Origin of the sequence: Pseudomonas sp. DSP3-2-3, from assembly GCF_049898225.1 — a bacterium.
GTDB lineage: Bacteria > Pseudomonadota > Gammaproteobacteria > Pseudomonadales > Pseudomonadaceae > Aquipseudomonas.
This window is the reverse complement of the sequence record NZ_JAFCXH010000002.1, coordinates 230687-288357: the sequence shown is the minus strand read 5'-3', so window position 1 is coordinate 288357 and position 57671 is coordinate 230687. Positions and strand designations below refer to the sequence as shown.

The following is a 57671-nucleotide window of genomic DNA, read 5'->3' as shown; positions in this document are numbered from 1 at the left end:
CGCGGTGGCCCGGCATGCGATGGGGCATTTGCAGGCCTACAGCAATGCTGGCCGCGCCGCCCTGTACAAACTGGAATGCGAGTTGCCGGCGCTTTCTCGCCCGCTGTACGAGTGCATCCTGACCGGCGTTGCGCCAATCGACAGCGGCATCGTGCATAACCAGGTTTCACGTCTGTCCAGACAGCGCAGTGTGTTTCATTACGCCACGGCAGCCGGATTGACGACTGCGGCAGCGGCCTATCACTGGGTCAGTGAGTTGTATAACCGCACGCCGTTCGACGCCGCCCGCGACCGGCATACCGATGACCTGGAACTGCCGATCCAGCACGGGCACTTTTATTACGCTGACCACTATCCGGATTCGCATCTGTTCGCCGACGCGGAAAGCCTGCGCGTCAGGCATGCTCCCAACTTTCTGCTGATTCACCCCATGAACATCGACGACGCCGGGCACAAGCACGGCCTCGACTCCGCGCAATATCGCAACAGCGCACGCAGCGCCGACATCGTGCTGGCCGATTACCTGCAACGCTGGCTCGACGCTGGCTATCAAGTGCTGGTGACCGCCGACCACGGCATGAACAACGATCGCTCACACAACGGCCTGCTGCCGGAAGAGCGCGAAGTGCCATTGTTCGTGCTCGGCGATGCGTTCAGCCTCGACAGCAATGCAGCCCCTAAACAAACCGACCTGTGCGGCATTGTTTGCGAGCTGCTCGGCGTGCCCCACGACAAACCGGTCTGCCGGGAGATATTCAATTGAGCACACTTACCCGAGGCAAATGGCTGGGGCTGCTGTGCCTGGTGCCCTTCGCCATATTTTTCATCATCTTTCAGATCGCGCCGCTGGTCTGGGTGGCGATCAACAGCCTGCATTCCGACGCAGGTTGGGGGATCGAGAACTTCATCACTGCCTTCAACTCGCGGTTCTATCGGCAAGCGATGCAATACAGCCTGGAGATCAGCTTCTGGTCGAGTCTGTTCGGCATTGTGATTGCGGTGCTCGGCAGTTATTCGCTGCGCAAGGTGGACTCGCGCTTGCGGGACTTCGTCAACGCGTTCGCCAACATGACCAGCAACTTTTCCGGAGTGCCACTGGCGTTCGCCTTCATCATCTTGCTGGGCTTCAACGGCGCGCTGACCTTGATCCTCAAGCAGGCCGGAATCATCGACGACTTCAATCTGTATTCGAAGACCGGGCTGATCATTCTCTACACCTACTTCCAGATTCCCCTGGGCGTGCTGCTGCTCTACCCGGCTTTTGATGCATTGCGCGAAGACTGGCGCGAGTCGGCATCGCTGCTCGGCGCCAGCAGTTTTCAATTCTGGCGCTACATCGGCTTGCCAGTGCTGACGCCCGCATTGCTGGGCACCTTCGTGATCCTGCTGGCCAATGCACTCGGGGCTTACGCCACCGTCTATGCGCTGACCACCGGCAACTTCAACGTGCTACCGATTCGCATCGCAGCCATGGTGGCCGGCGATATCACCCTTGATCCGAACATGGCCAGTGCGCTGGCGATGATTCTGGTCGGCCTGATGACGCTGGTCACCGTCGTCCATCAGTGGTTGCTGAAGAGGAGCTACCATGTCTCGCGTTGAACGAGGTCCCGCCAGGCTTTACCACCGGTTCGTGGTCTACACCCTGTTCTTCATCCTGCTGCTGCCTCTTGCAGGTACGCTGCTGTATTCCGTGGCGACCAGTTGGTCGGCGACTATCTTGCCCAGCGGCCTCACCTTCAAGTGGTACATCGCGCTGTGGAGTGACCCGCGTTTCCTCACCGCTTTCGGCCAGTCGCTGCTGGTCTGTGTCGGCGCGCTGATCCTGTCCGTGGTGCTGATCCTGCCGCTGCTGTTCGTGGTGCATTACCACTTTCCGCGCCTGGACAGCCTGATGAACATCCTGATCCTGCTGCCCTTCGCCGTGCCGCCAGTGGTGTCCTCTGTGGGTCTGTTGCAGCTCTACGGTTCGGGGCCGATGGCGATGGTCGGCACGCCGTGGATTCTGATCGGCTGCTACTTCACTGTCGCGCTGCCGTTCATGTACCGCGCCATAACCAACAACCTGCAGGCGATCAACCTGACCGACCTGATGGACGCCGCCCAGCTCCTCGGCGCCAATACCTGGCAGGCGGCCTTTCTGGTGGTGCTGCCCAATCTGCGCAAGGGCTTGATGGTCGCGCTGCTGCTGTCGTTTTCCTTCCTGTTCGGCGAATTCGTGTTCGCCAACCTGCTGGTCGGCACCCGCTACGAAACCTTGCAGGTGTACCTGAACAACATGCGTAACAGCAGCGGGCACTTCAACAGTGCGCTGGTGGTTTCCTACTTCCTCTTCGTGCTGCTGCTGACCTGGGCTGCCAACCGACTGAATAAGGACAAAGACTGATATGAGTTTTGTCAGTGTCGAAAATCTGCAAAAAACCTATGCCAGCACAGCGGTCTTCAGCGACATCAATTGCACGATAGAGCGTGGCGAATTCGTCACCCTGCTCGGCCCGTCCGGATGTGGCAAATCAACCTTGCTGCGCTGCATCGCCGGTCTGACCTCGGTCAACAAAGGACGCATCCTGCTCGATGGCGTGGACCTGGTGCCCATCACGCCGCAGAAACGCAATATCGGCATGGTCTTCCAGAGCTATGCGCTGTTTCCGAACATGACCGTGGAGCAGAACGTCGCGTTCGGCCTGCGCATGCAGAAGGTCAACGCCGACGACACCCACAAGCGCGTCGCCGAAGTCCTCAAATTGGTCGAGCTGACCGAGCTGGCCAGCCGCTATCCGCATCAGATGTCCGGCGGCCAATGCCAGCGCGTGGCCCTGGCGCGCTCGCTGGTCACCCGTCCGCGCCTGTTGCTGCTGGACGAACCGCTCTCGGCGCTGGATGCACGGATTCGCAAACACCTGCGCGAACAGATCCGCGCCATTCAACGGGAGCTGGGCCTGACGACGATTTTTGTGACTCACGATCAGGAGGAAGCGCTGATCATGTCGGACCGCATCTTCCTGATGAACCAGGGCCGCATCGTGCAAAGCGGCGACGCCGAAACCCTCTACACTGCGCCGGTCGATGCATTTGCCGCAGGTTTCATCGGCAACTACAACCTGCTCGAAGCGGATGAAGCCAGCCGCCTGATGCAGCGCCCCATCGACACCCGCATCGCGATTCGTCCGGAGGCCATTCAGTTGAGCCTCACCGGTTCACTGGAAGGCGAAGTGCGCAGCCACAGTCTGCTGGGCAATGTGATTCGCTATCGGGTCGAAGCTCGCGGCGTGGAATTGGTGGTAGACGTACTCAACCGCTCGGCGGACGATTTGCATCCCAATGGCCGACGTGTGACGTTGAGCATTGATGCGTCGGCGTTGTGTGAAGTCTGAGGACAGCTGCAAGCGGCAAGCTATAAGCTGCAAGTGGGCGAGACGCGGTCGATTTCACTTGCAGCTTGAAGCTTGCAGCTGCGCGCCGAACGCCAATTCAACTGACAAAGTTTTAAGGAACGCGCGCAATGCCTTTAGCCATTTTTGACCTGGACGAAACCTTGATCGCCGGTGACTGCGCCAGTTTATGGAGCGAGCAGATGGGCCGCCTCGGCTGGGTCGATCCCGAGTCGTTCATCAAGCGCGATCACGAACTGATGCAAGCCTACAGCGAAGGCAAGCTGGCGATGGAGGACTACATGGCCTTCAGCCTGGAGCCGATGCTTGGCCGCACTCCGGAGGAAGTCGATCACCTGGTAGGCCCGTGGGTCGAGGACTTCATCGAGCCGATCATCTTCAGTGACGCGACCAAATGCATCGCCGAACACCGCGCCGCTGGCGACCGGATTCTGGTGATCTCGGCTTCGGGGATCCATCTGGTCAAGCCGATTGCCGAGCGCATCGGTATCGACGAAGTGCTGGCGATTGATCTGGAGGTGCAGCACGGGGTTTACAGCGGCAGGACCGTTGGCACCCTGACGTATCGGGAAGGCAAGGTCACGAGGCTCATGGAATGGCTGGACACCGAAGGCGAAAACCTCGAAGGCGCCAGCTTTTATTCGGACTCACGCAATGACCTGGCCTTGCTGCTCAAGGTCGATCACCCGCACGTGGTCAACCCCGATCCGACCTTGCTGGAGCACGCCCAGAAGGCCGGTTGGCCGGTGCATCACTGGAAATAATCGTCACATCATTGTGGGAGCGAGCTTGCTCGCGAATAGGTCGGGACATCCGCTACGTTTTTATACGCTTGATACCGCCTTCGCGAGCAAGCTCGCTCCCACTGATATTAAAACCGCTTCAGTTAAACCAGACTTTCATCAATCACCAACACCACCTTCCCGGAAACCTGATTGGTCGCCAGCTCGGCGAACGCCGCTTCGGCGTCGCTGATCGGGAAGCTGCGCGCCAGTTGCGGGTTGAGACGGCCTTCGCTGAACAGCGGCCAGACGTTGTGCGCCAGGTCGAGCAGCAAGTCGGCCTTGAACTGGTCATCGCGACTGCGCAGGGTGGAACCCAGCAACTGGATGCGTTTGCCCAATATCTGGGCCAGATCCAGCTGCGCTTCACGGCCACCCATCAGGCCGATCAACACCCAGCGGCCATCGACGCTCAACAGCTTCACGTTAAGCGCGGCATAGTTGCCGCCGACCGGATCGAGGATCACGTCAAAGGGTGCAAAGTCTTTCAGGCTGTCGATGCTTTCGCTGCGCACCACTCCGCCCTGAGCGCCCAATTCGGTGCAGTACGCCAGACGCTCGGCCGATCCGACGCTGACCCAGACCGGGTTGCCGAACGCCTTGCAAAGCTGAATGCCCGCTGAACCAACTCCACTTGCCCCGGCATGCAGCAAAACTTTTTCGCCCGGCTTGAGTGCAGCCAGCTGGAACAGATTCAGCCAGGCGGTGGCGTAGACTTCAGGAATTCCCGCCGCTTCATGCAGTGAAATTCCTTCGGGCACCGGCAGTACGTGACGCGCATCGGCAACCACTTCTTCAGCCATGGCACCACCAGCCAACAGCGCGCAAACCCGGTCGCCAACCTGCCACGCAGAACCCGGACCAACCTCGGCAATTACTCCGGAACATTCCATGCCAAGAAATTCGCTGGCCCCCGGCGGCGGCGGATACAGGCCCGCGCGCTGCAATAAATCAGCGCGATTCAAACCTGCGGCAGCCACTTTGATCCGGACTTGACCCGCATCAAGGGCCGGACTCGGTGTCTCGACCCATTCCACTCGACCTTCAACGCCTTGCAATGCCTTCACGGTGCCTCCATAGTGAGTCTGGACTGAGCCCGAAGCTATAGACGCCCGGGCTTTTTGCATTATGCGACCGGATCCGACGGGACCGGCGACTTCAAAGACGGCCTAATATGCGTTATCAATTGTCCCCGCGTCGAATCAGCATGAAGCATTTTTTCCCAGGCACCGCCCTCGCCCTGCTCGTTGGCCTCAGTATTCTGCCAATGTCTGCCAGCTCTTTCGCCGCCAACAGCTGGGATAACCTCCAGCCTGATCGCGATGAAGTGATTGCCAGCCTCAACGTGGTTGAGCTGCTGAAACGGCACCATTACAGCAAGCCGCCGCTTGACGACAAGCGCTCGGTGATCATTTACGAGAGCTACCTCAAGCTGCTCGATCCGGCACGCAGCTATTTTCTGGCCAGCGATATCGCCGAATTCGACAAGTGGCAGACCCAGTTCGACGATTTCCTCAAGAGCGGCGACCTGAACGCCGGGTTCACCATCTACAAGCGCTATCTGGACCGCATCAAGTCGCGTCTGGATTTCGCCTTGGCAGAGTTGAACAAAGGCGTCGACAAACTTGATTTCACCACCAAGGAAAACTTGCTGGTTGATCGCAAGGACGCCCCATGGGCGAAGAACCAGGCTGAACTGGACGATCTGTGGCGCAAACGCGTCAAGGACGAAGTCCTGCGCCTGAAGATTGCCGGCAAAGACCCGGCGAAGATTCAGGAAACCCTGACCAAGCGCTACAAGAATCAGCTGTCGCGCCTGGCCCAGACTCGTAGCGAAGACGTGTTCCAGGCTTACATCAACACCTTCGCCATGTCCTACGATCCGCACACCAATTACCTGTCACCTGACAGCGCGGAAAACTTCGACATCAACATGAGCCTGTCGCTGGAAGGCATCGGCGCCGTGTTGCAGAGCGATAACGACAACGTGAAGATCGTGCGTCTGGTGCCGGCAGGTCCTGCGGCCAAGACCAAGCAGGTCGCTCCGGCTGACAAAATCGTCGGCGTCGCCCAGGGCGACAAAGAGATGGTCGACGTGATCGGCTGGCGTCTGGACGAAGTGGTCAAGCTGATCCGTGGCCCTAAAGGCTCGATCGTGCGCCTGGAAGTGATTCCGGCCAGCAACGCACCGAACGACCAGACCACCAAAATCGTCGCCATTACTCGCGAAGCGGTGAAGCTCGAAGAACAGGCTGCGAAAAAATCGATCCTGCACCTGAATCAGGACGGTCGCGACTACAAGCTGGGCGTCATCGACATCCCGGCGTTCTATCTGGACTTCAAGGCCTACCGTGCTGGCGATCCGGAATACAAGAGCACCACCCGCGACGTGAAAAAACTGCTGACTGAACTGCAAGCCGAGAAAGTCGACGGTGTGGTTCTGGACTTGCGTAACAACGGCGGCGGCTCCCTGCAGGAAGCCACCGAGCTGACCAGTCTGTTCATCGACAAAGGCCCGACCGTGTTGGTGCGCAACGCGGACGGCAAGGTCGACGTCCTCGAAGACGAAGACACCGGCGCCTTCTACAAAGGCCCGATGGCATTGTTGGTCAACCGCTTGTCCGCCTCGGCTTCGGAGATTTTCGCCGGCGCCATGCAGGACTATCACCGCGCATTGATCATTGGCGGCCAGACCTTCGGTAAAGGCACCGTGCAGACCATTCAGCCGCTCAATCATGGCGAGCTGAAACTGACCCTGGCCAAGTTCTACCGGGTTTCCGGGCAGAGCACCCAGCATCAGGGCGTCGTGCCGGACATCGCTTACCCGTCGATCATCGATACCAAGGAAATCGGCGAAAGCGCGCTGCCTGAGGCCATGCCTTGGGACAGCATCAAGCCGGCGATCAAGCCGGCGGTCGATCCGTTCAAACCATTCCTGGCGCAATTGCAGTCCCGACATGAAGCCCGTTCGGCAAAAGATGCCGAATTTGTCTTCATCGAAGACCGTCTGGCGCTGGCCAAGAAGTTGATGAGCGAGAAAACCGTCAGCCTGAACGAAGTTGACCGTCGCACCGAACATGCCTCTATCGAAGCCAGGCAGCTGACTCTGGAAAACACCCGCCGCAAGGCCAAAGGTGAAGAGCCGCTCAAGGAGCTGAAGAAAGAGGACGAAGACGCGCTGCCGGTTGAAGACGACAAGACCAAACCTGAAGACGACGCTTACCTGTCGGAAACCGGGCGAATCCTGATCGACTATCTGGGGCTGAACGCGGCTGTGGCCAAGAAGTAAAAGCCACATGGATAATGGCTGTTTAATGGCAACGGTCATCAAACAGTCATGAATCTGTCGTGAAATAGAGGGGCTGAGCGCACAATGCTTAGCCCCTTTTTCTTGCCTTGAGATCGCCATGACCGCAACTGAACAGCTGAACGCATTGAGTTCAATTCTGGCTCATGGCGATCTACACAGTCTGTTCCAGCCCATCGTGTCACTGTCCGAACGCCGCATTCTCGGTTATGAAGCCCTGACCCGTGGCCCATCGAACAGCTCGCTGCATTCGCCGGTCAACCTGTTCGCCATTGCCCGCCAGGCCGGTCGCCTCAGTGAGCTGGAGTTGCAGTGTCGGGAAAGTGCGTGTCGTCGGTTCAGCCAACAGAAGCTGCCCGGCAAGCTGTTCCTCAATATTTCCCCGGAATCCTTGCTGGAACCTGCGCACCCGCCAGGCCGAACCTTGCAGCTGTTGCAACGCTACGGCATTGCACCCAGCAACGTGGTGATCGAGCTGACCGAGCAGACGCCCACCGAAGACTTCGAGCTGCTTTACACCGCGTTGCACCACTATCGGGACATGGGTTTTTCCATTGCGATGGACGATCTGGGCGCGGGGTATTCCAGCCTGCGCCTGTGGTCGGAACTGCGCCCGGAATACGTCAAGATCGACCGGCACTTCATCGATGGCATTCATCAGGACGCGGTGAAACGCGAATTTGTCGGTTCCATGCTGCAAATGGCCAGGGCTTCCCGGGCGCTGGTCATCGCCGAGGGCATCGAGCTGCCCGAGGAACTGGCGGTGCTCCGGGAAATGGGCGTGGAACTGGTCCAGGGTTATCTGCTCTGTCGCCCGCAGGAGCAACCGCCTCGTGACGCGCAAGCGATGCTGCCCAAGCTTGAAACCAGCTCAGTGCTGGTGCTGACCGAGGAAGGTAGCGATTTGAGTGCGCTGCTCAACGAGCAAGCGGCAGTGGTGCACAACATGCCGACCGCCTCGGTGCTCGAAGCATTTCGCAAACAGGCCAATCTCAATTCCCTCGCCGTGCTGGACGAACACGGCCAGCCGTGCGGGATAGTTCATCGGCATTCGTTATCGGAAATCCTCCTCAAGCCGTTTGCCACCGAGCTGTTCGCCCGCAAGCCGATCAGCCGCCTGATGAGCGATGACTTTCTCGCCGTGGAGTTGAGCCAGTCCTTGCAGCAGGTCAGCCGTTTGCTGACCAGCCGCGCCCGGCAACGTATCGAAGAAGACTTCATCATCACCCAGAACGGCCGTTATCTGGGTCTTGGCCGGGTAATTGACGTGCTCAAGCTGATTACCGAGTTGAAAATCCAGCAGGCCCGCTATGCCAACCCGCTGACGCTGCTGCCTGGCAATGTGCCAATCCAGCAGTGCCTGACCCGCCTGTTGCAACAGGGCCGGGAATCGATGATCTGCTACGTGGACATCGATAGTTTCAAACCCTTCAACGATATCTACGGGTATGGGCGCGGAGACGAGGTTCTGCTGTGCCTCGCCCAATGCCTGAACGACCGGATCGACCCCAGCCGCGACTTCGTCGGGCACATTGGCGGCGATGACTTTCTGATGGTGCTCGGTTCGGAAGACTGGAACAAACGTCTGAACGCCCTGCTGGAGGACTTCCAGAATCAGTGCCGACGCTTCTATCGGGCCGAGCATCTGGAAGCCGGTTGCTTCACCGCCTTGAATCGCCACGGCCAGCGCCAGGAGTTCGCGCTGCTGTCGCTGTCCATCGGCGTCATCCATCTGCATCCTGAGTCCTGCGCCGAACTGGACGCCAGTCGCCTGGCCGAACTGGCCTCACAGGCCAAGCACTACGCCAAGGAAGTCGCCGGAGCGAGCCTGCATGTGATCGATACGCGAGAGCTGGATTTGTTGGCGATGGGGTGATGGTGCGAACGCGCCTTTCATCCCGTCACTCCGATTCCGGATACACGAACTCAAACACCCGCACCACTTCCGAAGCATGCCAGGACGCCGCTGCGATCCCATCTGAAGGCCCGGAAAAACGCCCGAGGCGTTCTACGCATTCGAAAAAACCGGTGCGCGGCAAACGACTCGCGCCCTGGCTGATAACCAGCGCACTGCGCAACGGCTGCTCGGCGCGAGCATCCAGCGCGGCCAGATGCTCAAGCGCGGCGGTGAGGGTTTGCATGGCGGGGCTGGGCAGTTGCAGACGCTCCAGGAGCGCACGATAAGTCAGCAAGTGGCGCTGGCGACGCGCCTGATCCAGCTCAGCCAATAGCCCTTCCCAGTGCTGGCGACTGATGCGTACGCTCATGCCTCACCTCGCCAGCCAGCGACACCCAATTCCCAGGCCAGGCTGCGGCGGATAGCGGCATCGGGCTGGCGCACCCCACTTTCAATCAACTCAAGGTAAGAGGGGCTGATGCCAACCGTGCGCGCCAACTGCGCGACTTCCAGCCCCTTGGCTGCTCGAAGCGTCGCCAACTGATCCAGACCAGGCAATTCAGCGGGTGCCTCCATCGGTTCGACCGGCTGAGTGCCCGACGCAGGCTTCTCTTTGGACACAAGACCTGCGGCGCGCAGCAATGCCTGGTACTGAGCCCACGGCAACACTGCGTATTCTGGCTCTCCATCACGAGAAATGACCTGAAGATCCATACAACCCCCTGTAGGACAACTACACATGCGAGTAGGCGTTTCCATGTTGCTGCATCTTAACAGCGGATGGAGGCCATATGCCTGTCTTGAATCTAAAACTGGGTCCTATATAGCGGCGAATTACTGAACATGGGTCAGTCTTTGGCTTTTTCCTGTTCGAGCAGTGCTGGTGTAGCCGGCAGGCGCTCCACTACCAGCAGCTTTTCGGGAGCCTGGCGCTCGCGCCATTGGCGAAACGCCGACAACTCCCCTTCCAGATGCTTCATGACCCATGCCAGCACTGCGATGTCATCGAGCATGCCCAAGCCGGGGATCCAGTCGGGAATCGCGTCCAGCGGGCTGAGGAAGTACATCAGGCCGGCAACGATGGACAGAATCGCCGTCGGGCTGATCGCGCGATACTCGCCGCGCCAGTACGCCAGACACAACGCCTGCAACAGCCGTAGATCATCCATGACCTTACCCAGCCGACCGCGTTCTGCAGAGCCCTTGCGCGCAACGGCAAACAGCAAGCCTGGCAAACGCCCTGCCGCCATCAGTCGGCGAGCCATGGGCAAATAACGAATAAAATTCCACGGTGCTTTCATGTCCACTCCTGTTGAGCGACTTTTCTGTGAATAAACGCCGATCCTACAATCGCCGGCGTCTGGTCATCAAAAAGGTTATCCACACAACTTGTGGATAACCTTGTGAACAGAGCCTCTTTTCAGGCCGCAGAGGCCCGTTCTATAGGCTCCTGACTCAAATCGGGCGTTTTTTACTCACCTGAAAAAAGCCATGAAATTCGTTGACTTGCAGGCTTTTGGAAGTTACCCACAGCCATGCCTGTGGATTAATGTTGGATCGTCTGACAATTGATCGATCCACCTTCTGCGTTCGACGCCCACAGTGACGTAATTGGGACTGCACCTGATTGCATCCGTTCGACAAATAACACAGAAACGAAAACGCCCCGTCGAAACGGGGCGTTTTGCTCAAGCCTGAACCGCTAGTTATTTCTTGGTAGCAGGTGCAGTCTCTTCTTCTTCGTCAGCATCAGCGCCAGGAGCCGGCATCGAAGCAGGATCCTTGATACCGAGCAGCTCCAGATCGAAGACCAATACCGAGTTGGCAGGGATCATCGGGCTAGGGCTCTGCGCGCCGTAAGCCAGATCGCTCGGGATGTAGAGCTTGATCTTCTCGCCGACGTGCATCAGTTGCAGGCCTTCAACCCAACCCGGAATCACACCGCTGACCGGCAGATCAATCGGGCTACCGCGCTCTACAGAGCTGTCGAATACCTTGCCGTCAGTCAACTTGCCTTCGTAGTGAACAGTCACCACGTCGGTCGCTTTAGGCTGAGCGCCATCGGCTTTCTTGACGATTTCATACTGCAGGCCGGAAGCGGTGGTAACTACACCGGCTTTCTTGCCATTTTCTTCGAGGAATTTCTTGCCAGCCGAGGCTGACTCTTCGCTCATCTTGGCCAGACGCTCTTCGGCACGCTTTTGCAGCGCGGCGAAAGCCTCAACCAATTCATCATCCTTGAGCTTCTGCTCTTTCTTGCCGACGGCGTCTTCGATGCCCAGGGCTACTGCCTTGGAATCCAGATCATCCATGCCTTCCTGAGCCAGGCTCTTGCCCATGTTCAGGCCAATACCATAAGACGCTTTCTGTGCCGGGGTTTTCAGCTCAACAGTGCTGGCTTGCTTATCACAACCTGCGAGTACCAGACCGACCAGGGCAATCGCCGCTGCCAACCGATGCTGTTTCATGCTAATTCCTTGTTCATGCGCCAATAGGGCAAACGAGTAAAGCCGCGAGCTTATCAGGCCGCCGCGATCAATGGCTACCGGCATGAGAGGCAGAAAAGACAGATAAGTTCAGGTATCCAAAGGTTTTCTTGAGATGGAGGGCTGCTTGTTCAGTTCGGGTTCAGGGACTTTGCGCAAAATCGTACAAATCTACTAGATTCGTCTTACACATCAAGTCGATTGAATAGCACGGCGCAGCGAGGAACTGAACGCCTGTCTACAGCGCAGGACCGCTCTCTAAAAGGCAGGAAGGAAAAAACGCAGACAAAGAGAAGCCCGCACTAGGCGGGCTTTCTTTTGCTTCAAGGAGTTCAAGGGCCTTGAAGCGGAATATGGCGCAGCGGACGGGACTCGAACCCGCGACCCCCGGCGTGACAGGCCGGTATTCTAACCGACTGAACTACCGCTGCGCGTAACACTTTGAATGATTGGTGGGTGATGACGGGATCGAACCGCCGACCCGCTGCTTGTAAGGCAGCTGCTCTCCCAGCTGAGCTAATCACCCTTCACTCATCGTGTGGCGCGCATTCTACGTAGCGACCCTACCTCTGGCAAGCACTTTTTTAAATAATTTTTATAATCTTACCAAAGGCTTAGCGCAGGGTTGGCCGCAGGGTCCGAGGAGCGAATAATGCCCCCCTTTGTATAGAAGGAGAGATTCACCTCATGTGGTTCAAAAACCTGCTTATCTATCGCCTGACCCAGGATCTGCCTTTTGACGCCGAGGCGCTGGAAACTGCACTGGCGACCAAACCGGCCCGCGCCTGTGCCAGCCAGGAGTTGACCACTTACGGTTTCGTCGCCCCTTTTGGCAAAGGTGAAGACGCTCCACTGGTCCACATCAGCGGCGACTTCCTGCTGATCGCGGCGCGCAAGGAAGAACGCATCCTGCCGGGCAGCGTTGTACGCGACGCGGTCAAGGAGAAGGTCGAAGAGATCGAGGCCGAGCAAATGCGCAAGGTCTATAAGAAGGAGCGCGATCAGATCAAGGATGAAATCATCCAGGCGTTCCTGCCCCGCGCCTTTATCCGTCGCTCCGCCACGTTCGCCGCTATCGCGCCGAAACAGGGCCTGATCCTGGTCAACTCGGCCAGCCCCAAGCGTGCCGAAGACTTGCTGTCGACGCTGCGTGAAGTAATCGGCTCACTGCCGGTGCGCCCTCTCACCGTCAAGACCGCGCCAACCGCGGTGATGACCGAGTGGGTCACCACGCAGAAAGCTGCTGACAATTTCTTCGTGCTCGACGAATGCGAACTGCGCGACACCCATGAAGATGGCGGGATCGTACGCTGCAAGCGTCAGGACCTGACCAGCGATGAAATCCAGCTGCACTTGAGCACGGGCAAAGTCGTTACCCAACTGTCCCTGGCCTGGCAGGACAAGCTGGCCTTCGTGCTGGACGACAAGATGGTGGTCAAGCGCCTGAAGTTCGAAGACTTGCTGCAGGATCAGGCGGAACAGGACGGCGGCGACGAGGCTCTGGGCCAACTCGATGCCAGCTTTACCCTCATGATGCTGACTTTTGGCGAGTTCCTGCCGGAACTGGTTGAAGCCCTGGGCGGCGAAGAATTGCCGCAGGGGATTTAAAGCAAAACCTGTTGGAGCGAGGCTTGCCCGCGAATGAGGCAACGCGATGGTTCAGACCCACCGCGTTATCGTTATTTCGCGGGCAAGCCTCGCTCCCACGGAATATGAACCCAATAAAAAAAGGAACCCGCCATGCGTGCATTGGCAGCCTTGAGTCGTTTTGTCGGTAATACCTTTGCGTACTGGGTGCTGCTGTTCGCCGTGTTGGCGTTCCTGTTCCCACAATGGTTCATTGGCCTTAAACCGCTGATCGTCCCGCTGCTGGGGCTGGTGATGTTCGGGATGGGCCTGACCCTCAAGCTCGATGACTTTTCCGAAGTTGCCCGCCATCCGTGGCGCGTGGCCCTGGGTGTGGTTGCGCATTTTGTGATCATGCCCGGTGTGGCGTGGTTGCTGTGCCAGGTGTTTCATCTGCCGCCGGAAATCGCCGTCGGTGTGATTCTGGTGGGCTGCTGCCCGAGCGGCACGTCCTCCAATGTCATGGCCTGGCTGGCCAAGGGCGATCTGGCCCTGGCAGTGGCCATCGCAGCGGTCACCACCCTGCTCGCCCCACTTCTGACACCGACCTTGATCTGGTTCCTGGCCTCGGCCTGGTTGCCGGTGTCCTTCATGGATATGTTCTGGTCGATCCTGCAACTGGTCATGCTGCCCATCGTGCTCGGCGTGCTCGCGCAGCGTTTGCTCGGCGCACGGGTCAGCTACGCGGTGGACGTATTGCCACTGGTTTCGGTGGTCAGCATCGTGATGATTGTCTGCGCCGTGGTTGCCGCCAGTCAGGCGAAAATCGCCGAATCCGGCCTGCTGATCATGCTCGTGGTGATCCTGCACAACAGCTTCGGCTTCCTGCTGGGCTACTTCACCGGCAAGGTCTTCAAGCTGCCATTGGCGCAACGCAAGTCCCTGGCGCTGGAAGTCGGCATGCAGAACTCGGGATTGGGCGCGGCATTGGCCAGCGCGCACTTCTCGCCATTGGCGGCGGTGCCCAGCGCATTGTTCAGTGTCTGGCACAACATTTCCGGCGCACTGCTTTCGACGTACTTCCGCAAGATGAAAGAAGACGAGGAGCCGGTGAAAGCGCCTGCTGCCATCGTCGACTGATTGCCGGACCGTAACTTCGGCAACAAAAAAGGGGGAGCCAGTCATCTGGCTCCCCCTTTTCATTCAAGCGCGCTCTGTTACCAGAAAGTACCGCGCAAGGTCAGCATGTGGTTGCGCGGTTCGCCGTACCAGTTGGTGGCGGAAGTCGAGCCCACGGTTGAGTAATACGTCTTGTCGAAAATGTTGTTGGCGTTATAGGTGACGGTCCAGTGTTCGTCGACCTTGTATTCGGCCAACGCATTCCAGACTGCATAGCCCGCCTGCTCGAAGTCATAGGTATTGGTGCCGCCGCTGTTGGTCACCGTACCGCTGTAGTAGTTGGAGCTTTGCAGGTTCACACCGCCGCCCACTTTGAAGTCCGACAACACGCCGGGCAGCTGATAGGTGGAAAACAGCTTGAACAAATGCTTGGGCGTCTGGGTGCTCAGCAACGTCTTGGAACTCTTGTTGTGGTTCTGGTTATAGGTATAACCGGCCATCAACATCCAGTCAGGCATGATTTCACCCGATACTTCCATATCGACGCCCTTGCTCACCACTTCGCCGCTACCAATCCAGCAGCAGCTGCCGGAGAAGTCATAGTCGTTGGCAGGATAGGCTGGATCGCGCACGCCCTGATTGTCACGCTTGGTGTAGTACAGCGCGAAGTTGGTGTTGACTCTACCGCCGAACAACTCGCCTTTGAGACCGGTCTCATAAGTCTTGCCTTCCATGGCGTCGAGCGAAGAGCCCGAACCGGTCAGCAAACTTACCTGCGGTTTGTAGATTTCCGAATAGCTGCCATAGACCGACCATTCATCATTGAGGTCATAGACCAGACCGCCATAAGGCGTGACTTTGGTCGGTTCGCGCATGGAAATTTGCGAGGACGTGTTCCAGGTCCCGGCTGAAAGCGTCTTGTAGGTCTGGTCAAATTTGTAGCGTTGCACCCGCGCGCCGAGGATCAAATGCAGCGGCTCGGCCAACTGCATGCGCAAGCTGCCGTACAGACCGTACTGTTTCTGGTCGTTGGGGCTGTAATCGCGCGTGTAGTTGGTGTTGTTTGGTGGCTCGGCGAACGGCGTGCTGTCCGGATCGTAAGGGTTGATTGCGCCACCCACGACTCGGGCAACACCCAGCCAGCGACTGGTTACGTCCTGATAATCAGCGCCGACCACCAGGTCGTGTTGCAGACCAAACATGTCGAAGGTGCCGGACAGGTTGGTGTCCCACATGCGCTGCTGGTTTTCCTGCTTGGCAGTCGTGCTGCTCCAGGACAACCCGCCGCCGGTCGCCTGGTTGACGCCTACACCGCTGACGGTCGTGGTCTTGAAGTAGCCAACATCCCAGAGATCGGTATAGGAAACGTTGAGTTTCCAGTCGTCTGATAGCTTGTGGTCGATCTTGGCAAAAATCTCGCGCCCGGTGGTGTCGGTATAACCCCAGTTCTGACCGAGACTGGTGTGACGCGGCAGGCCGATATCGGAGCCGTCGAGGTAGCGCGGCACAGAGTTTTGCGTGCCATTCTCATGGGCTTTGTTGTAGCGGATACCGGCGGTGAGCATGGTGTCATCGGTGATGTCAGCTTCGAGGACGCCGTAAACGAACGGTTTTTCCGTGCTGCGGTTATCGATGAAATACTGTCGATCGGTGTTGGCAACCACCATACGACCGCGCAGTTTGCCGTCGAAGGCAATCGGGCCGGTGAGGTCTACTTCCTGGCGATAGTTGTCCCAACTGCCCGCCGACGCGGTAAGTTTCAGCTGGTAAGTGTCCATCGGGCGTTTGCGCACCATGTTGACGATACCGCCAGGATCACCCGTGCCGCCAAACAATGCCGCCGAACCACGCAGCACTTCGATGTGGTCGAATTCAGCCAGGTCGTAGACGTTGGACGAATAGAAGCTGCCCAGCGAACTGCCCAACGCCATCGGCGCGGCACCATCGAGCTGGAAGTTTTCGATCTTGAAACCACGGGACAAGATGTCGAACGTCCGATAAGTGCTGTTCTGCACGGTGATGCCCGGCGTCATGCGCAGCGCATCGTTGATATCGGTCAACTGCTGGTCAGCCATCATTTGCTGGCTGATGATGGAAATCGACTGCGGCGTCTGGCGCAGGCTGGTGGGGGTTTTCGAGCCCACGCTGGTCAAGCCGGTGGTGTAGGACTTGGAGTTCTCAGTTGCCTGGCCCATGCCCTGGCCCTGAATCGTCGTCGCGCCCAATTCCATCGCACCGCCGGCAATGGACTCTTCGCTGAGGAAAATCGTGTTGTTTTCGATGCGATAAGTCAGGCCGGCGCCATTGAGCAGCTTGTCCAGCGCAGCACCCGGCTCAAGATCACCGTTGACCGCCACGGACTTCTTGCCGCTGACCATTTCCGGTCGATACAACACTTGCAGCCCGGTCTGCGCGCCCAGCGCATTTAGCGCGGCATCCAGAGGCTGGGCCGGAATATTCACATGACGGACTTCAGCGAACACGCCCTCGCATGTTCCCAGCGCCAACCCCAATACCACTACGGATGCGGACGTTCTCCATGAAGGCATCGGCGATTTCAACAAACGCCTGGCAAATGTCTGGTTCCTGGATTTCATGCGATGGATCACCCCGTTTGAATCGTTAAGTTGGCGGGCCGCCGTCTCTGAGGATGGCTGACCAGTAGAAAATGAGTTGCTCGTCGTTAGCCTCTAGGCGCCGTGTTTACTGCACATAGACACGTACCCGGGAATAAAGCGGGCAGCGGAAACGGTATTGAGCATTCAATGAACGAACGGGAAAGTTGAAAAATTAGTGAAATGGGGAAGTTTTATACGTTTACGAATATTTCGCGTTTTTTGGCAAAACTGGACACACCTCAAGCCCGTTGGAGCGAGCGGGCGGCGTTCCGACTTGCCCGCGAATTCGGGCGTCTCGGTGGGACAGATCCACCGCGTCATCGTTCTTCGCGGGCAAGCCTCGCTCAACAGGAATCAACTATTAGCTTCAGGCCCCCTGCCGCGCCCGCGCCAGCATCTGCGCTTTCTCTTCCGGGCTCATGCTGTCCAGTGTCAGACGCGCCCGAGCGATTGTCTCCAGTTGACCCGGACTCGCCTCCCGTTCGCGCAACGCCAGGGCCAGCGCCGCCGGGGTGGAATTATCAAAGACGATGCCCGGCTGCACTTCGCATTGCAGCAACTTGCGAATGCCGGCCACCAGCTTGATCACCAGCAGCGAATGGCCGCCGGCCGCAAAAAAGTCCTGGTCAACACTCAAGGTTTCCTGCCCCAGCAGTTGCGCCATGCGTGAAGCCAACAGCTGTTCCAAAGCATCGCGCGGCGCCAGATACGCATGCGCTGGCTCGCTGATTTCCAGTCGCGATAATGCCTGGCGATCCACCTTGCCATTGCCCAGACGTGGCATGCGTTCCAACAGTTGCATACGCCCCGGCACCATCACGGCGGGCAAACGCAGCGCCAGCTCGGCCTTGAGCGTTTCGCCCGATACGCCCTGCCCCGCCACGACAAAGGCAACCGGCTCCGCTGAAGACGGATCCAGCAACACCACGGCCTCGCTGACTTCCGGAAGTTGCAGCAGCTGCGCTTCAATTTCCGCCAGTTCGATACGGAAGCCGCGCACCTTCACCTGCTGATCCTTGCGCCCATAAAGCTCGATGCTGCCATCGGCGCGGTAGCGGGCCAGATCGCCGCTGCGGTACAGCCGCTCGCCCGTCGCAAACGGATTGGCGATAAACGCCTGATCGCCAGCAGCAGCGTTCAGATAGCCCCGCGCCAATTGTTGGCCGCCGATATACAACTCACCCAGCTCGCCGCCCGCCACCAGCTGTTGCCGGGCATCCAGGATGTACACCTGATTGTTGGGCAGCACCTGGCTGAGCGGAATACCGGGCTGCTGCGCATCGGCGCGTGTGACTGGATGGACCATCACGCCGACCGTGGTTTCGGTCGGGCCGTAATGATTGAACAAACGGCAATCGGGGCGAATCTGCAAAATTCGCTCGACCAGACTGTTCGCGACTGCCTCGCCGCCCAGCACCAGCGTCATCGGCAGGCTTGGCCGCTCGACATCCAGCAAAGCGCTCAAATGCGACGGCACGATTTTCAGGCAATCGATCCGCTGCGCCTCGATGAAGCTGGCAAAGCCCTGTGCATCCTGCATCACCTGATCACTGCAAATATGCAAGGTGGCACCGTTGTACAGCGCACCGTATAGGGTGGTATTACCCAGGTCGGCTGTCACTGTCGAACCCAGGGCGAAATGCTTACAGCCATCAAGAGCCAACTGGCGCGATACCCCGGCCGTGTAATTGAGCAATTGGCGATGCTCGATCACCACGCCCTTGGGCATACCGGTCGAGCCGGAGGTGAACAACACGTAGGCCGCGTCAGCGCCACTCAGCTCAAGTTCGGTCAAGTCCGGCGACTCAAGCGTCATCAGGTCTGCGGCGTCTTCGATCACCAGACTCGCGCCCGCCTGTTCGACGATCGACTGGCGGCGCGCCTGCGGCCAGGCCGGGTCAAGCGGCAGATAAGCAGCCCCCGCGCGCCATGCAGCCAGAATGGCCAGCACCTGATTCATCGAACGTGGCAGCGCCAGGGCAATTACGGAACCGCGAGTGATGCCTTGGGCGACAAAACCTGCGGCAACTTGACGAACCTGAACCTCAAGCTCGGCATAAGTCAGGCGCTGCCCATCGGCTTCAAGCGCGACGGCGTCCGGGGTTTGCTGCGCCCAGCGGGCAATGATAGTCGGCAACAAACCCTGATCGGACAGATTCAGCGGCGCAGGGTTGAGCGCCAGCAATGCCGCCCGCTCCTGCTCGCTCGACACATTGAGCTGAGCCATGGGCGTCGCCGCATTTTGCGGCGTGGCAATACTTTGCAGCAGCACTTGATACTGATCGAGCAAGCGCCGCACGGTGTTTTCCGCGTGCCGCTGCGGCAGAAAGTCCAGACGTACGCTGCTGGCTTTCTGGTGCTGATCAAGCAGCACATTCAACATCAGTTCGAACGGTGGCGCAGTTTCCGGCACTTCGATGGGCGTCCAGCGCAAACCCGCAGCCGTTTGCTGTTGAGCCGATCCGCGCACGGCAAAGCCATAGGCCGACGTGCCGACTGAAGCTGGCAGGTACTCCTGCCAAGTGCTGTGATCTTCCAGCTGCGCGCCAACGCCAGCGAGCCACATGCTGAATGGCTGGCTCATGTCGGGGGCGAACGTCAGCGGCAGATTCTTCTCGAACAGGCCAACGCTGTCAGTGAAGAATTCATAATCCCGGCGCGCATCGTGACGCCATATACCGACGAACACTTCGCGGCCGCTGATCCGCCCCAACAGCAGCCACCATGCAGCCTGCAACAGCGCTTCCAGTGGACGAGCCTGAGTTGCTGCCAGCGCATCGAGACGGGTCAACAACTCAGGATTGATTGCAGCCTCAAGACGCTGGATCGACGACTTGGCCAGCGTTCCCCGGCGGCGCTCCGGCAGATCCGGGGCCGTGGTTTCCTGCGAATTCAGCTGCGCCTGCCAATAGCTTTTGGCCGTCCCGGCGTCTTCGTCAAGCACCACTTCGCTGCGCCATTCCAGATACTGAGCGAACTGAGCCTGCTCTTCTTCACCGGCAACCTGGTTGCTGTAGGCCGCCAGCAAATCCCGGAACAGGATCTTCAGGCTTTCCTGATCCACGAGAAACTTGCCCACGCCCAGCACCAGTTGCCAGGCCTGCGTATCCCGGCGCAGTAACAGGGCTTCGGCGAACCGCCCTGTCGCCAGTTGCAACGGCCGGGCATACCACTGCGCCAGGCGTTGATCGATGACCTGGGTCGACTGGACCTGCTCATCCACCGTCAAGGCAAAATCCGGCCGACCCGCGCCGGGGAACTGGCGCTGGCCGTGGTAACCCGGCACCGAACGCAATTCAGTGGCCAACACCGGCTGACGCTGCACACATTCATTGAGGGCCAGTTGCAGGTGCTGCGGGTCCAGCGGGCCCTCGATGTCGATGCGCAGAAAATACCCGGAGTCGCCCCAGCTTGCGCCATTTTGCACGCGTTCAAGTTCTATCAGCTGCTCAGCCAGGAGGGCGAGGCCTGAATCGGTGATCACTTCGTCGTGCGTATTCATGCGTCAGTCCCTTGTGGTTCCATGACCGGTTTTGGCGTTTGTTGCAGTGCGCTGCGCTCGACCATCTCGCCCATGGCCACGACGATTTTGCGCGGTCCCTCGAACGGGTCACGGGCGTGGGCCGCGAGCATGTTGTCGAGCAGGATCACGTCGCCTTTGCGCCAGTCGAAGCGCACCGCGCATTGCTCGTACAGCTCGCCCAACTGGCGCATTACGTCGTCTTCGATAGGCGAGCCATCACCGTAATAGACATGGCGCGGCATGCGCTGAGCGCCGAACAAGCCCAGCAAATCTTCGCGCACGTCCGGGTCCAGGCAATAGATGTGGTGCAACTGCACCTGATTGAAAAAGCTTTTTTCGCCGGTGATCGGGTGTTCGATGATCGCCGGGCATGGGGTGCGAATCTGCAATTCGTCGTGGTCCAGCCATTCCCATTGAATGCCCGCCAACTGACAACGGGCCTCGACCTCGGCGCGGCTGTCGGTCTTGAAGAAGTGCTGCCACGACACGTCAAGTTTGTCGGCGAAAGTGCGCACATACAGCAGCCCCTTGGTTTCGAACTTCTCGCGCAGCGCAACCGGCAGCGAGCGATACATCAACCGGCAATCCACCACGGGCGTGGCACCGCCCACTGGCGAGGGTTGCTCGCAAAAGAACAATTGCTTGCGCGGCCAGCGATCCTGATGGGCGCTTTCGTTGTGGAACAGAATCATTTTCTTTTCCGGGTACGGCGTGGAGCGATAGGTATTCTTGCCGCCTTCTTTCTTCGGCAAGTCGCCGTATTGCCCGTATAACCCCGGCTGCACCGCTTCGGCAAAGGCTTCGAAATCCTCAATGTCATGCAACTGGAAACCCCGGAACAGAATGCCCGCATGATGGGCGAGCTTCTGTTCGATCAAGGGCCGATTGGCCTTGACCCATTCGATCAGGTCCAGGCTGGGGTCGGTAGGCTCCACCAGCAACGGAAACGGCTGGCCGGGGACGATCAGCGACTCGCGAAACAACGGTGCGGCGCTGGCGGTCTTGTTCGGCTTTTTCAGGAAAGAACCCAGTTTGTCGGCCTTGGATCGGGCCGGTGAAACTGCATCTGTTCCGACAGGTCTGGCTGCAATGTGGCTGGGCACGTTGATATCCCTCAATCTGATGTCTGGGTCACGCACGATGAGTTGGAGAATCTCCAGCCAGCTGTCGAGCAGGTGCTGGATACGCTCGGGCTTGAACAGGTCGCTCGCAAATTGCCAGGTGCCCTGCAACTGGCCGGCGCTCTGGTCGATGAACAGCGCCATGTCGAACTTCGAATAACCGCCCGGATCAGGCAGGACTTCCACGGCGACACCCTCGATGTCGGTGCTGGGCAGCGGCAGGTTGTTCATCACGAACAACACCTGAACCAGCGGATTGACGCCTTTGTGGCGCGGCGTTCCTGCCGCTTCGACGATCATGTCCAACGGCAGGTCCTGATGCTCGAAGGCACTCAACGCGGTTTCTTGAGTGGCCGCGAGGAAATCTGAAAATGGCTGATCGGCAGCGAAGCGCGAGCGCAAGGGCAGGATGTTGACGAAGAAACCGATCAAGCCTTCCAGTTCGGGTTGCTGACGCCCGGCCACATCCGCGCCGATCAGCAGGTCGTCGGCGTCGGTGCACTGATGCAGCAACACCTGAAACGCCGCGAGCAGCGTGCTGTACAACGTCACTCCGGCGCGTTGCGCCACTCCGTTCAGTGCATCGCCCAACGACGACGGCAGGTTGAATTGCAGGTTCGCCCCGGCATACGACGCACTGGCCGGACGCGGGAAATCCATGTGCAGCGGCAACAATCCGGAGCTGCCCACCAGCGCTTGCTGCCAATAACCGGCCTGCTCACGCAGGACGCCGCTGCGTTCCAACTCCAGTTGCCAGCGCGCGTAGTCGGCGTATTGCACCGGTAACGGCTGCAATGTCGACATCGCGCCCTGCTCCAGCGCCGCGTAATTCTGTACCAGCTCGTTGACCAGCACTGCCATGGACCAGCCGTCAGAAATGATGTGGTGCATCGAATACAACAGCACATGTTCGGTAGCCGATACGCGCAACACTTGCGCACGCAGTAACGGAGCCTGCTCCAGACTGATGGGCAGCCGTGTGTTGTCGGAAACCGCCGACGCGACGCGGGTTTGTTGCTCCACAGGCGAAAGATGGCTGATGTCGAGCAGCGGCATATCCAGGGTGAGCTGCGCGGAAACCTGAGCAATCGGGTCGCCTTCGTCATCGGCCAGATACGCCGTGCGCAGGATTTCGTGGCGCTGGATCAGCGCTGCCAGGCTGGCGCGCAACGATTCGATATTCAGCGCGCCGCACAAACGTAGCGCCAACGGCATGCCGTAAGCGCCGCTGCCGGAGCCAAACTGCTCGGCCACCCACAAACGGCGTTGCGCCAATGACAACGGCGCAGTGGCTTGCTCCCCTGCGGCGACCAACGCCAGCGTTTTGCCGGGAGTAACGGTGGCTTGCCCGGCCAGCCGCGCAGCAAACTCCTGCAACTGCGGTTCGGCGAACAGATCCCGCAGGCCAACCGGCAATGCGAGCTGCTGCTTGAGCCGCGCCACCACCTGGGTTGCCAGCAACGAATGACCGCCGAGCTCGAAGAAGTTGTCGTTCAGGCCGACCCGCTCCAGCTGCAATACGTCCTGCCACACCGAAGCGATGTGTTGCTCCAGCGCGGTACGGGGCGCGACATAACCTTGCGCCGCTTCACTGGCGTCCGGCATCGGCAAGGCCTTGCGATCCAGTTTGCCGTTGGGGGTGAGCGGCAAACGTTCAAGGAACAGCCAATGGGTCGGCACCATGTAATCCGGCAGCGTCTGCTTGAGACTGGCCTTGAGCGCTTCGCGGTCATTCACGCCGCTCACGTAAGCCACCAATTGTTGGCTATCGGCGATTTCCCGCGCCAGCACCGCTGCATCGCGCACGCCGACCTGCTGCATGAGTTGCGCTTCGATCTCGCCCAGCTCAATACGGAAACCGCGAATCTTGACTTGATGATCGATGCGGCCCAGGTACTCGATCACCCCGTCCGGGCGATAACGGGCCAGATCGCCAGTGCGATACAAGCGCTCGCCCGCCTTGCCGAATGGATCAGGCAGGAAGCGTTCGGCGGTCAACCCCGGACGCTGGAAATAACCCCGCGCCAGGCCTCTGCCTGCAATCAACAGCTCGCCCGCCACGCCGACCGGCGCCAGCTCGCCGTTGCCAGCGAGGATATACAACCCGGTGTTGTCGATGGCGGAGCCCAACCAGGGCTGCGGATCTTTGCCGAGCAACGGATGCTGCGCCGACCAGATGGTGGTTTCGGTCGGCCCGTACAAATTCCACACCTCGCCCAACCCGGCCATGCGCAACGCCAGCTCATCAGCCAGGGCCTCGCCGCCACAGAGCAATTTGCAGCCGCGCAACGCGCTGGCCTGCGGGCTGTCCAGCACCATGCGCCAGGTTGACGGCGTGGCTTGCAGCGCGCTGACCGCCTGTTCGGCAACGATCTTGAGGATGGCGTCGGCATCCATGGTCGCGTCTTTGTCGACCAGCACCACTCGGGCACCGACGATCAGCGGCAAGTAAAGCTCCAGACCGAAAATGTCGAACGAAAACGTTGTCAGCGACAGCATGCGATCCTCGGCTTTCAGGCCGGGTTTTTTCGCCATGCTCCACAGGAAATTGCTCAGCGCGCCATGGGGCACCATTACGCCCTTGGGCTTGCCGGTGGAACCCGAGGTATAGATGGCGTAAGCCAGGTTGTCCGGGGCACAACGTTGCGGCGGATTGACGGCATTCGGCGCGTGGTCGGCCAGTTCAACGATCAGCGTTTCGACATCAGCCGGGATCGGCAGCTGCGCCAGCAAGTGACGCTGGGTCAGCAGCAATTTCAAGCCGCTGTCCTGCACCATGTACGCCAGCCGATCCCCGGGATAAGCCGGGTCCAAAGGCACATAAGCCGCGCCCGCCTTGAGGATCGCCAACAGACCGACGATCATTTCCAGACCACGCTCCACCGCGATCCCCACCAGGACATCCGGCCCGACACCGCGTGCAATCAAGGCGTGCGCCAGCTGATTGGCATGGGCGTTGAGCTGTTGATAATTCAGTTGCTGCGTGCCAAACACCAGCGCCACGGCGTCGGGTGTGCGCTGCGCCTGTTGCTCGATCAATTGCGGCACCGGCGTGCGAGCAACATCCGTGAATGGAGGATTAAGCGCGAGAATGGCCCGCGCTTCGTCGGCAGCCAGCATCGCCAGCTCACCCACCGCCAGTTGTGGCTGCTCAAGCATGCCCAGTAACAGCGCCGACAGATGCCGACTCAACTGCTCGACGCTGCCTTGGGCAAAGTGCCGCAGGTCATAGCTGAAATGCACATCCAGGGTTTCGCCCAGACCTACCGCCAAGGTCAGCGGGTAATGGGTTTGTTCATGATTGAGCAGCTCGCCGAACTGCAAACCTTGCGGCGCGCTACTTTTCAGCACTTCAGAGACCGGATAGTTTTCGAAGACCATGATCGTGTCGAACAACGCCGCGCCGCCCTGCCCGGCCCAGCGCTGGATATCGAACAACGGCGTATGTTCGTGCTCGCGCAACCCCAGGTTCTGCGTCTGCACCGCTTGCAGCCATTGGCTGACCGGCTGTTCACTGCGCGGGCTGGCGATCACCGGCAAGGTGTTGATGAACAGACCGATGTGCTGCTCGATGCCGTCGACGTCCGCCGGACGCCCGGCAACCGTGGCACCGAACGTCACGCAGTCCTGGCCGGTATAACGCTGCAACAGCAGCAGCCAGGCCGCCTGCATCATTGTGTTGACGGTGACTTTCTGCTGGCGGGCGAACTCGCTCAAGCGCTGGCTCTGGCTGGCGTCGAAGCGCTGATAAAGGTCGCCGTAGCCCTTGGCCTGCGGTTGCTCGCTCGCAGCCAGCGCCGACGCCAGCAAGGTCGGTTCCTGCAATACCGCAAGCTGGTTGCTCCAGAATCCCTGGCTGAGCCCGGCATCCTGACGTTGCAGCCAGGCGATGTAATCCCGATAGCGCCCGACCTGCCGCCCGGGAGCTTGCCCCTGATAGCGCTGCAAGACTTCGCCCAACAGCTGCGAATTACTCCAGCCGTCCATGAGAATGTGGTGGCTGGTGTAAATCAGCTCGTGGCAATCATCGGCAGTGCGCACCAGCAACAGGCGCAGCAAGGGCGCTTGCGTGAGGTCGAAGCCTTTGTCCCGCTCTGCCACGGCGAGGTCTTTCAACGCAGTCTGTTGATCGGTTCGATCACGCCAGTCGAGCATGCTGAACGGGATCTCTACATGTTTAAAGACAACCTGAATCGGCTGCTCCAGTTCAACGCTGTCCGGACTTACGCCTTCGGGGACGAGTCCCCTCCTACCAGGTTTTGCGCAAATCTGGACGTGTCCGGGAGCTTTGACAATAAATCCGCTGCGCAGGACATCGTGACCATCCACTGCCGCCTGCCACGCCGCACGGAAGCGCTGGGTATCCAGCCCACCAATCGACAGCCGAATCTGATTGATGTAATCCCCGCCGTTCTGGTCCAGCAGGCTATGAAACAACATGCCCTGCTGCATGGGCGCCAGCGGGTAAATATCCTCGACGCCACTGGCTGCGAGTGTCAGGCCATCCAGTTGTTTTTGGCTCAGGCGCGCCAACGGGAAATCCGAAGGCGTCATCCCGTGGTTGACGCTGCACGTGCAGTGCTCGATCAGCGCCGTCAGTTCACGGGCGTAGTTATCCACCAGACACTGAATGGTTGAGTCATGGAATATTTCGTGACTGAAATTCCAGTCTAGCTGCAATTCCCCGCCAGACACCTGACCTTCGATGCTCAGCCAGTTGGCCAGCGGCGCTTGTTCGCTTTGCCCCAAGCCACTGCCTTCCCTGGCAGGAACGAACGACGCGCCCTCGTCGAACTGCTGATCGAACTGGCCCAGATAATTGAAGGTTATGCGCGGTTGCGGCGCAGCTGCCAGGGACTGATTGCGCGCCAGATAACGCAGCACGCCGTAACCGACGCCTTTATTCGGCACGCCACGCAGTTGCTCTTTGATGGCCTTGATCGAATCGCCAAGATCTACAGATGGCATCAGAAGCATTGGATACAGACTGGTAAACCAGCCAACGCTGCGAGTCAGGTCGATGTCGTCGAACAGCTGCTCCCGGCCATGGCCTTCCAGTTGAATCAGAGTCGAGGCGTGGCCGGTCCAGTTGCAGACAACCCGGCTCAGGACTGTCAACAGCAAGTCATTGACCTGGGTGCGATACGCCGCCGGAGCCTGTTGCAGCAATTGCCGGGTGCGCTGCTGGTCCAGACGCAGGCTGATGCGCCGCGCCACCGCATTGGTTTGGCCGCCGTGCGGATTGTCGCAAGGCAGATCCGGCGCGGCCTGTTGCAGCTGTGCCTGCCAATACGGCAGCTCCGCCTCAAGCGCCGGGCTTGAGGCGTATTCGGCTAGCCGCGCCGCCCATTGTTGATAGGCGCTGGTTTTGAACGCAGCTGGCAATTCCTGCCCGGTTTGCGCCTGGGCATAAGCCTGTTGCAGATCCTCAAGCAACACGCGCCAGGAAACACCATCCACCACCAGGTGATGGACCACCAGCAGCAGACGCTGACTGCCATCGGCCATCTCCACCAGCAGCGCACGCAACAGCGGCCCGTGACTCAGGTTCAGACTGGCCTGCGCGTCGTTGCACAGGTCACGCAGATGCTCGGCGCCAGTTGCCGTGCGTTTCCAGAGTTCCACGGGCTGCGCTTCGGCGTGCCATTGCTGCCAATCCTGCCCAGCGTCGATGTCGAAACGCAGGCGCAACGCATCGTGTTGTTGAGTGAGCCAGTCCAGCGCGCACTGCAATGCCAAGCTATCCACAGTTTGTCGGGGCGTCAGCAACACCGCCTGATTCCAGTGCTGACGCTCGGGGATGGGCTGCTGGAAAAACCACTGCTGAATCGGTGTCAGCAATGCCGGACCGGTCACCGCTTGCTGATTGAGCAACAGCGGCGTTTCCTCCCGGGCGACTTCAGCAAGGCTGCGCAAGGTCTGATACTGGAACAGATCCCGTGGCGTCAGCGTCAGACCGGCTTGACGCGCGCGGCTGACCACCTGAATCGAGACGATGGAATCGCCGCCCAACTCAAAGAAATTGTCGTCCAGCCCAACCTGAGTCACGCCCAGCACTTGCTGCCAGATTTCCTCCAAGGCCCGCTCCTTGACGGTGCCGGCCGCGGTGAAGCGCTGCGCCTGAAGCACATCCGGTTGCGGCAACGCTTTGCGATCCAGCTTGCCGTTGGGCGTGGTCGGCAACTGGTCGAGCTGCACGAACAGATTCGGCACCATGTATTCCGGCAGCGTCAGCAGCACGTGATCCTTGAGCTGCTGATTGAGCGCCGCAGGGTCTTCGGGCGCGACATCCGGCACGACGTACGCCAGCAAGGTCTTGCCGTCGTGGACCAGCACCACCGCGTCCTTGATCTGTGCATGGCTGAGCAAGCGCGCTTCGATCTCGCCCAGTTCGATACGAAAACCACGCAGCTTCACCTGATGATCGATGCGCCCGACGTACTCGATTACACCATCCGGGCGATAGCGAGTCAGGTCGCCGGTGCGATACAGACGCTCGCCGTTTGCTGCAAATGGGTCAGGCACGAAACGTTCCGCGGTAAGCCCGGGCCGCTCAAGATAGCCTCGGGTAATCCCGGCGCCCGCCAGATACAACTCGGCAGCGACAGCCACGGGTGCCGGCTGCAGATCGACGTCGAGCATGTAGCTGCGAGTGCCGCTCAGCGGTCGGCCGATATTGGCGCTGCCACCGACTTCGCGACGGGTCCAGGTGGAGTAAGTGGTGTCTTCCGACGGGCCGTACAGATCGTAAACATGCTCGATGGTCTGCCGTTGATACAGCGCCTCGACCAGCGATTGCTTGAGCGGTTCACCGGCCAGATTGATGATGTGCACGCTGTCGGGAATCTCGCCGCTGCGTTGCAGCGCCGCGACTGCCGACGGCACGCTGTTGATCAATCGCACCTGATTTCGCGCTGACAGTTGCGGCAACTCCAGCGCGTTACGCGCCAGCACGATGAAACCACCGCTGGCCAGGGTGACGAAAATCTCCCAGACCGAAAGGTCGAAGCACACCGACGTCGAGGCCAGTACGCCCTGCAAATCCTCTTGGCTGTAAACCTGCTGCGACCAGTCGATCAGCGCCGCAACGTTGCCATGGGCAATCGCCACTCCCTTAGGTTTGCCAGTCGAACCCGAGGTGTAGATCACGTAGGCCAGGTTCTGCGCCGACACCCGAGATTGCGGCGCGCCTTGGGGATAATCCGCCAGCCATCCGGCATGATCGAGCAACACCACGGCCGCCTGAGTCTGCGGCAAGCCCGCCATGACCGCGCTTTCGGTCAGGAGCACCTGAGCCTGGCTGTCTTGCAGCATGTAGGCGACACGTTCGGCGGGATATTCCGGGTCCAGCGGCACATAAGCGCCACCGGCTTTGAGCACCGCCAGCAAGGCGATGATCAAGCCATCACTGCGCGCCATGGCCACGCCGACCCGCACTTCCGGGCCAACGCCAAGCTCGATCAGTTTGTTCCCCAGCTGGTTGGCGCGGATGTCGAGTTGCCGATACGTCAGGCGCTGCTCGCCGTGGATCAGCGCCACGCTGTCCGGCATCGCCGCGACCTGTTCAGCAATCAGCTGGTGGATACAGCGGTCCGGCTGTTGAACATCAGCCTTGGGGTTCCAGGTATGGATCAGGGTTTGATATTCAGCCGGGGCGAGCATCGGTAACTCGCCGACGCATTGCCGAGGATCGCTGACGATGGCCTGCAGCAGGTTGGTCCAATGACGGGCCATACGCTCGATGGTCGCGGGCTCGAACAGATCACTGGCATAGGTCAGCGCCGCTTGCAGCTTGCCGGCCTTTTCCCAGGTGTCGAGAGTCAGGTCGAACTGCGTGGTACGGCCCCGATTTTCCACCAATCCGAGAGTCAGTCCGGAAGCCGTGGTGATCGAACTGATGTCGGCGACGTGCGGCTGATGGTTGTACATCACCTGAAATAAAGGCGTGTGGCTGAGGCTGCGTTCCAGCTTGAGCGCCTCGACCAGACGCTCGAACGGCAAATCCTGATGCGCCTGGGCGCTGAGTGCGGTTTCCTTGATGCCTTGCAGTAAATCGCTGACCCGAGTCTGGCCGTCCAGCTGGCAGCGCAGCACCTGGGTGTTGACGAAAAAGCCGATCAAACCCTCGATTTCGCTGCGATTGCGGTTGGCAATCGGCACGCCGACGCGAATATCGCGCTGGCCGCTGTAGCGATGCAGCAGCACATTGAACGAACCGAGCAACAGCATGAACAAAGTGACGTTGTGCTGTTGGGCCAGGCTGCGCAGCTGTTCGACTAACTGGCCATCCACGGCAAACTCGTGACGCACACCGCGATAGCTGGCAACCGCAGGCCGGGAATGATCGGTGGGCAACTCCAGCAGCGGGTGTTCGTCGCCCAGTTGCGCCTGCCAATATTCCAGCTGCCGAGCCTGCTCGCCAGCTTCCAGCCAGCGCCGCTGCCACAACGCGTAATCGCTGTACTGGATCGGCAGCTCGGCCATTTGCGCTGCGCGACCTTGCTGATGGGCGTCGTAGAAGCGGGTGAACTCGTCGATCAACACATTCATCGACCAACCGTCGGAAACGATGTGGTGCAGGGTCAACAGCAGCACATGCTCCTGGGCGCCGAGCTTGAGCAGTTTGACCCGCAGTAAAGGCCCGCGAGCCAAATCAAACGGTTGGGTCGCTTGCTGCTGCGCCTGCTCCTGCACCCTGGTTTCGCGCTCGGCAGCGGGCAAGTCGCTGAAGTCCTCACGCCCGATAACCAACGCGGTGACGCAGGGCACCTGACGCAGACTGTCATCGGCCTGGCGTTCAAACACCGTGCGCAGGGTTTCGTGACGCTGGATCAGACTGGCGAACGCTTGCTCGCAGGCTGATTCGTCCAGCTGGCCGGTCAGCCGCACCGCGCCCGGCAAGTTATACGCCGCGCCTTGCGGATCCAGCTGCCAGAGAAACCACATGCGCTGCTGGGCGTAAGACAAGGCATCGCGGTCTTCGGCTACCACGCCCTGAGGAATCGGAAACACCGAAAAATCGATCCCTTCACGGCGCAAACCATCGAGAAACAACTGGCGTTTCTGCAACGGCAACTCGATGAAGCGGCGGGCGAGTTTCAGGGAGTCTTGTGCATTCATCAGCAGGCATCCGTCCAAAGAAGATTGGGAGCCACGGGCTCGACCAGTCCTCAGAAAACGGATGGCATGAGGCAAAAATTAGCGCGCGCCCATTTCCTGTGGGAGCGAGCTTGCTCGCGAAGCGGTCGGTGCCGCCAGCACATGCCTTGGGACTGAAATATTGCCTTCGCGAGCAAGCTCGCTACCGTGGCATACGGCCCACTCCAATAAATTTCCCGATCGCTCACTCGTTCCCCCTTCAAGCCCAAACCAACAAGAGTAAGCGCCGTGGATCTGCAGCCCGTCCTGTCAAAGTTGTTCGTCAATGCCGGTTCGGTCGGTATCGAAGGCGTCTTTCAGTTCATCTTCGGTGCTGATCTGGCGATCTGGTCCGATGTGCAGGCGCGCACCGTGACTGAAACCGGCCGCCACGCGCGGCCGGACGTGACCATTGAAGTCAGCAAGACTGACTTTCTCGGCATCATGAGCGGCGTCGCCAACGTCGAGGAGTTGTTCGCCAGCGGGCGTTTGAAGATCGGCGGCAATATGGGTCTGGCGACGTTGCTGCCGCAAATCATCGACAGCGCCCGACGCGGCACCGTCAAGCAAGAAAAAGTCGATATCAACCAGCGCTACCCGACGCCGCCGCGTTTCAGCGAGCGCGTCTCGGCCAGCCTGCCAACTCAGGTCAGCGTCGAAAGAAGACCGCGCAGCGCAGTCACGGTCGGCGAATTCAGGAACCACTACCTGCTCGAAGGTATTCCGCTGATCATCAGCGACGCCCTGCAGGACTGGCCGCTGTTCAACATGAGCCGCGAACAATCCCTGAGCCATTTCGCCGAATTGCAGGGCATCACCCGTCACGGCGACTACGTGAAGAAAACCTTCTCTACTGACCGCGACTTCCGCTCCACCTCCATGGCCGACTTCATCGCCTCGCTGGAAAAACCCGCCGACAAGAGCGCCAACGGCCAGCCGCCGGCGTACATGGGCAATAACATCCTGCCCGCGCAGTTATTGGCGCAAATCAAGTATCCGCCCTACTTCGAGCAATCGCTGTACATCGCCCCGCGCATCTGGATCGGGCCCAAAGGCACCCTGACCCCGCTGCACCGGGACGACACCGACAACCTGTTCGCCCAGGTCTGGGGCCAGAAATCCTTCATCCTCGCCGCGCCCCATCACCGCGAAGCACTGGGTACCTGGTCAACCTCCCCCAAAGGCGGCCTGGACGGCTGCGACTTCAACCCAGACGCCCCCGACTACCAACGCTTCCCCACCGCCCGCGACGTAACCTTCCTGCGCATCACCCTGCAAGCCGGCGACCTGCTGTTCCTGCCTGAAGGCTGGTTTCACCAGGTGGAATCGATTACCACATCGCTGTCGGTGAATTTCTGGGTGAATTCGGGCCGGGGTTGGTAGGCCGTAAATACAATCCGTTGGAGCGCGGCAGAGGCCTGCTTAACCACCGCGCAGTTCTGATTGGAATGCAATCAGTTGGAGCGAGTTTTGACCAGTTGGATGCATGTTGTTCGCTGAGTCGATAAGTCAGTGGCGGTATGCTCATCAGGCGGACTTTCGATCAGACCGCTGCACCTCGGTGAAGCGCGTGAAAATGTTCAGCTCCGGTCTTTGCTGCCTCAGGGTTTTGACGGCTTCGCTTAAACGTTGCAGTTCCGCGCTGGGTTTGGCCCATTGTTCTGGCGGCAAGGGTGCGGACCAGTTTTGCATTGCTTCGGGCACAACGGCGCGGCCGATGCTTTTGATGCGGCGGATTTCCCATTCGGTGAGGTAGTTGGGCAAGGTCCACAGCGTCAGCACGTGATACGTGTACCACCAGAACGGATAGAAAAACCCCACTTCACGGTTTTTGCGCCTGCGCCGCATGCGTTCCCGAGCGTTATAAAAGGTGTGCAGACCTTCGTGAGGTGGGTCGCCGGGGTTTTGCAGGTCCAGCGGGTCCTGGATTTCCTTGAGGCTATGCACCTCGTATTCCATGTACGCGCGAATCGCCTCCCAGTTGCACACCGCCAGATCAAACCCGCTGCAAAAGAACTCCAGGCTGTAATGCTCATCATGAGGCGCATGATAAAACCCGACGCCCATGGCGTAGCGGATATCCAGGCCGTATTGGTTAACCGAACGCGCCTGCACCACCCAGGCGGATAGCGATTCCCACGGGACGAAGATGGGTTCGGTGTGGCCCCGGGGAACGAAGCAGACTTCGCGGCGTTGGCGGTTGAAGCGGGTGGGGACGATTTTTTTGTATTTGGCTAGGTGGTGGAAGGTTATGGAGAGGTAGATGGTGAGAACGGCGGCGGCACCCCACCCGCCGATTTCCAGTCCTTCGGGCATGACCTGTAAAGCAAACTTGGTAGCTGGCTCAATTCCTCCTCCGTCCAGGACGGTCAGCAGCCAAGCGAGTGCAGGTGCAAAAATACCAAAAAACCAGATAGCCCAGAAAGGCGTTCCCAATCCCATCTGCCAAGCGAAAACGGGAGGCAGGCCCACACCATAGTCCAGATATGTGTCGTTAACCTCGCACACGGCATGACCATAGTCCTGAGCGGGCAGATCAGTGGGCAGTGGCAACGGCGCTAGATACACCACCTGACCGGTCGGGAAGCGCTCGACCATGCCTGCATGGGGAGCATGATGAATCGGCGGTGGTGCGCCGGGGATGTCAGTTGTCATCTGAATTATCCAGCTCCGGCATCAATGCAGGGTCAATCCGGAAGTAGCGACACTCCTCGCCCTGGCGGCTAATCGTTCGCACGGGAAAATTCCCACTCTCACCGATGACGGGAAAGTTCAGGTCATAGAGGTTGGCTTCGTAGGTGCCGTCCTTGAATGTATGGCCCAACTGGATAGACAGGACGATATCGGTATGACCGAGATAGTCTGATCGGAGCAACCCGCGAAGATCAGTGAATTCAAGGATCAGCGGGCTTTGTTGCTTGAGCTGCACGCGTTCTTCCAGCGATTCATCCAGTCGGCTCCATTGCGCTGGCATGCCCATGCGTCCGGGGATTTCGCGTATCACCTGATAGCCACCAATATTGAGCAGGACGCTGCTGGTACTGCTGGCCAACTGCTTGGTCAGGTCAGCAGCTGACAGCGTTGGGAAGTGCAACAGGAAGCGCTGAGGTTCAGCTACTCCTGAATCATCCGTGGCAGGCAGGATTTGCATATGCGGTGCCTGGATATGGCCGCGCAGAGCTTTTTGATACTCGTACAAGGGAAGCGACTTGCGATGATCCGGGTCCATACCCCATGGGGTGCTGAGTAACCAGCGGTCATGGAAGCTGAGGTTGTAGCGGTTATAAAGCCAGGTGCCAGACAGCTCCAGCGCGGTGAATAGAATCCCCACCACGTTGAAACGGAGAAACACCGTGGACAGTCGAACTCCCGCCACCGCCCAAGCGGCAGTACGAGCAGCTGAACCCGCTTCGGCAGCAAGAACATGTCTGAAGGCTTGCACCGTATTTGCCAGGCCATAGGCGTTGTTGGCGATAAAACCGCTGTTGCCCAGCATGCTGAGCGCTGCACCAGCCTGTGCTTCGCGGTTACCCTTGCGCACTGCGTCCTGCCAATTGTTATAGGAACTGGTCAGGCTCAAACTTGCGGAAACCATTCCTGCGGCGTAACCAACCATCCCAAGGCTGATGTGCAATTTCCCCATCTGCACATGCACGCCCATCAATTCAGCTTTTTTGAGGTTTTTCCCGAGTTCTGTGGCATGGGCGTTAAGAGCTGTATCGGCAATGCCTTGCGCCGCGCCGAAGCCTGCCGCGACAGTCGCAGCCGATGCACTCAAGAACGGCCCTATATCTCTAGCGTGTTCCGGTTGCGAGAACACCACCCTCCGCACCTGCAAAAAATTCACCACCTGCGCCACAAACACCAACAACCCAGCCCCGTCCCCCAGCAACCCGGCCTTCGGCGCAACCGTCACCCCGTGCCGGTAGGTATCCAGCAGCGAGCGCACTTCGGCGTGCTGTTGCGATGGAAATACCAGGGTCAATCCCGGTTTTCCCGACGAAGCCGCTTGCAGGTGCGTTGCGTCTTCGGGCAGCGCGCCGATGGGGCTGATGAGGCGTGCGAGTTGCGCTTCAGGCCCTTGCAGGTTGAGTTTGAGTACGTGCTCGCGGTCTTTGAATGATTGCGCCTGCGGGGTCAAATGCCAGAATTTGTCCTGGGCCTTGCGTTGTTTCGCGATGCTTTTTGTCGACGTCAGTTGTCTGCGCAAGCCCAGCACTTCTTGCAGGGTGTTGCTCGCGTGTCTGGCATCTTCTGCGTTGCCGACCACAAAGGTCACGCCCTCGCGCCTGGCGGCATCCAGAAGCGCGACGCCCGCACCTTTGGGCATGCGTCGGAACAGATCCTCGATGTCCGGCATCTGGCCTTTATCCAGATTCTGCATAAAGTCCTGCACGGCTTGCTGCATGCCCATTTGCAGCGCAGGCGCCAGAGTGCCCAAGGCTGCTGCGGCGTTGATCTGGGTCGCGGGCGACAGATTTTCGCTATTGAGCACCAGCCCCGCGCCCCATTGTCTGAGGCGTTCTGTCCACTCAGGTGCGTCCTTGATCAGCAGCCAGCCGGCATTGGTAAAGGATACGAATTGCACGCCCAGCTCGGTTTGCGCACTGCGCGGCGCGGCGTAGAACATCTGCCGGGTCATGGCGGGGTTGGCATTGAGCCAGTCCAGGGTTTGCTGAATCGCACTGTCGCTGCGGCAGATGTCTTTGAGGCAGTCGTATTCGGTGAGCAGCGCGTGGTCGACCTGCGCGCTGTCCTCGATGTCGTAATACCAGAGGGCCCGATGCAAACGGTCCTTGATCAGCAGGTCGACGCGGTCCTGAGTGATTTTTTCCAGCAGGTCATTCAGCGGTTGCAGCACCTCGCGTTGCCGCTGCAAAAACGCGTCCATGGCCGGGCGATCAATCAGTTCGTTGATGCCGCGCTGGCCGAATTTGGCGCCGTACAGCAGCTCCTTGGTGGGTTTGTCCATCTGGCGATAGAGCTTCCAGAGGGGGCTGCGATGGCCGGCGATGAACTCGGGGCTGGTGTCGGTGAAACGTTGCTCAAGGTAGTACTGCTGAAGCGTATATAGCCGGGCTGACTGCCCGGCATAGATGTTTTGTCGATCTGTGTCTGGCGGAATCTTGTCGAGCCGCGCCCGCAGGTCGGCTGGCAAATCAGGGTCCTCGATCCGAGGGATATTCTGGCTATTGTCCTCCCCCATCACCTCGCGCAGGGTTTTGCGCGTCTGACTGCGCTCGGGTTCAGGCAGGGACTGCAGATCGCCGAGCAGCGCCTGCAAGGTCCAGTCACGTTTGGCCCGCTCGTTGAGCTGGTCTTCGTCGATCAGCGTGATGGATTCGATATAGCAGCCCAGCAAATAATCACGTTCGACGTCGCCCTCATTGGCCCACGCCTGAATTTGCCCCACGACGTGATTCTGATGGTTGGCCAGATCGCGCATCACGCCAACGTCATCGCGGACTGCCAGGAACAGAAAGTCATGTTTATGCGCAGCAGTGATCTGGCTGGTGAGTTCTTCGATGATGGTTTTTCGATACTGCGGCGGATGCTCCCAGGGGTAAGCGGCAAGTTCGGAGGGGTAGCCCGGTTTCCCGGCTCGTCTCAAACACGCTTCGGCCAGCCATGCGGCCATGATGGTGTCGTCAACCAGATCCTGACCCTTGCCGTAGTCGACACCTTCGAAGCTGATGCGCTGCATGAAGTACTCACGCTCGGCGGCAACCTTCACAACCTGAGCACATTTGAACGCCGTCCACTGAACCTCTGAATAGGTGACATGCAGCACGCTGGCACGGGAGAACACCAGCGCTGGATCGACCTCCACCACAGTGGTGCGCCGATCAGTGGCCACGTTGCTACCTTTGAACAGCAAGGCAACCACCGAACCGTCTTTGGTTTGGTACTCATGCAGCAAACCGGTGGCACTGTCGATAATGTACAAAAAGCCATCGCGCAGCAGACGAAACCCCAGCGGACGCGACTGCAATTTATAAGGCATCGACAGCTCGCCCGACGGGTCAAGATCCTCCACCATGCCATAGCGCACCGGCAGCAGTTGCAGCGTTTGCATCATCAGCGGGCACACGCCGCCGACTTCGGGCGACTCGGCGCGTCTGGCACACGCAACCAGATTGGCCATATGGCCGCGAGGTGTCATGCATGGATTGGTCATTGCTGGCTCCTTGCCTTGGACGGGCGCTGTATCAGAAAGCCAGGGTCAGATGAGCGCGCACGACGAGGCGCAACCTGGTCCCTGAGCGAGGTAGGCAGATTGGCTGATGCGTGGGGTGCGCTCAATACGCTAAGTTGCCTTTAGGAAAAGGCCTACGATACGTGTCGCCATGCCCTGCACTGGCGCACTCCCGCCCAAAAAAAATGCACACCTGCAGCACTGCCCGAAAATTGGTTCACCTATCAGCGAACCAATCTCCCCGCATCACCACTGAACCAACCCCCGAACCATTGGCCATTGGCCCGCCCACCTTGAAAGCAGCTGATACAGATGCAAGGTCGCGAGCCAATCCACCGAACCAATTTCCATTGGCATCGCTCTTGCACCCACCCCAGAAGCCCTCGTTCCAGCGTTATCGCGATCAAGGGCTTCTTTTTCGGCCTGATGCGAGTGACCACGATGCAAAGGTTCGTCCCTGACACAACCATCGATAACGCTTCCAGGCTGGCGCTGGATGCCTTGCGGCAAATGGTGGCGCAGCATGCGGCGTTCCCCCAGCGGGCGTTGCCGACGGAGCGGGATCTGGCGACGGATTTCGGGGTCAGCCGCCGGGCTATCCGCCGCGCCTTGTCGGTGCTGGAAGCCGAAGGGCAGATCTGGCGGCGCCAGGGCAAGGGCACGTTCGTGGGGCCGACGCCGCCCAGCGCTGCGTTGAGTTTTGCGCGGTTGTCCGGGCGGACCAATTTCAGTGAGGTCATGGAAGCGCGGCTGCATCTGGAGCCCGCGCTGGCTTCGCTGGCGGCGGTGCGCGCCAACGGCGAGCAGATGGCGATTTTGCGGCGCCTGGCCGAGCGCACCACGCGCCAGCAGGACGCCGCTGAAATCGACGCCGAAGGCCTGGAGTTGTGGGACAGCGCGCTGCACCGGGGTATCGCCGAAGCTGCGGGCAACCGGCTGATGCTGGACATTTTCGAAATGCTCGACGCGATTCGCCTTGACCCGGCATGGCGCGATTTGCGCCAGCGGGCGCGCAATGCCGATCGGCTCGACACTTACAGTCACGATCACCACGACATTGTCGGTGCCATCGAAAGCCGCGATCCGATCAAGGCCGCCACCGCCATGCGCGGCCACTTGCGAGCGCTGCAACAAGCGCTCGACACCGTCATCAATCAAGACCTGGAGGCGAGTTTATGACTGCGACCGGCCACGATTCCAACCATCCGGTGCTCAGTGTCAGCGACTTGACCGTGCGTTTTGCCGGCGCTCCAGCCAACGTCGTCGACGGCGTGTCATTCAAGGTGCAACGGGGCAAGACCCTGGCGATTGTCGGTGAGTCCGGCTGCGGCAAGAGCGTGACGTCCATGGCATTGATGGGCTTGCTGCCAGACAGCGCGACGGTCGGCGCCAGCGCTTCCAGCCTGCTGGACGAACCCCTGCTGGGCATGCCTGAAGAGCGTTTGCTGGATGTACGCGGCAATCGCATGGCGATGATCTTCCAGGAGCCCATGACCTCGCTGAATCCGGTATTCACCATTGGCGAGCAGATCGCCGAAAGCGTGATCCGTCATCAAGGCTTATCAGCCAGGGATGCGCGCCAGCGGGCGCTGGAAATGCTGGAAAAAGTCCGCGTTCCCGATGCCGTGCAACGCCTGGATGCGTATCCCCATGAGCTATCCGGCGGCATGCGGCAGCGGGCGATGATCGCCATGGCCTTGGCCAACAACCCGGCACTGATCATTGCCGACGAACCCACTACCGCGCTGGATGTAACCATTCAGGCGCAGATTCTCTCGCTGGTGGCCAACCTGCAAAGGGAGACCGGCACCGCAATGATCCTCATCACCCACGATTTGGGCGTGGTGGCGGAAGTCGCCGACGAGGTGATGGTCATGTACGCCGGCCGCGTGGTGGAAAGCGGCTCGGTGAAGACCTTGTTTGACGATCCGCAGCATCCTTACACCATCGGCTTGATGGGCTCGATGCCTTCAATAGGCCCACGGGAAGGCCGTCTTGCAACGATTAACGGCCGGGTTCCGACACCTGCGGAAATGCCCAGCGGTTGCCGTTTTGCCGGACGCTGCCCGTTTGTGATTCAGGCCTGCCGCGAGGCACGTCCGCCATTGCTTGAAGTGTCCCCCGGACATTTCGCCGCGTGCATCCGCGCGCCCCTCGAACACCATGTGGGAGCCAGCGCGTGAGCCTTTCTGATCGCGAAATCGTCGAACGCATCACCCTCGAACGCAATGCGCTGCAACGTACAGCCCACAAGGCGATCCTCGAAGGCGTCGGCCTGAGCAAGCATTTCGGTGTCGAAAGCGGCCTGTTCCAGCGCAAGAAGCCGCCGGTGCAGGCGGTCAACAATGTGTCGCTGTCGGTGCGCAAAGGCGAAACCCTGGCGCTGGTCGGTGAGTCCGGTTCGGGCAAATCGACCCTCGGCCGACTGTTGCTCAATCTGCTGAAGCCGACCGCGGGCGACGTGATTTACGAAGGCCGCAACCTGGCCAATCTGCCAGCGGAAAAGCTGCGTCAGGTGCGCCGTGATCTGCAGATTATCTTTCAGGACCCGTTCGCCTCACTGAACCCGCGCATGACCGTGGAATCGATCATCGGCGAGCCAATCTGGCTGCACAGCGAAGCCAGCCGCAGCGATCGTCAGGCCAGAGTTGCCGAGCTGCTGCGCACGGTTGGCCTCGCCCCGGAACACGGCGGCCGTCATCCCCACGAATTTTCCGGCGGTCAGCGCCAGCGCATCGGTATTGCCCGCGCCCTGGCGTCGGAGCCGCGTTTGATTCTCGGCGACGAACCGGTGTCGGCGCTGGACGTTTCGGTGCAGGCGCAAGTGGTCAATCTGCTGGAAGACCTCAAGCATCAGTTTGGCCTGACGCTGGTGATCGTTGCCCATGGTCTGGCGGTAATTCGCCACATGAGCGACCGCGTCGCCGTGATGTACCTCGGGGAAATCGTCGAGCTGGCGCCGGTCAATGCGCTGTTCGAAACCCCGCTGCATCCCTATACCCAGGCGCTGATGGCCGCCGTACCGGTCAGCCATCCGGATTTGCGCCACCCGCGCCCGGTGCTCGGCGGCGACATGCCGAGCCCCAGCCGCCCGCCTTCGGGCTGCCGTTTCCACACTCGCTGCCCGCATGCCCGCGCCCTGTGCAAAGAGGTTGCGCCGGTCATGGAAAGCGTCGAAGCCGAACGGCAGGTCGCGTGCCACTTCTGGCGCGAAATCGCCAACGCCGGGGCTGGCACGTTGATCCTTCCTACACCCAGCGCGGCCTACAGCCAGCGCTTGAACCTGTTCAAGACTCATCAATCCCTATCGACGGAGAGCCAGCCATGAAAATCGCACGCGTTATGACCGGAACGTTGTTACTGCTGGCTGCCAACGCCGCCTTTGCCGAATCGACCCTGCGCATCGGCATTCAGGATGATCCGGACGTGCTCGACCCGCATCGCTCGCGCACCTATTCCGGGCGCCTGGTCTACACCGCGCTGTGCGACAAGCTGGTGGACGTCAATCCTGACCTGACTTACGCGCCGCAATTGGCCACTGCCTGGAACTGGAGCGAGGACGGCAAGACCCTGACCATGACCCTGCGTGATGGCGTGACCTATCACGATGGGGAAGTGTTCGACGCGGCCTCGGTGAAGTTCAACCTGGACCGCGCGCGCACCCTGCCCGATTCGTTGCGCAAGAGTGAGCTGGCCTCGGTAGACAGCGTGGAAGTGATCGACGCGAAAACCGTGGTGATCAAGCTCAAGCAACCGGACGCCACTCTGGTTTCGCAGCTCTCGGACCGCGCCGGGATGATGCTTGCGCCCAAGGCCGCACAGGGTGAATTCGGCATGAAGCCGATTTGCTCCGGACCGTACAAATTTGTCCAGCGCGTGCAGCAGGATCGGATCGTGCTGGAGCGTTTCGACAATTACTGGAACAAGCAGGCTTACCACTTCGACAAGGTGATTTTCCTGCCGATTCCGGACACCTCGGTGCGCCTGGCCAACCTGCGTTCGGGCGATCTGGACATCATCGAGCGTGTGGCGCCTACCGACGTGAAAACCGTCAAATCCGACAGCAAGCTGGCGATCTACAACACGCCGGGCCTGGGCTACATGCAGCTGATGTTCAACATCGCCAATGGCGAAAAAGCCAACACGCCAATGGGCAAGGACAAACGTGTGCGTGAGGCGTTCGTGCTGTCCATCGACCGCGATGCGATCAACCAAGTGGTCTTCGAAGGTTTGTATGCGCCGAGCGCCCAGCCGTTCCCGAAAAACAGCCCGTACTACGACAAGGATCTGCCGATCCCGACTCGCGACGTCGCCAAAAGCAAGGCGCTGCTGACTGAAGCCGGGGTCAAGCTGCCATTGGCGGTGGACCTGAAAGTCGCCAATAACCCTATCGCGCAACAGGTCGGGCAGATCATTCAGGCCATGGCCGAAGAAGCGGGTTTCAAGGTCAATCTGGTCGCCACCGAATACGCCACTCTGCTCAGCGAGCAACAAGGCGGCAACTTCCAGATCGGCATGAGCGCCTGGTCAGGCCGGCCTGATCCGGATGGCGACATCCATCAGTTCGTGACCTGCAAGGGCGGCCAGAACGACGGCAAATACTGCAACGCCAAGCTCGACGAGCTGCTGAACAAGGCCCGCACAGTCAATGACGTGGCCCAACGTCAGGCGCTGTACAACGAAGCGTTGCGTCTGCTGGCTGACGAAGTGCCGACCGCGTACCTGTATTTCGATCCGCGAATCATAGCCATACGCAACACCGTGACCGGTTTCGTACCGAATCCGGATGGCCTGATTCGTCTGACCAACGTCGCGTTCAAGCCGTGATTGACGCGCGCACCAGCGAGGGTTCGGCATGCTGATGTTCATCCTGAGACGCCTGCTCAGCGCGATTCCGACGCTGATTCTGGTTTCGCTGTTCGTCTTCACCCTGCAAAAGCTGCTGCCGGGCGACCCGGTGCTGGCCATGGCCGGGGAAGAACGCGATCCAGCGGTGATGGAATACCTGCGGGACAAATACCGCCTCAATGATCCGCTGCCGCTGCAATACCTGCATTGGGTCGGCAACGTGCTCACCGGCGACTTCGGTACTTCGTTGCGCACCGAGCAACCGGTGACCACGCTTTTGGCGTCCAAGTTGCCGGTGACCCTGGAGCTGGCGGTGTTCGCCTTGTTGATCGCGCTGCTGATCGGTATTCCCACCGGGATCATTTCCGCCGTGCGCAAAGGCACGGCGGTGGATTACGGGGCCAATGTCGTCGCGCTGTCGGGGATTTCGATTCCGCACTTCTGGCTGGGGATTCTGTTGATCATGATCTTCGCCGTGAAGCTGCAATGGCTGCCGGCTTCGGGCTTCGAGCCTATCGGGGAGGATTTCGGCCAGAACCTGAAAACCCTGATTCTCCCGGCCTTTGTGCTCGGTGCCGGTTTGTCGGGGATTCTCATGCGTCACACCCGCAGCGCCATGCTCGAAGTGTTGCGCACCGACTATGTACGCACGGCGCGGGCCAAGGGTTTGTTCCCGCGTACCGTGATCCTCAAGCATGCGTTGCGTAACGCCTTGATGCCCATCGTCACGCTCACCACCTTGCTATTCGGCGAGTTGCTCGGCGGCGCGGTGCTGACCGAACAGGTGTTCAGCATTCCCGGCTTCGGCAAGATGATCGTCGATGCCGTGTTCAACCGCGATTACGCCGTGGTGCAAGGCGTGGTGCTCTGTGTGGCGATTGGCTTCTTGCTGCTGAATCTGCTTGCCGACGTGCTCTATCGCATGATCAACCCGCGTTTGAGGACAGCGTCATGACCGCCATCGCCAGCGTTACCCACACGGCGATTGCGCCCCGCGCGCGCTCGCCCTTCGTCGAGAAATTCCTCGCCAACAAAGGCGCGGTACTCGGTGCCGCCGTGCTGTTGTTGTTTATCCTCGCGGCGGCGTTTGCACCATGGATCGCGCCCCATGATCCGCTCAAGGCCAACTTTTTAGCAGTGCGCAAGGCGCCGTCGCTGATCTACTGGCTGGGCACTGATGAACTGGGCCGCGATCTGTTTTCCCGCCTGCTCTGGGGCGCGCGCAGTTCGTTGCTGGCCGGCGGCGTTTCAGTGGCGATTGCCATGCTGATCGGCGTGCCGCTGGGTTTGCTCGGCGGTTATTTCGGCGGCAAGCTGGACGCGATCATCTCGCGAATCATGGAAGCGCTGCTGTCCTGCCCGTTTCTGGTATTGGCCATTGCGCTTGGGGCTTTTCTTGGCCCGAGCCTGACCAACGCGATGATCGCCATCGGTTTGTCGGCGATGCCGATCTTTGCCCGCCTCACGCGAGGTCAGGTACTGTCGATCAAGCACGAGGATTATCTGGAAGGCGCCCGAGCGATTGGTCTGCCGGATCGCTGGATCATTCTGCGCTACGTGTTGCCCAACGTGACATCGCCGCTGGTGGTGCAGGCAACGCTGACCATCGCCTCCGCCATCCTCGCCGAAGCCAGTCTGTCGTTTCTCGGCCTGGGCCAGCAACCGCCCTCGCCTTCGTGGGGCTCGATGCTCAACACTGCGAAGAATTTCATGGAGCAAGCGCCGTGGATGTCGATTGCGCCGGGCGTGGCGATCTACATCACGGTCTTGTGTTTCAACCTTCTGGGTGACGGCCTGCGCGATGCGCTGGACCCCAAGGGCTAATCATTCTTTCTGCCATTTCTGCCAAGAGAAGACGCTAATGTTCGATGATCTGGATTACAGCCAACCTTACGCATCGGCCCGCTCGCCGGTCATGGGCAACAACATGGTCGCCTGCTCCCAGCCGCTGGCCGCACAGGCCGGGCTGGACATGCTGCGCCGTGGCGGCAACGCGGTTGACGCGGCGATCGCTGCGGCGATGGTGCTGACCGTGGTCGAGCCCACCGGTTGCGGGATCGGCAGCGATGCGTTCGCCATCGTCTGGGACGGCAACACATTGCAAGGTTTGAACGCTTCCGGCCGCGCGCCACAAGCCTGGACGCCCGAGCACTTCGAAGGCCAGAGCGAAATGCCGCAACGCGGCTGGGGCGCCGTTACCGTGCCCGGCGCGGTGTCGGCCTGGGTTGAATTGTCCGAGCGTTACGGCAAGCTGCCCTTCGCCACCCTGGCCGAACCCGCCATCGGTTATGCCCGCGACGGTTATCAGGTCACGCCGATCATTGCCGAGCTGTGGAAACGCGGCTCGCAGTTGCTCAAGTCGCAGCCCGGTTTCGCCGAGTGCTTCATGCCTAACGGCAAAGCGCCGTTGGCGGGCGAGAAAATCCAGCTCAAGGATCACGCCCGCACCCTGGAACTGATTGCCCAGACCAAAGGCGAAGCGTTTTATCGTGGCGAACTGGCCGAAGCGATCATCGCCCATGCCAACGCCAACGGCAGCGTCATGAGCCTCGACGATCTGGCGACCCACACCGTGGACTGGATCGAAACCCTGTCGGTGCCGTATGCCGGCGCGGTGGTGCACGAATTGCCACCCAACGGCCAGGGCATCGCCACGCTTGCGGGCCTGACGATGCTCGAAGCGCTGGGCGTCGGCGAACATCCGGTGGACAGCCTGGCTACCGTGCATCCGGTGCTGGAAGCCATGAAGCTGGCACTGGCCGACCTTGACGAACACGTCGCCGACAGCGAGCACATGCGCGTCGCCTCCGAGCATTTGCTCGACACGGCTTACCTGATGGAACGCGCCGGTCTGGTCACCGATCAAGCCGCCAACCCTGGCCACGGCTCGCCGAAAGCGGGCGGTACGGTGTACCTGTCCGCTGCCGATGAGAGCGGCATGATGGTCTCGTTCATCCAGTCCAATTACATGGGTTTCGGCTCGGGTGTAGTTGTGCCGGGCACTGGTATCAGCCTGCAAAACCGTGGCGCCGGGTTCTCGCTGGACCCGCAACACGTCAACGTCGTTGCGCCGCGCAAACGTCCGTTCCACACCATCATTCCCGGCTTCGTGATGAACGCCGATGGCACGCCGTTGATGTCTTTCGGCCTGATGGGCGGCCCGATGCAGGCTCAAGGTCACCTGCAAATGATGATGCGCATCCTGCGCTACAAACAGAACCCGCAAGCCGCCGCCGATGCGCCACGCTGGAGAATCGAGTCCGGTTTGAAAGTCGCCGTGGAGCGAGCGTTCGACCCAGCGGTGGTCGAAGCGCTTCGCGCCAAGGGCCATGACATTGACGTTGAAGAACCGAGCGGCGTATTCGCCTTCGGCGGCGCGCAGATCATCCAGCGCACCGCTCACGGTTATGTAGGCGGGACCGATCCGCGGAAGGATGGGCTGGTCGCGGCTTATTGAATGAGTAATTCGTTGAAGCGAGGTTTGCCCGCGAAGGGGTCAAGCCTCGCTCCAACGGATCTGGACGTACAGCCAATGCATTTGCGTCTACTGGAATGCCGTCTTCCCGGCTAAAGCCGGTCCCACAGTGGGACCGGCTTTAGCCGGGAAGGCGTCGGTTCAGACAAGACGTCTGGCGCCTGGCGGTTGCCCCCGGACATAGAATCTCCAACGGGTCCGGTATCACTGCATCAACGAATACGCCAACGCCGATATCGACACCAGACCGACAATCACCACAAACACATTGGACGCCTTGCCGGCGTACTGACGCATGGCCGGGACTTTGTGGATGGCGTACATCGGCATCAGGAACAGCAACGCCGTGATGATCGGGCCGCCCAGGGTTTCGATCATGCCCAGGATGCTTGGGTTGAGCGTGGCAACCGCCCAGCACACCACCAGCATCAGCGCGGCAGTCATGCGATCCAGCAACAGGGGCGCAGGACGATAACCGGTTTTCGCCACCAGTCCTTTCAAGCCTTCGCTGGCGCCGATGTAGTGGCCCAGAAACGACTTGGATATCGCCACGAACGCAATCAATGGCGCCATGAAAGCGATGGTCGGGTTGCTGAAGTGGTTGGCCAGGTACGACAGGATCGACAGGTTCTGCGCCTTGGCTTCTGCCAGTTGCGCGGGCGACAACGTCAGCACGCAACTGAAGACAAAGAACAGCACCAGCACCACCATCAGGCCATGGGCACGGGCGAGGATTTGCGAACTGCGACCTTCAGCCTGATCGCCGTAACGACGTTTCTGGTCCACGGCGAAAGCAGAGATGATCGGCGTGTGATTGAAGGAAAACACCATCACCGGAATAGCCAGCCAGAAGGTATGCAGGAACGCCGAGGGTTCCGGCAGCGTGGTGGCGGTTTCGAGGATGCCGCCGGTCCAGTGCGGGATCAGAAACACGGAAAGAAACAGCAACGCGACGATGAACGGGTAAACCATCAGGCTCATGGCCTTGACGATCACCCGCTCGCCGCACCGCACCACCGCCAGCAGGCCGAGGATCAGCACGAATGCCAGGATCGCCCGAGGCGGTGACTGGACGTGCAACTGATGTTCGAGAAAACTGCCCACGGTGTTGGTCAGCGCGACGCTGTAAATCAGCAGGATCGGAAATACCGCGAAGAAATACAGCAGCGTGATCAACGCCCCGGCGCTCTTGCCGAAATGTTGCTCGACCACTTCGGTGATGTCCGCGCCTTCGCGTCCGGACAGCACGAAGCGGGTCAGCCCACGGTGCGCAAAGAAGGTCATGGGAAAGGCCAGCAGCGCGAGGATGATCAACGGCCAGAAGCCGCCGATACCTGCGTTGATCGGCAAAAACAAGGTGCCCGCGCCGATGGCGGTACCGAACAAACCGAGCATCCAGGTGGTGTCGTGGCGGTTCCACGCAGCGATGCTGGCGGGGGCCGTGTCGAAACGTTGTTCGACGCTATTGGCCTGATCATTCATCCGGTCGAATCTCCGTTGCCGGTTAATACAACAAGGCGGGGACGCATCGGAAAACCTGGCAGTTCAACGCCCCCATCAAAAACAGGGGCGCGATTGTCCGGGATCGGGCTTGAAAATCAAAGGCTTGTCTGACGAGAAGGTTTGATAACGCGCAACGGAAGATCCGTTGGAGCGAGGCTTGCCCGCGAACCAGACACCCTCGGTGACCCAGATCTACCGCGTCATCGTTCTTCGCGGGCGAGCCTCGCTCCAACGGGTGCCGGTGTTTACTGCGCGACAGCGCGGCGTCTGGACGGCAGCGAATCCCTACAAATCGGATTTCTGGTCAAAGCCTATTGGTCTTCGTTTATGACTCAAACCCTCTTCAACGCTGCCACCAGCGCCTTGGCAAAGCGCCGCGCGACTTCGTCGATCTGTTCGGCAGTGATGATCAGCGGCGGCAGGAAGCGCACGACGGCGCCATGTCGGCCGCCGAGTTCCAGGATCAGGCCGCGCTTGAGGCATTCGTTCTGGATCAGTGGCGCGAGGGCGCTATACGCAGGCGGGTGACCGAGGTTATCCAGCGCGCCATCGGGGTCCACCAGCTCGATGCCGAGCATCAAGCCACGCCCGCGAATGTCACCCAGCTGCGGGAAGTCCCGCTGGAGGATGCGTAGGTGCTCGGTCAAACGGGCGCCCATGGCCGTCGCATGGGCCGCGATATCGTGCTGTTTCAGGTAGCCCATCACCGCCGAACCCGCCGCCATGGCCATTTGATTACCCCGGAAGGTTCCGGCATGAGCACCGGGCAGCCAGGTATCGAGCCAGTCGCGATACACCACCACCGCCAACGGCAGGCTGCCGCCGATGGCTTTGGACAACACCACGACGTCCGGCACGATACCCGCATGCTCGAAGGCGAACATCTTGCCGGTGCGGGCAAAGCCGCTCTGGATTTCGTCGACGATCAACGCCACGCCCGCCTGCTCGGTGATGCGCCGCAGTCCGCGCAGCCAGTCCAGATCCGCCGGAATCACGCCACCTTCACCCTGCACCACCTCGACAATCACCGCAGCGGGCCGTTCGACACCCGCTTCGGGATCGTTGAGCAGGTTTTGCAGATAACTCAGATTGACCTGCACGCCCTGCTCGCCACCCAGGCCGAACGGGCAGCGATAGTCATAAGGGAACGGCAGGAACTGCACGCCACTGTTGAGCAACGCGGCCATGGGTTTTTTCGGACCCAGACTGCCCATCAGGCTCAACGCGCCCATGCTCATGCCGTGATAACCGCCCTGAAAGGACAGCACGGTAGTGCGCCCCGTGGCGGTACGCACCAGCTTCAATGCCGCTTCCACGGCATCCGTGCCGGTCGGCCCGCAGAACTGGATTTTCGCCTCGCGGCGCAGACTTTCGGGGAATAAACCGAACAGGTCCTGCACGAATTGATCCTTGACCGGCGTGGTCAGGTCCAGTGTGTGCAGCGGCAGGCCGTCATCCAGCACCTGACGAATCGCAGCGATCACCACCGGATGGTTGTGCCCCAGCGCCAGCGTGCCGGCACCCGCCAGACAATCGATGAAGGTGCGCCCTTCAACGTCCTCGACATAAATCCCCTGGGCGCGCTTCAACGCCAGCGGAATGCGTCGTGGATAGCTGCGCGCGTTGGATTCCTGCTGCTTCTGCCGTACCAGCAAAGGCGAATCTTCGAAGTGATAAAGTACTTCGTCCGGCTCACTGGCGAACCGGGCAGGCGAATTTTCGTTGCGACTGATGGCGACCGACATCCCTCAAACCCTCGATAGCAGGTAGTAGAAAAGGACATCTGCCAAGCCGTCGAGCGCTTGCAGATTTCCTGTTAGGGAAACGCACAAGCGCGGCTAGGATTTACAAAATCAGTGTCACATCCAGCCCAGCCACTTCCAGTACGTGGCAGCGAACAGCAGCATCAGCAGGTAGCCGATGATCGTCACCGGCAGGCCGACACGGGCGAACTGCCGGGCGGTGAAGGTTTCCGTGCCCAGGCACACCATGTTCTGCGGCGCGTTGATCGGCAGGATGAACCCGTAGCTGACGACAAAGCCCAGCAACATGGTCATGCCCAGCCGGTTGAAATCACCGGGCAGGGTTTGCAGCACCGCAATCAGGATCGGCAGCATGGCCGAGGTCAACGCCGTGGCGCTGGCGAAACCCAGGTGAATCAGGATCAGGAACGCGCCGAGAATGGCGAAAACCCCCAGCGGACCGACTTTATCCAGACCGGTGTTGGCGACCACTTGCACGCCCAGCCATTGACCGGCGTGAGTCGTCAGCAAAGCGGTGCCCAGGCTGATGCCCACCCCGAAGACAATCACCGTGCCCCACGGAATGCGCGACTGCACATCCTTCCAGGTCATCACGCCCCAACGCGGCAGCAACAGCAGGACCAAGCCAGCGTAAGTCGTGGACGTGGTGTCGAAGCTGTGCAGCTTGCCTTCAGTGGCCCACAGCAACAGCAAGCCGATGGACACCGCCATCAAACGTTTCTGCGCGCGGGTCATGGGGCCGATTTCAGCCAGGGATTGCGCGACGGCTTCCTTGCCGCCGGGGATGCTGTCGCTTTCCGGTGGCAGCAGTTTCAGGACCAGCAAAATCAGCACGCCGGACATGATGATCGCCCAGGGTGCACCGGCGATCAGCCAGTCCAGCCAGGACACTCGCGCACCGAGCATTTTCTCCATAAAGCCGGCCGTCAGCAGGTTTTGCGCAGCGGCGGTCTGAATGCCGACGTTCCAGATGCTGGTACCTTGAGCGACGATAATCATGATCGCGGCGGCGATGTTCGACCGCTTGTCGACCCCGAACGCGGCAATCACGCCCATCATGATTGGCACCACGCAGGCACTGCGCGCGGTAGCGCTGGGCACCACCAGACTCAGCAGGATCGTCACCACAATGGCGCCGAGCATGATGCGCCGGGTGCTGGTGCCGACCCGTGCGAGGGTCACGAGGGCGATTCTTCGATCCAGTCCGGTATGGGTCATGGCGGCGGCGATGAACAGCGCCCCCGCTACCAGCGCCAGGGCAGGATTGGAGAAACCGGTCAGCGCCATGCTGATCGCAGCGGATGAACCATAGATCACTGCCGGGTCCGGCAAGGTCGGCGCGGTGCCGATCAGGAAGGCCATGAGCGAGGTGATCATGATCGCGCTGGCTTCGTAGGAAACCGCTTCGGTAATCCACACCACGACGGCGAAGGCCAGGATCGCCAGCATTCGGTGCCCGGCAACTGGCAGGTCCGCTGGCAGCGGCAGTAATAACACGCCGACCATCACCAGTACGGCGACGGCCAGTGCGATGGGCAACTTGACCTTCGCGGGCGGTACTTCGGGCGTCGTCACAGTCGCATTCATAATTTTTCCTGGGGTCCATCGAAATCAGCACGCATGGCTTGCGCAAACAAGACGCGCAGCCCGCTATCGCGCGCATCATGACGCAGCGCTGCCGACAGCCCTTGAGATGGATCAATACAAGCGTTGGCGCTTTACCCCGGACTTATCCGCGAACGCCCTCGCGACACAATGGCATGCGCAGTTCGACCCGCAAGCCGTCGGGCTGGTTGGCAAACGTCAACAGGCAGCCGCAACGCTGGACAATGGCCTGCACGATAGCCAGTCCCAGACCCGAACCTTCGCCGGTGCCCTGCCGCCAGAAGCGTTGGGTGACCAGGCTCAACTGTTCCTCGGCGATGCCGCTGCCGTGATCGCGCACCTGAAAGCATGCCAGGCTGGCTGAAGTGCTCAAGGTCAGGTCAACCCGGGTGTCCCGTGGGGCATGGCGCAAGGCGTTTTCCAGCAGATTGCGCAAGGCGGCGATGGCCAGCACCGAGGGCATGTCCAGCGCCGCTGCGGACAAATCGTCCGGCAGGTGCAGGTCAATGCGCGACACATGGCCGTGACTGGCGTCGTGCATCGCCAGACGGGCGACTTCCTCGGCGCTGCATTGCACGCCATCTTCGAACGACAGACTGCCTTCGACGCGCGCCAATAGCAGCAGTTGTTCAAGGGTGCTGTGCAGACGATCCGCGCCCTCTTCCGCGTGGGCCAGCGAACGATCACGGGTTTCACCCTGGGTCATGCGCGCCACTTGCAGGTGGGTCTTGATGGCGGTCAGCGGGCTGCGCAGCTCATGGGCGGCGTCGCCGGTCAGGCGCCGCTCGCGTTCCAGGGTTTGCGCAATGCGCTGGAACAGCTGGTTCTGAGTGTCCAGCAACGGCTGCAACTCGTTGGGCATGCCCGAAATATCCAGAGGTTCGAGAGAGTCGGCACTGCGCCGTTTCAAGGCGTCACGCATGCGATTGAGCGGCGCCAGGCCCTGACCGATGCCCAGCCAGAGCAGGCCCAGACTGCCGAGCAAAGCCACCGCCACCGGCACCGAAGCAGCTAGCAAAACCGCATACTGGAGGACGTCACGTTCGTCCTGGCGATCAGCCGTGGTAACGCGCAACTCGCCGTGGGTCAGGGTGAAACTGCGCCAGCGTTCGCCACTGATAAGCTGGTCGTGAAAGCCGCTGGCATCGGCCGCCAGCGGCTCATCCGGGGTCGAGTGACTGCGTGCGAGCACTTCGCCACGTAATGAACTGACCTGACACGCCAGCCCGCCGGGAATGCCCAATTGCTCGGCGCTCAAGGGCGCGCCGTCATTGCTGGCGGGCACTGGCAACTGTTCGAGTAGCCCGGAGACCATGCGCGCCGATGCCGCGAGACGCTGATCCAGTGATTCCATCATCTGTGCGCGCAGATCACACAGCATCCAGGCCGCCGCCAGCATCCAGATCACCACGAATGCCGACCCCAGCGTCAGGCTCAGCCGCAGACGCAGGCTCATTGGCAGTCCTCCGAGGTCAGGCCTTTACCGGCGACACCGAGCCGATAACCCAGGCCGCGCACCGTCTCGACAACGTGGCTGCCCAGCTTGCGCCGCAGATGATGGATGTGCACGCTCAGCGCATTGCTTTCCACTTCATCGCCAAAGCCGTAGATGCAATCCTTGAGTTGCTCACTGGACAGTACGCGACCTCGGGCGTGCAGCAGCGCATGCAACAGCGCCTGCTCACGACGGGACAAATCCACCGGTTGACCGGACAGAAATACTTCGCGGCTGCTGGGGTCGTAGCTCAGGCAACCATGCTCGATCAGGTTGACGCTGCGCCCCGCCACCCGCCGCACCAGCGTGTGCAGGCGCGCGCTGAGTTCGCGCAGGTCAAAGGGTTTGAGCAGGTAGTCATCGGCCCCGGCCTGCAAACCAGCGACCCGGTCGCTGACCGTATCCCGTGCCGTGAGGATCAACACCGGCAGCTCGACGCCCTGCCCGCGCAGCTGTTTAAGGAATTTGAGACCGTCCTCGTCGGGCAAACCCAGATCAAGGATCAGCACATCGAATTGCGCCGCCGCCAAAATCCCCCGCGCCGCTGCCGCCGTGGCGACCCGATCCACCGTCAAGCCTTGGGCATTGAGGCCGGCGGCAATGCCGCTGGCGATCAGGTCGTCGTCTTCACAGAGTAATACGTGCATGCTCGGGCTCGGGGAAATGGGCCAATGAAACAGATCAGGATTAAGGCAGGATTATGCTCCTGAATTCGTTGGCGCGAGCGGGCGGCGTTCCGACTTGCCCGCGAACCAGACGCCTCGGTGGGCCAGATACGCCGCGTTATCGTTCTTCGGCGCCGTGTGTTGAATCAGGTGGCACCAACAGCATTTGCGGTGCGGCTTATTGAGGTTTCGCCCTGACGGTCGAGTCCATTTTGTTTCGGCAAAATAGACGAAAACCATCTGCGCTGACGTCCGGCCCCTGCTTCGCAGGGGTTCCTTCGCTCCGGTGCCGTGGTGTGGGTACGCGCCGACGCGCCATCCCTGGCGCAACTGCGCTCGACCGGCATCCATGCCGGTCGCCCCACACCACGACACTTGCGCTCAGCCTCCCGACGCGCGTTTGGCGGTGTCTGTCAGATCGCGGCACGGAAAAGCGAAAATCAAAAGCCAGAGCAATGTTCCAGGTTGGCCCTAAATCCGTTGGAGCGAGGCTTGCCTGCGAACCAGAGGCCTCGTTGGCCCAGATACACCGCGTCATCGTTCTTCGCGGGCAAGCCTCCAACGGATCTACGCAACATTCACGATAGGACGTACAGCCGCTGTATTTGCGTCTACTGGAATGCCGTCTTCCCGGATAAATCCGGTCTCACACAATCAGCGCGATCCAGTGGGACCGGCTTTAGCCGGGAAGGCGTCGGTTCAGACAATACATCTGCGGCGCCTGGCGGTTGACCCCAGACATAGAATCTCCAACAAAGGGTTACGGCCTTAACCATCACTTAATCCCCCTCCTCCACCCTTGGCCGGTCTGTAAATCCCAAGGCTTTTGTATGCGTATTTTTCTGCTCCTGATTTTTTTGCTGTTGCCCACGCTCGCTCAAGCGTTGCCCGGCAATGATCCCTTCAAGCGACAAGCCGAATTCCTCCCGGTTGACCAGGCGTTCACCCTGACCAGCGACCGGCTGGAATCCGGCGAAACCCGTCTGCACTGGCGCATAGCCCAGGGCTATTACCTGTACAAGCAGCGCGTCAGCCTTGCCGGGCTGAGCGTCGACAATCAGCCGGCGCTGCCCGCAGGCGAAGTCCACAGTGACGAGTTTTTCGGCGAACAACAGGTGTACCGCAACAGCCTTGAATTGTTGGTCCCGGCCTCCGCCAGCGGCACCGTGAAGCTGGGCTGGCAAGGCTGTGCGGACGCCGGTTTGTGTTATCCGCCGCAGAGCCGGTTGCTGGAGATCAGCGGGACCGACGTCAAACAAAACGCGCAGCAAGCCGAAGACCAGACGCTGGCCAGCTCCCTTGAGCAGCGCCCGCTGGGCTGGAGTCTGCTGATCTTCTTTGGCCTGGGCCTGTTGCTGGCTTTCGCCCCGTGTTCGCTGCCGATGTTGCCGATTCTGGCTGGCGTGGTGGTGGGTGGCGGCGCCAGCCCACGGCGCGGGCTGGCGTTGGCAGGCAGTTACGTGTTGAGCATGGCACTGGTCTACGCCGGGCTCGGAGTTGTCGCGGCATTGCTGGGTGGTAATCTGCAGGCGCTGCTGCAACAGCCGTGGTTGCTGGGCAGCTTCGCCGCACTGTTCGTGGTCCTCGCGTTACCGATGTTTGGCTTTTTCGAACTGCAACTGCCCTCTGCCCTGCGTGATCGCCTACAAAGCGCCAGCCATGGAACACGCGGCGGCAGCTTGTTGGGCGCCAGTACATTGGGGGCTTTGTCGGGGTTGATGGTCGGGCCGTGCATGACCGCACCACTCGCCGGCGCGCTGCTGTACATCGCGCAAAGCGGCAATGCGCTGCACGGCGGCCTGGTGCTGTTCGTCATGGGGTTGGGGATTGGCCTGCCACTGATGCTGCTGGTCACCGTCGGCAATCGGTTCCTGCCCAAACCCGGCGCGTGGATGGATGCGCTCAAGGGTGTATTCGGTTTCATGTTCCTCGGCACGGCATTGCTGATGGCGCGGCCGCTGCTCGATGAGTCATTGTGGGTCGCCGGTTGGGGCGTGCTGCTGTTGATCGCTGCATGCAGTGCGCTGGCGCTGACCCAGCGGATGAAAAGCGCGACCCGGTTCTTCGCCCCCGCCGGGCTGATCCTCGGCCTGTGGTCGATATTGCTGCTGGTGGGCGCAGCTGGCGGCGCGGACGACCCCTGGCAACCGTTGAAGGTTTACAGTGCCGGCCGTACCGAGCCACGCAACACGGTCAATGCAGCGTTTGTCACGATAGCCGAACCCCGAGCACTGCAAACTGAACTCGAAGCCGCCAAAGCCAGCGGACGCTGGGTACTGATCGACTACTACGCAGACTGGTGCGTGTCCTGCAAAGTCATGGAGAAACAGGTGTTCGCCAAACCCGACGTATTGAATGCGCTGCAAGGCGTACATCTGCTGCGCCTGGATGTCACCGCTGACAGCCCGGCCAGCCGAGAACTGCTGCAACGTTACCAAGTGCCGGGGCCACCCAGCCTGCTGTGGATCGGGCCTGACGGCAGCGAACGACGCGACCGGCGTATCACCGGCCAGGTCGACGCCGGGACTTTCCTGCAACAATGGCAAGCCACTCGGGAGCGCGGTTGATGTTGAGTGTTTCTATCGGGCCGTTCGCCCTGGCCGTCGTGCACCTGCTACTGATCGGCGCACTGGCGCTGGCGACGCTGGTGGGCTGGCTGACCTCGCGGCGCACCGGCGCCAACCCGGAATCGGCGTTGTTCGCTCTGTTCCTGCTGGGTTTGCTCGCCGCACGTGCCGGATTTGTTATCAACTATTGGCCGCAATATCAGGTGCAGCCGTGGCAGGCGCTGGACATTCGCGACGGTGGTTTCCTGATCTGGCCGGGCGTGCTCGCGGTGATCCTCGGCGGCCTGCTGATGGCCTGGCGGCGCCAGGATTTGCGCCGCCCGCTGGGACTTGGCCTGGGCAGCGGGCTGTTGTTCTGGCTGCTGGCCAACCTGGGGCTGAACATTTATCAGCAGGGCGTAAGTCTGCCGGAAATCACCTTGCGCAACGCTGCCGGGGAATCGGTGCAGCTGGCCGATTATCAGGGTCGGCCTTTGGTGATAAATCTGTGGGCGACCTGGTGTCCGCCCTGCCGACGGGAAATGCCCGTGCTGCAAGCCGCCCAGGCCGAGCGCGACGACGTGGTGTTCCTGTTCGTCAATCAAGCCGAAGCCCCACAGACCGTGGAAAGTTTCCTCAGCGCCCAAGGCTTGCGCCTGAGCAACGTGCTGTTCGATGGCGGCGGCCAACTGGCGCAAAGCGTCGGCTCCATGGCGCTGCCTACTACCGTTTTCTACAGTGCCGAGGGCCGCCTGATCGGCAGTCACCTCGGCGAGCTTTCCCGTGCCAGCCTGACCCGTTACCTCGACAGTTTGCCGAGCACGACCCTGCCTTCAAGGACCCTTGCCCAATGATTTCGATCCGTTGCCTTTCCCTGCTCAGCCTGAGCCTGATGATCCTGCAAAGCCCGCTGTTGCAGGCCGAAGAACTGCCTGCGCCGATTCGCGCGCTGCAAGACAAAGGCGCACGCATCATCGGCAGTTTCGATGCGCCGGACGGTTTGCGCGGTTACGCCGCCGAGTACCAGAAACAAGCCATGGCGCTGTACCTGACCCGCGATGGCAAGCATGTGCTGGCGGGTAATCTCTACGACGAAAAGGGCGCAGACCTCAGCGAGGCGCCGCTGCAAAAACTGGTCTACGAGCCCATGTCCAAAGAGGTCTGGAGCGGTCTGGAGAAAAGCACCTGGATCGCCGACGGCAGCGCTGATGCCCCGAAAGTGGTGTACCTGTTCAGCGATGCCAATTGCCCGTACTGCAACATGTTCTGGGAACAGGCGCGGCCATGGGTCAAGGCGGGCAAGGTGCAACTGCGCCACATCATGGTTGGCATCATCCGCGAAGACAGCGCCGCCAAGGCCGCCGCTTTACTGGCCGACAACGACCCACAGGCAGCACTGAAAACCCATGAACAGGCGGGCAAAAGCAGCAAGCTGAAACCCTTGGGCAACATCCCCAAAGACATTCAGACCCGCCTCGACGCCAATCTGCAATTGATGAGCGACCTGGGCCTTTCCGCAACGCCGTCGATTTTCTACCTCGACGCCAAGGGCCAACTGCAACAGCAGCAGGGCGCACCGCAAACCGCGCAGCTGGAAAAAATCCTCGGGCCTAAACCTTAGCAGGGCAATCCGGGCATGCCCAAAAAACGGCATGCCCGGATCCAGTGTCGTTAATCCAAAGCCTCCAGCTGCGCCATCAAGTCGCTCAGGCGATCGACTTTCTCCTCGGTGATCACGCTGGATTCCAGGCCATCGATATAACCCGCCAACTCCGCCACCGTGCTGCACTCGAACATGGCCCGCAGCGGCACCGTGCGCTGCAAGGCGTTCTGCACCCTTGAGGCGATTTGCGTGGCGAGCAGCGAGTGGCCGCCCAGTTCGAAGAAGTTATCGTGGATGCCGACCTGCTCGATTTTCAGCACTTGCGCCCAGATATCGGCCAGGGTTTGCTCAAGGTCATTGCCCGGCGCAACGTAGGAATGATGATGCAGCTGGCCAATATCCATGACTGGCAGCGCCTTGCGATCCAGCTTGCCATTGGCGTTGCGCGGCAGTTGCTCAAGCAGCAGCCAATGCAGCGGCACCATGTAATCCGGCAATACCGCACGTAAGCGCGCTTTGATGATTTCCGGCAATTCGCCCGCCTGATTGGCACCGGAGACTAAATAGCCCACCAGATACTTGCCATTCGGCCCTTCCTGCACCGACACCGCAGCGTCACGGACTTCCGGCTGCTCATGCAGACGCGCTTCGATTTCACCCAGCTCGATGCGCAAACCACGAATCTTCACCTGGTGGTCGATGCGTCCCACATATTCCAGCACGCCATCGGCTCGACGCCGCGCCAGATCGCCGCTGCGATACAGCCGCTCCCCCGCCGCGCCAAACGGATGCGGGACAAACACTTGGGCGGTGCGCAGCGGATCGCCCACGTAACCCCGGCCCACACCCGTGCCCGCAATGCACAACTCGCCGATTGCGCCCAAAGGCACCAATTCCAGCGCGTCATCCAGCAGGTACAGGCGGTTGTTATCGGTGGGCGTGCCAATCGGCAGATAGCTGCCCTCGGTCGCGGCTTGATCAACGCGGAAGAACGCCACGTCATCGGAACATTCCGCCGGCCCG

General features: G+C 60.3%; 36 protein-coding genes and 2 tRNA genes (2 of these 38 running past the window's edge). 20 read left to right on the top strand and 18 right to left on the bottom strand.

Annotated elements, in window-relative coordinates; genetic code table 11:
• From ACP7E4_RS04025 to ACP7E4_RS04005, 5 genes are all read left to right on the top strand, one after another.
• Nucleotides 1-763: the 3' portion of an alkaline phosphatase family protein gene (locus ACP7E4_RS04025; protein ID WP_426111667.1), read on the top strand. The gene continues 44 nt to the left of window position 1, outside the view; the window shows 763 of its 807 coding nt (coding positions 45-807); its start codon lies beyond the left edge, outside the window; it ends in the stop codon at nucleotides 761-763.
• Nucleotides 760-1602 (top strand): ABC transporter permease, encoded by an 843-nt coding sequence (locus ACP7E4_RS04020; protein WP_020289248.1) that lies wholly within the window; start codon nucleotides 760-762, stop codon nucleotides 1600-1602. Before ACP7E4_RS04025 ends, ACP7E4_RS04020 begins: the two co-directional genes overlap by 4 nt.
• Complete coding sequence (locus ACP7E4_RS04015) at nucleotides 1589-2386, top strand: ABC transporter permease (RefSeq protein WP_426111669.1); 798 nt, start codon at nucleotides 1589-1591, stop codon at nucleotides 2384-2386. The genes ACP7E4_RS04020 and ACP7E4_RS04015 overlap by 14 nt, the downstream gene beginning before the upstream one ends.
• A gap of 1 nt (nucleotide 2387) precedes the next feature.
• Nucleotides 2388-3374 (top strand): ABC transporter ATP-binding protein, encoded by a 987-nt coding sequence (locus ACP7E4_RS04010; protein WP_426111671.1) that lies wholly within the window; start codon nucleotides 2388-2390, stop codon nucleotides 3372-3374.
• A 128-nt stretch (nucleotides 3375-3502) separates the two neighbouring features.
• Nucleotides 3503-4156, top strand: coding sequence for an HAD family hydrolase (locus tag ACP7E4_RS04005; protein ID WP_426111673.1), 654 nt, complete (start codon nucleotides 3503-3505; stop codon nucleotides 4154-4156).
• A gap of 122 nt (nucleotides 4157-4278) precedes the next feature.
• Here the strand turns inward: ACP7E4_RS04005 and ACP7E4_RS04000 are convergent, their stop codons facing one another.
• Nucleotides 4279-5241: an NAD(P)H-quinone oxidoreductase gene (locus tag ACP7E4_RS04000; protein ID WP_426111675.1), complete on the bottom strand. Its 963-nt coding sequence runs from the start codon at nucleotides 5239-5241 to the stop codon at nucleotides 4279-4281.
• Nucleotides 5242-5381: 140 nt separating this feature from the next.
• Between ACP7E4_RS04000 and ACP7E4_RS03995 the strand changes: the two genes are divergently transcribed.
• A complete protein-coding gene (locus ACP7E4_RS03995; RefSeq protein WP_426111677.1) occupies nucleotides 5382-7463 on the top strand; it encodes a carboxy terminal-processing peptidase in 2082 nt (693 codons plus the stop codon).
• Nucleotides 7464-7581: 118 nt separating this feature from the next.
• The gene (locus tag ACP7E4_RS03990; RefSeq protein WP_426111679.1) at nucleotides 7582-9357 is read left to right on the top strand and encodes a bifunctional diguanylate cyclase/phosphodiesterase; all 1776 of its coding nucleotides are present in this window, start codon (nucleotides 7582-7584) and stop codon (nucleotides 9355-9357) included.
• 25 nt (nucleotides 9358-9382) lie between these two features.
• Here the strand turns inward: ACP7E4_RS03990 and ACP7E4_RS03985 are convergent, their stop codons facing one another.
• The 6 genes from ACP7E4_RS03985 to ACP7E4_RS03960 all read right to left on the bottom strand — a co-directional run bounded on the left by ACP7E4_RS03985 (nucleotide 9383) and on the right by ACP7E4_RS03960 (nucleotide 12390).
• Nucleotides 9383-9748, bottom strand: coding sequence for a hypothetical protein (locus ACP7E4_RS03985; RefSeq protein ID WP_065831301.1), 366 nt, complete (start codon nucleotides 9746-9748; stop codon nucleotides 9383-9385).
• Nucleotides 9745-10092: a helix-turn-helix domain-containing protein gene (locus tag ACP7E4_RS03980; protein WP_426111681.1), complete on the bottom strand. Its 348-nt coding sequence runs from the start codon at nucleotides 10090-10092 to the stop codon at nucleotides 9745-9747. The genes ACP7E4_RS03985 and ACP7E4_RS03980 overlap by 4 nt, the downstream gene beginning before the upstream one ends.
• Before the next feature lie 134 nt (nucleotides 10093-10226).
• The gene (locus ACP7E4_RS03975) at nucleotides 10227-10679 is read right to left on the bottom strand and encodes a YkvA family protein (protein WP_426111683.1); all 453 of its coding nucleotides are present in this window, start codon (nucleotides 10677-10679) and stop codon (nucleotides 10227-10229) included.
• A 405-nt stretch (nucleotides 10680-11084) separates the two neighbouring features.
• Entirely contained in the window at nucleotides 11085-11846 is a 762-nt protein-coding gene (locus ACP7E4_RS03970; RefSeq protein ID WP_341520826.1) for an FKBP-type peptidyl-prolyl cis-trans isomerase, read from the bottom strand.
• 372 nt (nucleotides 11847-12218) lie between these two features.
• A tRNA-Asp gene (locus ACP7E4_RS03965) sits at nucleotides 12219-12295 on the bottom strand.
• 19 nt (nucleotides 12296-12314) lie between these two features.
• Nucleotides 12315-12390, bottom strand: a tRNA-Val gene (locus ACP7E4_RS03960).
• A gap of 161 nt (nucleotides 12391-12551) precedes the next feature.
• Here ACP7E4_RS03960 and rdgC point away from each other — a divergent pair.
• Both rdgC and ACP7E4_RS03950 read left to right on the top strand, forming a co-directional pair.
• Nucleotides 12552-13472, top strand: a complete 921-nt coding sequence (rdgC, locus tag ACP7E4_RS03955) for a recombination-associated protein RdgC (protein ID WP_426111685.1) — start codon at nucleotides 12552-12554, stop codon at nucleotides 13470-13472.
• A gap of 132 nt (nucleotides 13473-13604) precedes the next feature.
• Nucleotides 13605-14570 carry a bile acid:sodium symporter family protein gene (locus tag ACP7E4_RS03950; protein ID WP_426111687.1) on the top strand — a complete coding sequence of 322 codons (966 nt, stop codon included), beginning with the start codon at nucleotides 13605-13607 and terminating at the stop codon, nucleotides 14568-14570.
• A 77-nt stretch (nucleotides 14571-14647) separates the two neighbouring features.
• Here the strand turns inward: ACP7E4_RS03950 and ACP7E4_RS03945 are convergent, their stop codons facing one another.
• The 3 genes from ACP7E4_RS03945 to ACP7E4_RS03935 form a co-directional block, all read right to left on the bottom strand.
• On the bottom strand, nucleotides 14648-17098 hold the full coding sequence (locus ACP7E4_RS03945; RefSeq protein WP_426111689.1) for a TonB-dependent siderophore receptor: 2451 nt from the start codon (nucleotides 17096-17098) through the stop codon (nucleotides 14648-14650).
• Between the two features lie 436 nt (nucleotides 17099-17534).
• Complete coding sequence (locus ACP7E4_RS03940) at nucleotides 17535-20669, bottom strand: non-ribosomal peptide synthetase (protein WP_426111691.1); 3135 nt, start codon at nucleotides 20667-20669, stop codon at nucleotides 17535-17537.
• The gene (locus tag ACP7E4_RS03935) at nucleotides 20666-30931 is read right to left on the bottom strand and encodes an amino acid adenylation domain-containing protein (protein ID WP_426111693.1); all 10266 of its coding nucleotides are present in this window, start codon (nucleotides 30929-30931) and stop codon (nucleotides 20666-20668) included. Before ACP7E4_RS03935 ends, ACP7E4_RS03940 begins: the two co-directional genes overlap by 4 nt.
• Nucleotides 30932-31198: 267 nt before the next feature.
• Between ACP7E4_RS03935 and ACP7E4_RS03930 the strand changes: the two genes are divergently transcribed.
• On the top strand, nucleotides 31199-32332 hold the full coding sequence (locus tag ACP7E4_RS03930; protein WP_426111695.1) for a cupin-like domain-containing protein: 1134 nt from the start codon (nucleotides 31199-31201) through the stop codon (nucleotides 32330-32332).
• A gap of 144 nt (nucleotides 32333-32476) precedes the next feature.
• Here the strand turns inward: ACP7E4_RS03930 and ACP7E4_RS03925 are convergent, their stop codons facing one another.
• Complete coding sequence (locus tag ACP7E4_RS03925) at nucleotides 32477-33604, bottom strand: hypothetical protein (protein WP_426111696.1); 1128 nt, start codon at nucleotides 33602-33604, stop codon at nucleotides 32477-32479.
• The gene (locus tag ACP7E4_RS03920; protein WP_426111697.1) at nucleotides 33594-37127 is read right to left on the bottom strand and encodes a toxin VasX; all 3534 of its coding nucleotides are present in this window, start codon (nucleotides 37125-37127) and stop codon (nucleotides 33594-33596) included. Before ACP7E4_RS03920 ends, ACP7E4_RS03925 begins: the two co-directional genes overlap by 11 nt.
• 459 nt (nucleotides 37128-37586) lie before the next feature.
• On the opposite strand from ACP7E4_RS03920, the gene ACP7E4_RS03915 reads away from it, so the two are divergent.
• Genes ACP7E4_RS03915 through ACP7E4_RS03885 form a run of 7 tightly spaced genes read left to right on the top strand, consistent with a single transcriptional unit; the run spans nucleotide 37587 to nucleotide 45450 of the window.
• A complete protein-coding gene (locus tag ACP7E4_RS03915) occupies nucleotides 37587-38324 on the top strand; it encodes a FadR/GntR family transcriptional regulator (protein ID WP_426111698.1) in 738 nt (245 codons plus the stop codon).
• The gene (locus tag ACP7E4_RS03910; RefSeq protein ID WP_426111700.1) at nucleotides 38321-39328 is read left to right on the top strand and encodes an ABC transporter ATP-binding protein; all 1008 of its coding nucleotides are present in this window, start codon (nucleotides 38321-38323) and stop codon (nucleotides 39326-39328) included. Before ACP7E4_RS03915 ends, ACP7E4_RS03910 begins: the two co-directional genes overlap by 4 nt.
• A complete protein-coding gene (locus ACP7E4_RS03905) occupies nucleotides 39325-40473 on the top strand; it encodes an ABC transporter ATP-binding protein (RefSeq protein WP_426111702.1) in 1149 nt (382 codons plus the stop codon). Before ACP7E4_RS03910 ends, ACP7E4_RS03905 begins: the two co-directional genes overlap by 4 nt.
• The gene (locus ACP7E4_RS03900; RefSeq protein WP_426111704.1) at nucleotides 40470-41972 is read left to right on the top strand and encodes an ABC transporter substrate-binding protein; all 1503 of its coding nucleotides are present in this window, start codon (nucleotides 40470-40472) and stop codon (nucleotides 41970-41972) included. Before ACP7E4_RS03905 ends, ACP7E4_RS03900 begins: the two co-directional genes overlap by 4 nt.
• A 28-nt stretch (nucleotides 41973-42000) precedes the next feature.
• Nucleotides 42001-42948, top strand: coding sequence for an ABC transporter permease (locus ACP7E4_RS03895; RefSeq protein ID WP_426111706.1), 948 nt, complete (start codon nucleotides 42001-42003; stop codon nucleotides 42946-42948).
• Nucleotides 42945-43817, top strand: coding sequence for an ABC transporter permease (locus ACP7E4_RS03890; RefSeq protein WP_426111708.1), 873 nt, complete (start codon nucleotides 42945-42947; stop codon nucleotides 43815-43817). The genes ACP7E4_RS03895 and ACP7E4_RS03890 overlap by 4 nt, the downstream gene beginning before the upstream one ends.
• Nucleotides 43818-43854: 37 nt before the next feature.
• Nucleotides 43855-45450, top strand: coding sequence for a gamma-glutamyltransferase family protein (locus ACP7E4_RS03885; protein ID WP_426111710.1), 1596 nt, complete (start codon nucleotides 43855-43857; stop codon nucleotides 45448-45450).
• Nucleotides 45451-45672: 222 nt separating this feature from the next.
• On the opposite strand, the gene ACP7E4_RS03880 is transcribed toward ACP7E4_RS03885, so the two are convergent.
• The 5 genes from ACP7E4_RS03880 to ACP7E4_RS03860 all read right to left on the bottom strand — a co-directional run bounded on the left by ACP7E4_RS03880 (nucleotide 45673) and on the right by ACP7E4_RS03860 (nucleotide 52481).
• The gene (locus ACP7E4_RS03880; RefSeq protein WP_426111712.1) at nucleotides 45673-46950 is read right to left on the bottom strand and encodes an aromatic amino acid transport family protein; all 1278 of its coding nucleotides are present in this window, start codon (nucleotides 46948-46950) and stop codon (nucleotides 45673-45675) included.
• 353 nt (nucleotides 46951-47303) lie between these two features.
• On the bottom strand, nucleotides 47304-48716 hold the full coding sequence (locus ACP7E4_RS03875; RefSeq protein WP_426111714.1) for an aspartate aminotransferase family protein: 1413 nt from the start codon (nucleotides 48714-48716) through the stop codon (nucleotides 47304-47306).
• A 114-nt stretch (nucleotides 48717-48830) separates the two neighbouring features.
• Nucleotides 48831-50321, bottom strand: coding sequence for a DASS family sodium-coupled anion symporter (locus tag ACP7E4_RS03870; protein ID WP_426111716.1), 1491 nt, complete (start codon nucleotides 50319-50321; stop codon nucleotides 48831-48833).
• Nucleotides 50322-50463: 142 nt separating this feature from the next.
• Nucleotides 50464-51795 carry an ATP-binding protein gene (locus ACP7E4_RS03865; RefSeq protein ID WP_426111718.1) on the bottom strand — a complete coding sequence of 444 codons (1332 nt, stop codon included), beginning with the start codon at nucleotides 51793-51795 and terminating at the stop codon, nucleotides 50464-50466.
• Nucleotides 51792-52481, bottom strand: a complete 690-nt coding sequence (locus ACP7E4_RS03860) for a response regulator (protein ID WP_426111720.1) — start codon at nucleotides 52479-52481, stop codon at nucleotides 51792-51794. The genes ACP7E4_RS03865 and ACP7E4_RS03860 overlap by 4 nt, the downstream gene beginning before the upstream one ends.
• A gap of 848 nt (nucleotides 52482-53329) precedes the next feature.
• Here ACP7E4_RS03860 and dsbD point away from each other — a divergent pair.
• Genes dsbD through dsbG form a run of 3 tightly spaced genes read left to right on the top strand, consistent with a single transcriptional unit; the run spans nucleotide 53330 to nucleotide 56666 of the window.
• The gene (gene dsbD / locus ACP7E4_RS03855) at nucleotides 53330-55066 is read left to right on the top strand and encodes a protein-disulfide reductase DsbD (protein ID WP_426111722.1); all 1737 of its coding nucleotides are present in this window, start codon (nucleotides 53330-53332) and stop codon (nucleotides 55064-55066) included.
• Nucleotides 55066-55899, top strand: coding sequence for a prolipoprotein diacylglyceryl transferase family protein (locus tag ACP7E4_RS03850; protein WP_426111724.1), 834 nt, complete (start codon nucleotides 55066-55068; stop codon nucleotides 55897-55899). The genes dsbD and ACP7E4_RS03850 overlap by 1 nt, the downstream gene beginning before the upstream one ends.
• Nucleotides 55896-56666: a thiol:disulfide interchange protein DsbG gene (gene dsbG / locus ACP7E4_RS03845; RefSeq protein WP_426111726.1), complete on the top strand. Its 771-nt coding sequence runs from the start codon at nucleotides 55896-55898 to the stop codon at nucleotides 56664-56666. Before ACP7E4_RS03850 ends, dsbG begins: the two co-directional genes overlap by 4 nt.
• Before the next feature lie 50 nt (nucleotides 56667-56716).
• Here the strand turns inward: dsbG and ACP7E4_RS03840 are convergent, their stop codons facing one another.
• On the bottom strand, nucleotides 56717-57671 hold the 3' end of the coding sequence (locus tag ACP7E4_RS03840) for a non-ribosomal peptide synthase/polyketide synthase (protein WP_426111728.1). The gene runs 12329 nt beyond the window's last position; 955 of the gene's 13284 nt are visible here — the last part of the coding sequence; the start codon falls outside the window, past its right edge; the stop codon is at nucleotides 56717-56719.

Coding starts and splice junctions, on each gene's coding strand:
- ACP7E4_RS04015 (WP_426111669.1), top strand. CDS start 1,589: ATGTCTCGCGTTGAACGAGGTCCCGCCAGGCTTTACCACCGGTTCGTG.
- ACP7E4_RS04010 (WP_426111671.1), top strand. CDS start 2,388: ATGAGTTTTGTCAGTGTCGAAAATCTGCAAAAAACCTATGCCAGCACA.
- ACP7E4_RS04005 (WP_426111673.1), top strand. CDS start 3,503: ATGCCTTTAGCCATTTTTGACCTGGACGAAACCTTGATCGCCGGTGAC.
- ACP7E4_RS03995 (WP_426111677.1), top strand. CDS start 5,382: ATGAAGCATTTTTTCCCAGGCACCGCCCTCGCCCTGCTCGTTGGCCTC.
- ACP7E4_RS03990 (WP_426111679.1), top strand. CDS start 7,582: ATGACCGCAACTGAACAGCTGAACGCATTGAGTTCAATTCTGGCTCAT.
- ACP7E4_RS03985 (WP_065831301.1), bottom strand. CDS start 9,748: ATGAGCGTACGCATCAGTCGCCAGCACTGGGAAGGGCTATTGGCTGAG.
- ACP7E4_RS03980 (WP_426111681.1), bottom strand. CDS start 10,092: ATGGATCTTCAGGTCATTTCTCGTGATGGAGAGCCAGAATACGCAGTG.
- ACP7E4_RS03975 (WP_426111683.1), bottom strand. CDS start 10,679: ATGAAAGCACCGTGGAATTTTATTCGTTATTTGCCCATGGCTCGCCGA.
- ACP7E4_RS03970 (WP_341520826.1), bottom strand. CDS start 11,846: ATGAAACAGCATCGGTTGGCAGCGGCGATTGCCCTGGTCGGTCTGGTA.
- rdgC (WP_426111685.1), top strand. CDS start 12,552: ATGTGGTTCAAAAACCTGCTTATCTATCGCCTGACCCAGGATCTGCCT.
- ACP7E4_RS03950 (WP_426111687.1), top strand. CDS start 13,605: ATGCGTGCATTGGCAGCCTTGAGTCGTTTTGTCGGTAATACCTTTGCG.
- ACP7E4_RS03945 (WP_426111689.1), bottom strand. CDS start 17,098: ATGCCTTCATGGAGAACGTCCGCATCCGTAGTGGTATTGGGGTTGGCG.
- ACP7E4_RS03940 (WP_426111691.1), bottom strand. CDS start 20,669: ATGAATACGCACGACGAAGTGATCACCGATTCAGGCCTCGCCCTCCTG.
- ACP7E4_RS03935 (WP_426111693.1), bottom strand. CDS start 30,931: ATGAATGCACAAGACTCCCTGAAACTCGCCCGCCGCTTCATCGAGTTG.
- ACP7E4_RS03925 (WP_426111696.1), bottom strand. CDS start 33,604: ATGACAACTGACATCCCCGGCGCACCACCGCCGATTCATCATGCTCCC.
- ACP7E4_RS03920 (WP_426111697.1), bottom strand. CDS start 37,127: ATGACCAATCCATGCATGACACCTCGCGGCCATATGGCCAATCTGGTT.
- ACP7E4_RS03915 (WP_426111698.1), top strand. CDS start 37,587: ATGCAAAGGTTCGTCCCTGACACAACCATCGATAACGCTTCCAGGCTG.
- ACP7E4_RS03910 (WP_426111700.1), top strand. CDS start 38,321: ATGACTGCGACCGGCCACGATTCCAACCATCCGGTGCTCAGTGTCAGC.
- ACP7E4_RS03900 (WP_426111704.1), top strand. CDS start 40,470: ATGAAAATCGCACGCGTTATGACCGGAACGTTGTTACTGCTGGCTGCC.
- ACP7E4_RS03895 (WP_426111706.1), top strand. CDS start 42,001: ATGCTGATGTTCATCCTGAGACGCCTGCTCAGCGCGATTCCGACGCTG.
- ACP7E4_RS03890 (WP_426111708.1), top strand. CDS start 42,945: ATGACCGCCATCGCCAGCGTTACCCACACGGCGATTGCGCCCCGCGCG.
- ACP7E4_RS03885 (WP_426111710.1), top strand. CDS start 43,855: ATGTTCGATGATCTGGATTACAGCCAACCTTACGCATCGGCCCGCTCG.
- ACP7E4_RS03880 (WP_426111712.1), bottom strand. CDS start 46,950: ATGAATGATCAGGCCAATAGCGTCGAACAACGTTTCGACACGGCCCCC.
- ACP7E4_RS03875 (WP_426111714.1), bottom strand. CDS start 48,716: ATGTCGGTCGCCATCAGTCGCAACGAAAATTCGCCTGCCCGGTTCGCC.
- ACP7E4_RS03870 (WP_426111716.1), bottom strand. CDS start 50,321: ATGAATGCGACTGTGACGACGCCCGAAGTACCGCCCGCGAAGGTCAAG.
- ACP7E4_RS03865 (WP_426111718.1), bottom strand. CDS start 51,795: ATGAGCCTGCGTCTGCGGCTGAGCCTGACGCTGGGGTCGGCATTCGTG.
- ACP7E4_RS03860 (WP_426111720.1), bottom strand. CDS start 52,481: ATGCACGTATTACTCTGTGAAGACGACGACCTGATCGCCAGCGGCATT.
- dsbD (WP_426111722.1), top strand. CDS start 53,330: ATGCGTATTTTTCTGCTCCTGATTTTTTTGCTGTTGCCCACGCTCGCT.
- ACP7E4_RS03850 (WP_426111724.1), top strand. CDS start 55,066: ATGTTGAGTGTTTCTATCGGGCCGTTCGCCCTGGCCGTCGTGCACCTG.
- dsbG (WP_426111726.1), top strand. CDS start 55,896: ATGATTTCGATCCGTTGCCTTTCCCTGCTCAGCCTGAGCCTGATGATC.